The 57,671-nt window shown below is 43.9% G+C and carries 59 protein-coding genes (2 of these 59 cut by a window edge); 50 read left to right on the plus strand and 9 right to left on the minus strand.

The window, feature by feature from the left end:
* Positions 1 to 131, minus strand: partial view of a nucleotidyltransferase gene (locus NYE72_RS13600; RefSeq protein ID WP_076273825.1) — the 5' end (the start) only. Its footprint begins 1,108 nt before the window's first position; 131 of the gene's 1,239 nt are visible here — the first part of the coding sequence; it begins with the start codon at positions 129 to 131; its stop codon lies off the left edge, out of view.
* A 209-nt stretch (positions 132 to 340) separates the two neighbouring features.
* Between NYE72_RS13600 and NYE72_RS13605 the strand changes: the two genes are divergently transcribed.
* From NYE72_RS13605 to ftsY, 12 genes are all read left to right on the plus strand, one after another.
* On the plus strand, positions 341 to 853 hold the full coding sequence (locus NYE72_RS13605; RefSeq protein ID WP_036686482.1) for a DUF177 domain-containing protein: 513 nt from the start codon (positions 341 to 343) through the stop codon (positions 851 to 853).
* Between the two features lie 69 nt (positions 854 to 922).
* Complete coding sequence (gene rpmF / locus NYE72_RS13610) at positions 923 to 1,096, plus strand: 50S ribosomal protein L32 (RefSeq protein ID WP_019911234.1); 174 nt, start codon at positions 923 to 925, stop codon at positions 1,094 to 1,096.
* Between the two features lie 357 nt (positions 1,097 to 1,453).
* Complete coding sequence (gene fapR / locus NYE72_RS13615; protein ID WP_339211922.1) at positions 1,454 to 2,050, plus strand: transcription factor FapR; 597 nt, start codon at positions 1,454 to 1,456, stop codon at positions 2,048 to 2,050.
* Positions 2,034 to 3,023, plus strand: coding sequence for a phosphate acyltransferase PlsX (plsX, locus tag NYE72_RS13620; RefSeq protein ID WP_038570599.1), 990 nt, complete (start codon positions 2,034 to 2,036; stop codon positions 3,021 to 3,023). Before fapR ends, plsX begins: the two co-directional genes overlap by 17 nt.
* Before the next feature lie 8 nt (positions 3,024 to 3,031).
* A complete protein-coding gene (locus tag NYE72_RS13625) occupies positions 3,032 to 4,021 on the plus strand; it encodes a beta-ketoacyl-ACP synthase III (RefSeq protein ID WP_139329841.1) in 990 nt (329 codons plus the stop codon).
* A 21-nt stretch (positions 4,022 to 4,042) separates the two neighbouring features.
* A complete protein-coding gene (fabD, locus tag NYE72_RS13630) occupies positions 4,043 to 4,966 on the plus strand; it encodes an ACP S-malonyltransferase (protein ID WP_036686490.1) in 924 nt (307 codons plus the stop codon).
* Positions 4,967 to 5,020: 54 nt separating this feature from the next.
* Positions 5,021 to 5,770 carry a 3-oxoacyl-[acyl-carrier-protein] reductase gene (gene fabG, locus NYE72_RS13635; RefSeq protein ID WP_036686492.1) on the plus strand — a complete coding sequence of 250 codons (750 nt, stop codon included), beginning with the start codon at positions 5,021 to 5,023 and terminating at the stop codon, positions 5,768 to 5,770.
* Positions 5,771 to 5,895: 125 nt separating this feature from the next.
* Positions 5,896 to 6,129 (plus strand): acyl carrier protein, encoded by a 234-nt coding sequence (locus NYE72_RS13640; protein ID WP_036686493.1) that lies wholly within the window; start codon positions 5,896 to 5,898, stop codon positions 6,127 to 6,129.
* 218 nt (positions 6,130 to 6,347) lie between these two features.
* Positions 6,348 to 7,583: a beta-ketoacyl-ACP synthase II gene (gene fabF, locus NYE72_RS13645; RefSeq protein WP_076101782.1), complete on the plus strand. Its 1,236-nt coding sequence runs from the start codon at positions 6,348 to 6,350 to the stop codon at positions 7,581 to 7,583.
* Between the two features lie 15 nt (positions 7,584 to 7,598).
* Positions 7,599 to 8,303 (plus strand): ribonuclease III, encoded by a 705-nt coding sequence (rnc, locus tag NYE72_RS13650; RefSeq protein ID WP_038570606.1) that lies wholly within the window; start codon positions 7,599 to 7,601, stop codon positions 8,301 to 8,303.
* Positions 8,304 to 8,578: 275 nt separating this feature from the next.
* The gene (gene smc, locus NYE72_RS13655) at positions 8,579 to 12,148 is read left to right on the plus strand and encodes a chromosome segregation protein SMC (RefSeq protein WP_036686496.1); all 3,570 of its coding nucleotides are present in this window, start codon (positions 8,579 to 8,581) and stop codon (positions 12,146 to 12,148) included.
* Between the two features lie 36 nt (positions 12,149 to 12,184).
* A complete protein-coding gene (gene ftsY / locus NYE72_RS13660) occupies positions 12,185 to 13,192 on the plus strand; it encodes a signal recognition particle-docking protein FtsY (RefSeq protein WP_036686498.1) in 1,008 nt (335 codons plus the stop codon).
* A gap of 125 nt (positions 13,193 to 13,317) precedes the next feature.
* Here ftsY and NYE72_RS13665 read toward each other — a convergent pair whose 3' ends face one another.
* Positions 13,318 to 14,142, minus strand: coding sequence for a DUF1835 domain-containing protein (locus NYE72_RS13665; protein ID WP_339212082.1), 825 nt, complete (start codon positions 14,140 to 14,142; stop codon positions 13,318 to 13,320).
* Positions 14,143 to 14,550: 408 nt separating this feature from the next.
* Here NYE72_RS13665 and NYE72_RS13670 point away from each other — a divergent pair, with 408 nt between their 5' ends.
* From NYE72_RS13670 to NYE72_RS13690, 5 genes are all read left to right on the plus strand, one after another.
* On the plus strand, positions 14,551 to 16,014 hold the full coding sequence (locus tag NYE72_RS13670) for a circularly permuted type 2 ATP-grasp protein (protein WP_036686502.1): 1,464 nt from the start codon (positions 14,551 to 14,553) through the stop codon (positions 16,012 to 16,014).
* Positions 16,015 to 16,089: 75 nt separating this feature from the next.
* Positions 16,090 to 17,043, plus strand: a complete 954-nt coding sequence (locus NYE72_RS13675; RefSeq protein WP_036686637.1) for an alpha-E domain-containing protein — start codon at positions 16,090 to 16,092, stop codon at positions 17,041 to 17,043.
* Positions 17,040 to 17,441 carry a transglutaminase N-terminal domain-containing protein gene (locus NYE72_RS13680; RefSeq protein ID WP_339211926.1) on the plus strand — a complete coding sequence of 134 codons (402 nt, stop codon included), beginning with the start codon at positions 17,040 to 17,042 and terminating at the stop codon, positions 17,439 to 17,441. Before NYE72_RS13675 ends, NYE72_RS13680 begins: the two co-directional genes overlap by 4 nt.
* Before the next feature lie 24 nt (positions 17,442 to 17,465).
* Positions 17,466 to 17,906: a transglutaminase family protein gene (locus NYE72_RS13685; RefSeq protein WP_339211928.1), complete on the plus strand. Its 441-nt coding sequence runs from the start codon at positions 17,466 to 17,468 to the stop codon at positions 17,904 to 17,906.
* A 219-nt stretch (positions 17,907 to 18,125) separates the two neighbouring features.
* Complete coding sequence (locus tag NYE72_RS13690) at positions 18,126 to 18,935, plus strand: SDR family NAD(P)-dependent oxidoreductase (protein ID WP_036686506.1); 810 nt, start codon at positions 18,126 to 18,128, stop codon at positions 18,933 to 18,935.
* Here the strand turns inward: NYE72_RS13690 and NYE72_RS13695 are convergent.
* Positions 18,927 to 19,403, minus strand: a complete 477-nt coding sequence (locus NYE72_RS13695) for an SRPBCC family protein (protein WP_038570612.1) — start codon at positions 19,401 to 19,403, stop codon at positions 18,927 to 18,929. The genes NYE72_RS13690 and NYE72_RS13695 overlap by 9 nt on opposite strands.
* 1,550 nt (positions 19,404 to 20,953) lie before the next feature.
* Between NYE72_RS13695 and NYE72_RS13700 the strand changes: the two genes are divergently transcribed.
* Positions 20,954 to 21,352, plus strand: a complete 399-nt coding sequence (locus NYE72_RS13700) for a DnaJ family domain-containing protein (protein ID WP_339211930.1) — start codon at positions 20,954 to 20,956, stop codon at positions 21,350 to 21,352.
* Between the two features lie 137 nt (positions 21,353 to 21,489).
* Here NYE72_RS13700 and NYE72_RS13705 read toward each other — a convergent pair whose 3' ends face one another.
* Positions 21,490 to 21,912, minus strand: coding sequence for a GNAT family N-acetyltransferase (locus NYE72_RS13705; protein ID WP_036686651.1), 423 nt, complete (start codon positions 21,910 to 21,912; stop codon positions 21,490 to 21,492).
* 139 nt (positions 21,913 to 22,051) lie between these two features.
* Between NYE72_RS13705 and hrpB the strand changes: the two genes are divergently transcribed.
* Together hrpB and NYE72_RS13715 are read left to right on the plus strand one after the other, a co-directional pair.
* Entirely contained in the window at positions 22,052 to 24,544 is a 2,493-nt protein-coding gene (gene hrpB / locus NYE72_RS13710; protein ID WP_339211931.1) for an ATP-dependent helicase HrpB, read from the plus strand.
* A 97-nt stretch (positions 24,545 to 24,641) separates the two neighbouring features.
* Positions 24,642 to 25,226, plus strand: a complete 585-nt coding sequence (locus NYE72_RS13715) for a general stress protein (protein ID WP_051491471.1) — start codon at positions 24,642 to 24,644, stop codon at positions 25,224 to 25,226.
* A 958-nt stretch (positions 25,227 to 26,184) separates the two neighbouring features.
* On the opposite strand, the gene NYE72_RS13720 is transcribed toward NYE72_RS13715, so the two are convergent.
* Positions 26,185 to 27,075: a LysR family transcriptional regulator gene (locus NYE72_RS13720; RefSeq protein ID WP_036686733.1), complete on the minus strand. Its 891-nt coding sequence runs from the start codon at positions 27,073 to 27,075 to the stop codon at positions 26,185 to 26,187.
* A 113-nt stretch (positions 27,076 to 27,188) separates the two neighbouring features.
* Here NYE72_RS13720 and aroC point away from each other — a divergent pair, with 113 nt between their 5' ends.
* From aroC to NYE72_RS13745, 5 genes are all read left to right on the plus strand, one after another.
* Positions 27,189 to 28,244 (plus strand): chorismate synthase, encoded by a 1,056-nt coding sequence (gene aroC / locus NYE72_RS13725; RefSeq protein ID WP_036686655.1) that lies wholly within the window; start codon positions 27,189 to 27,191, stop codon positions 28,242 to 28,244.
* Between the two features lie 160 nt (positions 28,245 to 28,404).
* Complete coding sequence (locus tag NYE72_RS13730; protein ID WP_339211934.1) at positions 28,405 to 29,262, plus strand: NAD(P)-dependent oxidoreductase; 858 nt, start codon at positions 28,405 to 28,407, stop codon at positions 29,260 to 29,262.
* Between the two features lie 35 nt (positions 29,263 to 29,297).
* The gene (locus tag NYE72_RS13735) at positions 29,298 to 29,492 is read left to right on the plus strand and encodes a hypothetical protein (RefSeq protein ID WP_036686658.1); all 195 of its coding nucleotides are present in this window, start codon (positions 29,298 to 29,300) and stop codon (positions 29,490 to 29,492) included.
* Positions 29,493 to 29,611: 119 nt separating this feature from the next.
* On the plus strand, positions 29,612 to 29,941 hold the full coding sequence (locus NYE72_RS13740; protein ID WP_339211935.1) for a hypothetical protein: 330 nt from the start codon (positions 29,612 to 29,614) through the stop codon (positions 29,939 to 29,941).
* A 157-nt stretch (positions 29,942 to 30,098) separates the two neighbouring features.
* Positions 30,099 to 31,037 carry a GNAT family N-acetyltransferase gene (locus NYE72_RS13745; protein WP_076101793.1) on the plus strand — a complete coding sequence of 313 codons (939 nt, stop codon included), beginning with the start codon at positions 30,099 to 30,101 and terminating at the stop codon, positions 31,035 to 31,037.
* 36 nt (positions 31,038 to 31,073) lie between these two features.
* On the opposite strand, the gene NYE72_RS13750 is transcribed toward NYE72_RS13745, so the two are convergent.
* Positions 31,074 to 31,964 (minus strand): GNAT family N-acetyltransferase, encoded by an 891-nt coding sequence (locus NYE72_RS13750; protein ID WP_339211936.1) that lies wholly within the window; start codon positions 31,962 to 31,964, stop codon positions 31,074 to 31,076.
* Positions 31,965 to 32,122: 158 nt separating this feature from the next.
* Here NYE72_RS13750 and NYE72_RS13755 point away from each other — a divergent pair, with 158 nt between their 5' ends.
* The 11 genes from NYE72_RS13755 to NYE72_RS13805 all read left to right on the plus strand — a co-directional run bounded on the left by NYE72_RS13755 (position 32,123) and on the right by NYE72_RS13805 (position 42,070).
* Entirely contained in the window at positions 32,123 to 32,692 is a 570-nt protein-coding gene (locus NYE72_RS13755) for a GNAT family protein (protein ID WP_076273400.1), read from the plus strand.
* Between the two features lie 1,321 nt (positions 32,693 to 34,013).
* The gene (locus tag NYE72_RS13760) at positions 34,014 to 34,373 is read left to right on the plus strand and encodes a helix-turn-helix transcriptional regulator (RefSeq protein ID WP_036686667.1); all 360 of its coding nucleotides are present in this window, start codon (positions 34,014 to 34,016) and stop codon (positions 34,371 to 34,373) included.
* A gap of 93 nt (positions 34,374 to 34,466) precedes the next feature.
* The gene (locus NYE72_RS13765; RefSeq protein ID WP_036686669.1) at positions 34,467 to 34,850 is read left to right on the plus strand and encodes a DivIVA domain-containing protein; all 384 of its coding nucleotides are present in this window, start codon (positions 34,467 to 34,469) and stop codon (positions 34,848 to 34,850) included.
* 213 nt (positions 34,851 to 35,063) lie between these two features.
* Positions 35,064 to 35,936, plus strand: a complete 873-nt coding sequence (locus NYE72_RS13770) for a PRD domain-containing protein (protein ID WP_036686671.1) — start codon at positions 35,064 to 35,066, stop codon at positions 35,934 to 35,936.
* Positions 35,937 to 35,958: 22 nt separating this feature from the next.
* Positions 35,959 to 36,465: a PTS glucose transporter subunit IIA gene (locus tag NYE72_RS13775; RefSeq protein WP_036686673.1), complete on the plus strand. Its 507-nt coding sequence runs from the start codon at positions 35,959 to 35,961 to the stop codon at positions 36,463 to 36,465.
* A 47-nt stretch (positions 36,466 to 36,512) separates the two neighbouring features.
* Positions 36,513 to 37,967 (plus strand): N-acetylglucosamine-specific PTS transporter subunit IIBC, encoded by a 1,455-nt coding sequence (nagE, locus tag NYE72_RS13780; RefSeq protein WP_036686675.1) that lies wholly within the window; start codon positions 36,513 to 36,515, stop codon positions 37,965 to 37,967.
* A gap of 143 nt (positions 37,968 to 38,110) precedes the next feature.
* Positions 38,111 to 38,428 (plus strand): hypothetical protein, encoded by a 318-nt coding sequence (locus tag NYE72_RS13785; protein ID WP_036686678.1) that lies wholly within the window; start codon positions 38,111 to 38,113, stop codon positions 38,426 to 38,428.
* Positions 38,429 to 38,546: 118 nt separating this feature from the next.
* Positions 38,547 to 39,065: a sigma-70 family RNA polymerase sigma factor gene (locus tag NYE72_RS13790; RefSeq protein WP_038570626.1), complete on the plus strand. Its 519-nt coding sequence runs from the start codon at positions 38,547 to 38,549 to the stop codon at positions 39,063 to 39,065.
* Between the two features lie 46 nt (positions 39,066 to 39,111).
* Positions 39,112 to 40,197: a hypothetical protein gene (locus NYE72_RS13795; protein ID WP_038570629.1), complete on the plus strand. Its 1,086-nt coding sequence runs from the start codon at positions 39,112 to 39,114 to the stop codon at positions 40,195 to 40,197.
* A complete protein-coding gene (locus NYE72_RS13800; protein WP_038570632.1) occupies positions 40,197 to 41,189 on the plus strand; it encodes an ABC transporter ATP-binding protein in 993 nt (330 codons plus the stop codon). Before NYE72_RS13795 ends, NYE72_RS13800 begins: the two co-directional genes overlap by 1 nt.
* The gene (locus NYE72_RS13805) at positions 41,186 to 42,070 is read left to right on the plus strand and encodes an ABC transporter permease subunit (protein ID WP_038570635.1); all 885 of its coding nucleotides are present in this window, start codon (positions 41,186 to 41,188) and stop codon (positions 42,068 to 42,070) included. The genes NYE72_RS13800 and NYE72_RS13805 overlap by 4 nt, the downstream gene beginning before the upstream one ends.
* Positions 42,071 to 42,147: 77 nt before the next feature.
* On the opposite strand, the gene NYE72_RS13810 is transcribed toward NYE72_RS13805, so the two are convergent.
* Positions 42,148 to 42,474 carry a winged helix-turn-helix transcriptional regulator gene (locus NYE72_RS13810; protein ID WP_036686688.1) on the minus strand — a complete coding sequence of 109 codons (327 nt, stop codon included), beginning with the start codon at positions 42,472 to 42,474 and terminating at the stop codon, positions 42,148 to 42,150.
* A 194-nt stretch (positions 42,475 to 42,668) separates the two neighbouring features.
* On the opposite strand from NYE72_RS13810, the gene NYE72_RS13815 reads away from it, so the two are divergent.
* The 6 genes from NYE72_RS13815 to NYE72_RS13840 all read left to right on the plus strand — a co-directional run bounded on the left by NYE72_RS13815 (position 42,669) and on the right by NYE72_RS13840 (position 48,164).
* Positions 42,669 to 43,451 (plus strand): GTP cyclohydrolase II, encoded by a 783-nt coding sequence (locus NYE72_RS13815; RefSeq protein WP_036686690.1) that lies wholly within the window; start codon positions 42,669 to 42,671, stop codon positions 43,449 to 43,451.
* Positions 43,452 to 43,529: 78 nt separating this feature from the next.
* Positions 43,530 to 44,585 carry an ABC transporter ATP-binding protein gene (locus NYE72_RS13820; RefSeq protein WP_038570639.1) on the plus strand — a complete coding sequence of 352 codons (1,056 nt, stop codon included), beginning with the start codon at positions 43,530 to 43,532 and terminating at the stop codon, positions 44,583 to 44,585.
* Between the two features lie 127 nt (positions 44,586 to 44,712).
* The gene (locus NYE72_RS13825) at positions 44,713 to 45,462 is read left to right on the plus strand and encodes an ABC-2 family transporter protein (protein ID WP_051491475.1); all 750 of its coding nucleotides are present in this window, start codon (positions 44,713 to 44,715) and stop codon (positions 45,460 to 45,462) included.
* 6 nt (positions 45,463 to 45,468) lie between these two features.
* Complete coding sequence (locus tag NYE72_RS13830) at positions 45,469 to 46,254, plus strand: ABC-2 family transporter protein (RefSeq protein WP_036686696.1); 786 nt, start codon at positions 45,469 to 45,471, stop codon at positions 46,252 to 46,254.
* A gap of 113 nt (positions 46,255 to 46,367) precedes the next feature.
* Positions 46,368 to 46,997, plus strand: coding sequence for a hypothetical protein (locus NYE72_RS13835; protein ID WP_339211938.1), 630 nt, complete (start codon positions 46,368 to 46,370; stop codon positions 46,995 to 46,997).
* Between the two features lie 36 nt (positions 46,998 to 47,033).
* Entirely contained in the window at positions 47,034 to 48,164 is a 1,131-nt protein-coding gene (locus tag NYE72_RS13840) for a GNAT family N-acetyltransferase (protein WP_339211939.1), read from the plus strand.
* A gap of 101 nt (positions 48,165 to 48,265) precedes the next feature.
* Here NYE72_RS13840 and NYE72_RS13845 read toward each other — a convergent pair whose 3' ends face one another.
* Together NYE72_RS13845 and NYE72_RS13850 are read right to left on the minus strand one after the other, a co-directional pair.
* Entirely contained in the window at positions 48,266 to 50,569 is a 2,304-nt protein-coding gene (locus tag NYE72_RS13845) for an MMPL family transporter (protein ID WP_094902836.1), read from the minus strand.
* Positions 50,570 to 50,616: 47 nt separating this feature from the next.
* Positions 50,617 to 51,237, minus strand: a complete 621-nt coding sequence (locus tag NYE72_RS13850; protein ID WP_076141465.1) for a TetR family transcriptional regulator — start codon at positions 51,235 to 51,237, stop codon at positions 50,617 to 50,619.
* A 297-nt stretch (positions 51,238 to 51,534) separates the two neighbouring features.
* On the opposite strand from NYE72_RS13850, the gene mraY reads away from it, so the two are divergent.
* The 8 genes from mraY to NYE72_RS13890 form a co-directional block, all read left to right on the plus strand.
* Positions 51,535 to 52,488, plus strand: coding sequence for a phospho-N-acetylmuramoyl-pentapeptide-transferase (mraY, locus tag NYE72_RS13855; protein WP_076141464.1), 954 nt, complete (start codon positions 51,535 to 51,537; stop codon positions 52,486 to 52,488).
* Positions 52,489 to 52,594: 106 nt separating this feature from the next.
* Positions 52,595 to 52,906 (plus strand): winged helix-turn-helix transcriptional regulator, encoded by a 312-nt coding sequence (locus tag NYE72_RS13860; protein WP_051491476.1) that lies wholly within the window; start codon positions 52,595 to 52,597, stop codon positions 52,904 to 52,906.
* An 81-nt stretch (positions 52,907 to 52,987) separates the two neighbouring features.
* Positions 52,988 to 54,157 (plus strand): MFS transporter, encoded by a 1,170-nt coding sequence (locus NYE72_RS13865; protein WP_076141463.1) that lies wholly within the window; start codon positions 52,988 to 52,990, stop codon positions 54,155 to 54,157.
* A gap of 152 nt (positions 54,158 to 54,309) precedes the next feature.
* Complete coding sequence (locus NYE72_RS13870; RefSeq protein WP_076141462.1) at positions 54,310 to 54,930, plus strand: thermonuclease family protein; 621 nt, start codon at positions 54,310 to 54,312, stop codon at positions 54,928 to 54,930.
* A 67-nt stretch (positions 54,931 to 54,997) separates the two neighbouring features.
* A complete protein-coding gene (locus tag NYE72_RS13875) occupies positions 54,998 to 55,441 on the plus strand; it encodes an NUDIX hydrolase (RefSeq protein ID WP_038574424.1) in 444 nt (147 codons plus the stop codon).
* A 103-nt stretch (positions 55,442 to 55,544) separates the two neighbouring features.
* A complete protein-coding gene (locus NYE72_RS13880; protein WP_076141461.1) occupies positions 55,545 to 56,648 on the plus strand; it encodes a PRK06851 family protein in 1,104 nt (367 codons plus the stop codon).
* 161 nt (positions 56,649 to 56,809) lie between these two features.
* Positions 56,810 to 57,526, plus strand: coding sequence for an AzlC family ABC transporter permease (locus NYE72_RS13885; RefSeq protein ID WP_339211941.1), 717 nt, complete (start codon positions 56,810 to 56,812; stop codon positions 57,524 to 57,526).
* A protein-coding gene (locus NYE72_RS13890; protein WP_339211942.1) for an AzlD domain-containing protein crosses the window boundary here: on the plus strand, positions 57,523 to 57,671 show its 5' portion. The gene runs 163 nt beyond the window's last position; only the first 149 of its 312 coding nucleotides appear in the window; it begins with the start codon at positions 57,523 to 57,525; its stop codon lies off the right edge, out of view. Before NYE72_RS13885 ends, NYE72_RS13890 begins: the two co-directional genes overlap by 4 nt.

The raw sequence follows: 57,671 nt of genomic DNA on the forward strand, positions 1-57,671 counted from the left end.
CGCTGGGTAAAGGGACCACTCATGACGACGATGGTGCGCTCTGCGCCGGAGAGTCTTTTGGCTTCCGTGAAGTGATGCACGTGTCCGTTATGTAAGGGATTGTATTCTGCGATGATTCCAACCGTTGTCACTGTGGCTTCCCTCCGATAAGTAAGGTATATTTATTGAGTTTAGTAGGGTAGATTTCTAGAGATACTGTTAGCACAAGCTGATCTTTTGATTTACACTAATAGTTATATCATAATTCACCGCATTTTCTGAAACAATATAAAGGGAAAATGGTTGACAAAGGTATAGAATACTAGGTATAATAAATTTTGTTTGTTTGGGAGTGATAAGTATGCAGATTCACTTTCGCAAATTAGCGAATGCCGACGAACCGTTACATATTCACGATGTTGTGGATGTCAGCGAGGTAGTCAAAGGGCGCAAGGATATTCTAACTGTTGCTCCGCTCTCAGTAGACCTTAAAGCGCTGCCCGCGGGAACCGATTGTGTGAACGTGGTGGGGAAACTGAGTGGAGATGTGGACATGTTATGTTCACGTTGTCTCACGGAGGTCAAAAGTGATTTGAACATTCCTTTTGCTGAGACTTTCAAGTGGCTTAAGCAGCCAGTTCTTCCAGATGATGACGAAGATGAGGATCTCATTTACGTCAAGGATGAGGTTGTGGATCTTATCCCGTATGTGGAAGAAAATTTCGTACTGCACTTACCGGATTCGGTATTGTGCAAGGCAGACTGTCTTGGTCTTTGTCAGAAATGCGGACAGAACTTGAACGAAGGCACCTGCAGTTGCGACAACACAGTGATCGATCCTCGACTCGCTGGGTTGAAAGACTTTTTCAAATGAAACATTACAACAAAACACATCCTGCTCTGAGGAGCAGGCTGACAGAAATATCACGAGGAGGTGGAACACATGGCAGTACCACAACGTAGAACGTCTAAAACACGCCGTGACAAACGTCGCACCCACTTTAAGTTGGTTGTGCCGGGCATGGTGAAATGTGAACAATGCGGAGAGTTGAAACTAGCTCACCACGTATGCAAAGTTTGCGGAACTTACAAAGCAAGAGAAATCATCAAACAATAGTTTCAGAATAAGTAGTACTTCACTTCGGTGAGGTACTATTTTTTTGCCTAAATATAATAAAGATAGGGTTTGCACCTGTACTTTATGTTCCGCTCAGAAGTCAATGCTTTATTTTTGGTGCGGCATGCTTTATACTACATATTAGTACCTGGTTCTAAATAATATTTATGATTGTTTGACCTAATATAACAGCGGCCATTCAAGAGGCCGGATGCTTTCTTTAAAATATAAGGAAGTATAAGTTATGCACCTATACTTTATGTCTTATATTTCTCGCTTAAACGCTTACCGTCCTTATTAGGACGCCGAAGGCGTTTACGCTTGGCATGTGCCAGGAGGTGAGCCGCTATCGAGCGGATGTCCAAGAAAGAACGTCAGCAACAGCTGCTACATATAATTGCAGGCAATCCTTTTGTGACTGATCGGGAGTTGACTCGTCAGCTGAAGGTGAGCATTCAGACGATTCGGTTAGACCGGATGGAGCTGGGAATACCAGAACTGCGTGAAAGAATGAAACAAATGGCAGAGCATTCCTATGATCAGGTGCGCTCTTTGCCTGCGGATGAAGTGATCGGAGAAATTGTGGATTTACAGCTCGATAAGAGCGGGATTTCGATCTTTGAAATTCGTGAGGATCATGTCTTTTCCAGAAATGGGATCGCCCGTGGCCACTACGTGTTTGCTCAAGCCAACTCGCTTGCGGTTGCTGTGATTAACGATGAAATTGCCTTGACTGCTTCAGCCGACATACGCTTTGTTCGTATGGTTCTGCTTGGTGAGAAGTGCATTGCTAAAGCTCAAGTCCGGTCACTTGCAGGCAGAGGTGGCAAAGCAGAGGTGGACGTATTCACCTATGTCGGAGAAGAATTGGTATTTCAAGGCCACTTTATAGTGTATCGTTCCGCTAATGAAGAGTATAGTGAAGGGGGGAACCGTAGTGCTGATCGCCATTGATGCCATGGGCGGGGACAACGCTCCTGAATGTAATGTCGAGGGGGCGTTGTCCGCGGCCGCGGAATGGAAAGATACGCAGATTGTGCTCGTAGGTGACGAAGCCAGACTAGAGCCGCTGCTGAAGGACAAGCCGTCCAACCTGAGTGTGCGGCATGCAGGAGATGTTATTGGTTCTGATGAAGAGCCGGTTAAGGCGGTTCGCCGCAAAAAAGATTCATCCATGGTTGTAGCTGGACGTATGGTGCGTGAGGGCGAAGCAGATGCTATGATTTCGTCAGGTAACACAGGGGCGCTTATGACTACAGGGTTACTCGTAGTGGGCCGTATGCAGGGGATTGAACGTCCTGCGCTGGCACCTATGATTCCGACACTTGATGATGTTGGCGTGCTTGCGCTTGACCTTGGTGCTAACATGGATGCGAAACCTGAACATCTGGTGCAATATGCGCTGATGGGCAGCATTTATCGGAATAAAGTGCACGGTATTGCTAAGCCGCGGGTTGGACTTCTAAATGTAGGAACGGAGCCTGGGAAAGGCAACGAGCTGACCAAAGAAGCCTATCCACTGCTGGAGAACTTGCCAGGCATTCATTTTATCGGTAATGTTGAGGCACGCGACGTACTGACAGGAAACTGCGATGTGCTTGTCTGCGATGGATTTGCTGGTAATATCCTATTGAAGTCGCTTGAGGGTACAGCAGGTGCATTGTTCTCTTTGCTGAAGGAGCAATTCAGTCGTTCTCTGAAAACTAAGCTTGGAGCGGCTATGCTGATGCCGGAGCTTAGAGCCCTGAAGGGCAAGATGGATTACAAAGAGCATGGTGGTGCACCGCTGCTTGGTCTTAGCGGATTGGTAGTTAAGGGGCACGGATCTTCAGACGGAAATGCGGTTAAAAATGCGGTAAGACAAGCGCGGATTGCTCTGCAAGCCGATCTTGTGCCAAGTATATCCAAGGAAATTAGCGGGAAGTGAGTGACGAAATGAAACAGTTGCGGCCGGTTGGGATTATCGGTACGGGTAAATATGTACCTGAGAAAATTTTAACAAACAGTGATCTAGAAAAAATAGTGGAGACTAACGATGAATGGATCGTCAGTCGGACAGGGATCCGTGAAAGACATATCGCTGCACCACATGAGGCAACTTCTGATTTAGCCTATGAAGCTGCACTTAAAGCTTTGGATTCTGCAGGCATGAAAGCTGAAGATCTGGATCTTATTATTATTGCAACGGTAACCCCTGATAGCTCCTTTCCTTCCACAGCCTGCATTTTGCAGGATAAACTTGGAGCTAAAGGTGCTGCGGCATTTGACTTGTCAGCAGCCTGCTCTGGTTTTGTATACAGCCTAGCTACTGCGGTTGGCTTTATTCAGAACGGAATGTACAATAATGCACTCATAATTGGTGCGGACACTTTATCCCGCATCACTGATTATACGGATCGTAACACCTGTGTACTGTTTGGCGATGGTGCAGGAGCAGTAATCATCGGTGAGGTTCCAGAGGGACGCGGTTTCCAATCCTTCGATCTGGGTGCTGAAGGTTCTGGAGGAAACTTGCTTAAGCTGGAAGCTGGGGGCTCGCGCTTGCCTGCATCTCAGCAGACGGTTGAAGACAAGAAACATTTCATCTATATGAATGGCCGTGAAGTGTTTAAGTTTGCCGTTCGTGTTATGGGCTCAGCTACAGAACGTGTGCTTACCAAAGCAGGATTAGGTAAAGAAGATATTGATTTGTTCGTGCCGCATCAAGCGAATATTCGTATCATTCAATCCGCTATGCAGCGGCTTGACCTGCCACCGGAGAAATGTGTAATCAATGTTGATAAATATGCTAATACATCAGCAGCTTCTATTCCTCTAGCTCTAGTGGAAGCGGCGGAAGAAGGACGCATGAAGGAAGGCGACACGGTTCTGATGGTTGGATTCGGCGGTGGCTTGACTTGGGGCGCGTCCGTATTGATCTGGTAATAGAGGAAGGAGTTCTTACTTATGAGTAAAATCGCATTTGTCTTTCCCGGTCAGGGTGCACAGGCAGTTGGAATGGGTAGAGATGTATATGAAGCTCTTCCGCACAGCCGCGCGGTATTCGAAAAAGGTGATGAGGTGCTCGGATTTTCACTGAGCCAGCTGATTTTTGAAGGACCTGACAGTGATTTGAAACAGACCGTAAATACGCAACCAGCTCTGCTAACAGCAAGTGTAGCTTATCTGGAAGCATTACGTGATCAAGGGATGAAGCCGGATTATGTAGCTGGTCATAGCCTAGGAGAATACAGCGCACTGGTTGCGGCAGGCGTATTGTCCTATGAAGATGCTGTAAGACTTGTGCGTTTACGCGGTCGTTTTATGGAGGAAGCTGTTCCAGGTGGACAGGGAGCTATGGCTGCAGTGCTTGGTGCGGAGCGGGATGCTCTGGCAGAATTATGCCGGAGCGTATCCGAGGAGAGCGGCGTGGTAGAACTGGCGAATGTGAACTGCCCGGGACAGATTGTTGTTTCTGGTTCACAAGCCGGGGTTAACGGTGTTGTGCAGCGTGTTAAGGAAGCAGGCGGAAAGCGGGCTATTCCGCTGGAAGTAAGTGGACCTTTTCACTCTTCGATGATGAAGGCTGCGGCAGACCGCTTGGCAGACGAGCTGAAGAGTGTTACTTTTAATGCTCCGGCTGTACCTGTTATTGTCAATGTTACCGCAGCACCTGTAACGGATCCTGAAGAAATCCGTGAACTGCTTGTCCGCCAGGTGTACTCCCCTGTGCTCTGGCAAGACAGTATTGAATGGCTGATTGCTGATGGTGTGGATACTTTTGTGGAAATTGGTTCTGGCAGTGTTCTGGCAGGTCTGATCCGCAAAATAGACAAAACGGTCAAAGTAATCAACATTAACACGCTAGAAAGTGTGCAAGCTGTCTTGTAAGATACGTTCAAACATTGTTTATCAATAGCAATATGATCGAAGGGGGAATAAATGATGTTCTCAGCATTGCGGGGTCAAACGGCCCTTGTAACTGGTGGCTCTCGCGGCATCGGCCGCAGTATTGCACTTGCTCTCGCGGAACATGGCGTGAAGGTGGCCGTGAACTATGCGGGCAGTGAAGCAGCCGCACAAGAGACCGTAGCTCGGATTGTCGAGCTTGGCTCGGAGGGTATTGCCCTTCGTGGCGATGTCGGCAATAGTGAACAGGCCGAGAACCTTGTCAAAGAGGTTCTGAATACCTGGGGACGTATTGACATTGTTGTCAATAATGCCGGCATTACCAGAGACAACCTGATTATGCGCATGAAAGAAGAAGAGTTCGATCAAGTGATCGAAACGAACCTAAAAGGGGTGTTTAACTGCCTAAAGGCAGCTACACGCCCTATGATGAAGCAACGCTACGGGCGAATTATCAATATTTCTTCCGTAGTAGGTGTAACAGGAAATCCTGGACAAGCTAATTACTCCGCAGCTAAGGCAGGTGTCATCGGTTTAACGAAGGCATCGGCTCGTGAGCTTTCCTCACGGGGGATCACGGTGAACTGTATCGCTCCTGGCTTCATTGATACAGATATGACGCGTGAGCTCTCTGAGGAAGTGCGCAGTGAGCTTGAGAAGGGCATTCCACTTGCTCGTCTGGGGCGCCCTGAAGAGATTGCTATGGCTGTAGTCTTCCTGGCCTCTGAAGGCGCTGCGTATATGACCGGCCAGACACTACACGTGGATGGCGGGATGTATATGTAACTCTCCGTCAAGGAGAAATTACACTGTTTTAATGCTGAAATGTGAGGGATAAAGAAAGCGTTTTTGACGCTCTATGGTATTTTGAACTCATATCTCGTATAATACCAAAAGAGGAGGTGAACCGGATGTCCGATGTATTAGAGCGTGTAAAACGCATTGTCATCGACCGCTTAGGTGCCGATGAAGCTGAGGTAACATTAGAAGCGTCTTTCAAAGATGATTTAGGTGCTGATTCTCTTGATGTAGTAGAATTGGTTATGGAATTGGAAGATGAATTCGATATGGAAATCTCTGATGAAGATGCAGAGACGATTACGACCGTGGGTGAAGTTGTGAAGTACATACAATCTCATACCTAGAGTCATATGATTGAGAGTCCCGTTCCTGCTAGGGCGGGACTTCTCCTCATTTATAGAGCATTAAAGAGGAATCAAAGGTTGCCTTGAGCAACTATATAAGGGATATAACAGAACCGCAGGATGGTTATTGATGCGGTTATCGCTGTTCATATAGTAGCAACAGAAAGTATATAAGTTCTGAATATAATGTATACAACCTATAGATGGGGTGATTGTGTTTGAGTCATAGAGTGGTTGTTACCGGGATGGGCGTAGTTACATCATTGGGCAAAGATTTGGAGACGTTCTGGGATAATCTTATGAGCGGCAAATCCGGTGTATCACAGGTTGAGACCTTTGATGTCAGTGAGTATACTACGCAAATAGCATCCTCTGTTAAAGATTTTGATCCAGAGGCACTTTTTGGTCGTAAGGAAGCCCGCAAAATGGACCGTTTTGTACAATTTGCAGTGGCTGCCGGTGAGGACGCGTTGCGAGATAGCGGACTTAAGATCGGTGAAGATATTGATGCCGAAAGAATAGGTGTATCTGTAGGATCAGGTATTGGTGGTCTTGGAACTTGGGAAGACAATCATAACTTGTTGCTTGAAAAAGGACCGAAGCGGGTTAGTCCGTTCTTCATTCCGATGATGATCGCTAACATGGGTTCTGGACAGTTGTCCATTAACCTTGGTGCAAAGGGTCCTAATACGACGACAGTAACTGCTTGTGCTACAGGAAGTCACTCCATTGGGGAATCCTTCCGCTTGATTCAACGTGGAGACGCAGATGCAATGATCTGCGGTGGTTCCGAAGCGACCATTCGTCCAACAGGTATGGCTGGTTTTTGTGCAATGAGAGCAATGTCCACTCGCAATGATGAGCCTGAGAAGGCAAGTCGTCCGTTTGATGTGGATCGCGATGGTTTTGTTATGGGTGAAGGCGCCGGGATTCTTATTCTGGAATCACTCGAACATGCTGAGAAACGCGGAGCGAAGATCTATGCTGAGGTTATCGGTTATGGTCTAAGCGCAGATGCTCATCATATGACTGAGCCTGATCCAGATGGTGCAGCTCGCTGCATGAAGATGGCAATCCGGGATGCTGGTATCTCTCCTGAAGATATTGATTATATCAATGCTCATGGTACTTCAACGCCTGTAGGAGATAGATCAGAAACTGCTGCTGTTAAAAAAGCATTGGGTGATCATGCATATAAAGTGGCAATCAGTTCAACGAAATCCATGACAGGTCACCTTCTGGGTGCGGCTGGTGGAGTAGAAGCTATTATTTGTGGCCTTTCCTTGCAAAAAGGGATGATTGCGCCAACGATTAATTTGGACAACCAAGACCCGGAATGTGATCTGGATTATGTACCAAATGTGCCACGTAAAGCTGATCTTGATATTGTAATGTCGAATTCGTTCGGCTTCGGGGGACATAACGCAACAGTTATTCTAAAAAAATATAATTAGTAAGGGGACAGTGCGGTGAAAGGAGAACTGAAGCAGTTACAACAGCAACTTCAAATCCAATTTCACGATTCTGTGCTTCTGAAGCAGGCCTTTACCCATGCATCCTATGTGAATGAACACCGTTTCAATCAGCATCAGGACAATGAGCGTCTCGAATTTCTTGGGGATGCAGTTCTGGAGTTAACGGTTTCTGAATATTTGTACAATCTATTGCCAGACCGACCTGAGGGAGAGTTGACCAAGCTGCGGGCCGCTATTGTATGCGAGCCTTCACTGGTCAAATTTGCGGAGAGTTTAGGTTTTGGCCGTTATGTACTGTTGGGCAAAGGGGAAGAACTTACGGGCGGACGTACTCGCCCGGCCCTGCTGGCTGATGTATTCGAATCCTTCGTGGGAGCGCTTTATCTCGACCAAGGACTGGAAACGGTGCGAAGTTTTCTTGATAATCACGTATTTCCTCTGGTGGAGACGGATGGGAAATTGCAAATGCAGATGACCGATTATAAGACGGAACTGCAAGAGCTAATTCAGCAGCACAATATGGGTACATTGGAATATCGAATTATAGAAGAACGGGGACCCGCACATGAGCGTGAATTCGTCTCAGAGGTGTATATGGCTAACCGTTCACTTGGTAAAGGAAGCGGCCGGTCCAAGAAGGAAGCAGAGCAGCAGGCAGCGGCAGCTGCACTCTTGCATCTGAAAGAGGACGGTGCCTGAGTTTTGCATCAAGGGGACAAGCGGAGGAGAGCAGCAAAGGTCTGAATACCGGCGTTTAGGCGGAGCTCAGACCGTTGCTGCTCTTTTTCGACAATATAAGAACTTATATGTTCCACGTTATAAAGTAGCCTTCTATTTCTCGCTTAGACACTTGCTGTCCTTATAGGGAAGGTAAGCGGAAGGCGTTTATGCTTGAAGGATAGAATAAGCTGCATCTTAATGGTTTTTTAGGGTACAAACGCTATGGTATAATGGGTCAGAGGTGATTGGCAAGTATGTTTTTGAAACGGATAGAATTAGCTGGTTTTAAATCATTTGCCGACAAAACAGAAATGGAATTTGTGCGCGGTATAACGGCTGTAGTTGGCCCGAACGGAAGCGGCAAAAGCAATATTTCTGACGGCATACGCTGGGTACTCGGCGAACAGAGTGCTAAATCACTGCGTGGCGGCAAGATGGAGGATATCATTTTTGCTGGAAGTGATGCGCGTAAAGCCGTGAATTATGGCGAAGTATCACTTACGCTTGATAATGAAGATCACACACTTCCGCTGGATTTTAGCGAAGTTACAGTGACTCGGAGAGTTCATCGCAGTGGAGATAGTGAATATTTAATTAATAAGCAATCCTGCCGTTTGAAGGATATCACAGAGCTGTTTATGGATACCGGTATCGGACGTGAAGCCTATTCGATTATCGGGCAGGGTAGGATTGAAGAAATTCTAAGTACTCGTTCCGAAGATCGGCGAGGCATCTTTGAAGAAGCATCAGGTATTGTAAAATATAAATCGCGCAAGAAAGACGCAAGTCGAAAGCTGGATGATACAGAGCAGAACCTGCTTCGTATTCATGATTTGATCAGTGAGCTTGAGGATCAGATTGGGCCACTTAAGGATCAGTCCGAGAAAGCTATCCGCTTTAAGGAACTTCGCGAACAATTAAAACATCAGGAAATTTCAGTATACGTACACCAGATTGAAGGCATTCATACCGCTTGGCAGGAAGGTAACGCAAAGCTTGAAACGTTGAAGGACGAGCAGCTGGAGCTGTCTACCGTTGTTTCGGCGCATGATGCCAAGCTGGAGAGCGGACGCTCTGAACTGCGCACACTCGAAGCACAGATCGAGAAGCAGCAAGAGCAATTGCTGCGTTATAGCGAAGCATTTGAGAAGAGCGAAGGTTACGGTGAAGTGCTGAGGGAACGCAAGCGAAATCTGGAAAGCAATCGTGAGCAGTTAATGCTCACGTTAGGTTCGGTTGGCGAGCGTTCTGCAGATCGTCAGCGTGAAGTCGTGGATCTGGAGCTTAAGCTTGAACAATCGCGGCTTAAGCTTGTGGATCTTCGGAAACAGATCGAAGATGAAGAGACAAGGCTTGAAGGTGTGGCAGACGGGATTAGCCAGAGCCAGGAAGAAAAGCTCAAAAGTGCTCTTTTGGAGTTAATGAACCTTATGGCGAATGCACGTAACGAAATTCGTTACGCGGATCAACAGAAGGAGAATCTGGAACGTCGTATGAGCCGCAGTGAAGAAGAAAGCGGCAAATGGACAGCCCGGCATGAAGAGTTGTCTGCCAACCAGAAAGGGCTGAAGGACAAGATTGCCCAGCTAGGGAAGGAACTTAGCAATCTTCGCGGGGCTTACATCACTGAAAGTGAACAGCTCAGTAAACGTCAGAAGCTGATTGAAGAAACACAGTCCGGTCTTCGGAAGTGGGAACAGAAGCGGGAAGCGCAAGTCTCTCGTCATGAGACCATGAAAGAGATGCAGGATGATTTCGATGGCTTCATGCTTGGGGTTAAAGAAGTGCTCAAGGGCGCCCGCAAAGGACAGCTCAACGGAGTGCATGGTGCGGTTGCAGAGCTGATCTCCGTTCCGGAGAAGCTGGAAATGGCGATTGAGACTGCTCTAGGTGCATCACTTCAGCATGTGGTCATGGATAATGAGACTGTGTCCCGCCAAGCGATATCATTTCTAAAGCAGCGTCAGCTGGGACGAGCTACCTTTCTTCCGCTAGATGTTATCCGGCCGCGCCAGATTTCTGGCAGTGACCGTGGTATGGTGGGTGATGCTGACGGATTTGTTGGAATTGGTTCCGAACTCGTTGGTTACGATGATAAATATACTAGCATTATCGGCAGTTTGCTCGGCAATGTGGTTATTGCGGAGAGCTTGGAGCAAGCGAACCGCATTGCCGCTAGATGCCAATATCGTTATCGGGTAGTTACACTGGAAGGCGATGTAGTTAATGCCGGCGGTTCGATGACCGGGGGTAGCCAGCATAAGAAGAACAATAGCTTGCTTAGCCGCAAACGTCAGCTGGATCAATTAAGCAGTGAAATTGAAGAAAGCGAACGTCAAATAGTGAAGCTGAAGCAAGGCATTGCCAGACTTCGTGAGGAGCAGGAGAACGCTAGCGTGAAGCTGGAGGACCTGCGCCGTGATGGTGACGAGAAAAGACTGGAAGAGCAAAGAGTCTCCGGTGATTTGAAGCAGCTCGAGCATGAGCTTCGGCATGTGCAGGAGCAAGTGGAGAGCACAGGTGCGGAACGCAGCGGCTTTGAGAGTGAAGTACGTGCGCTTGAAGAGACGCGGAAACAAGCCACTGCTGAGCTTGAACGCCTTGAAAAGGAAGAAAAGGAAGCCCATGAGGGTATCCGTAACGCTGAATCTGCGCGTAAAGCGAATGAATCAGCTAAGGAAGAGCTGCAAGGCAAGTTGACCAGTATGAAAGTCTCGGAAGGCAAGCTTGATCAGGAGATATTCTCCTTGGAGGAGCAGTTACGTCGCCTTAGACAAGATGTGGGTTCACAGGACAAGGAGCTGCGCCAGAATCGAAATCTGTTACATACGATAGAACAAGATCTGGCTAACAATGCTTTGGAAGCTGTGAAGCAGAAGGAAGATTTGAACAGTTACCGGTTGAAGAAGGAAGAGACGACAGGAACTTTGGATTTTGCCCGGGCTGAGCGTACAGCGTTAACCCGTAAGCTGGAACTTGAGGAAGGCAAGACTAAAGACCAACGTCAGGCCCTTAAAGTAGTGGAGGACAAGCTGCGTGCCACTGAAGTTTCTGTTGGTCGACTCGATGTGGAGCTGGATAATATTCTCCGCAAGCTGAGTGATGACTACGAGCTAAGTTATGAATTAGCGAAACAGAGATATCCGGTGCCTGAAGATGTACCTGCCGCACAAGCCGATGTACAACGTTTGAAACGCAGTATTTCTGCGCTAGGTGAGGTTAACTTAGGGGCGATCGAAGAATATCAGCGGGTCCATGAACGGTATACGTTCCTCAGTGGACAAAAAGATGATCTAGTCGAAGCTAAGACTACTCTGTATCAGGTAATCCGTGAGATGGAAGATGAAATGTCCAAGCGTTTCAAACAGACCTTTGATGCGATCCGTAAACAGTTCGGGACCGTGTTCTCAAAGCTGTTCGGAGGCGGGCGAGCTGATCTTATGCTGCTGGATCCGGAACATATGCTGGAAACAGGTATAGATATCGTAGCCCAACCACCGGGTAAAAAATTGCAAAATCTGCAGCTCTTATCCGGCGGCGAACGCGCTCTAACTGCGATGGCGTTATTGTTTGCTATCCTGCAAGTGAAGCCAGTTCCGTTCTGCGTATTGGATGAGGTTGAGGCTGCACTCGACGAAGCAAACGTTGTTCGTTTTGCACAGTACTTACGCGAGTTCTCTGAACAAACTCAGTTCATCGTCGTTACCCACCGAAAAGGAACGATGGAGGAGGCGGACGTGTTATACGGAGTAACGATGGAAGAGGGCGGCGTCTCCAAGCTCGTCTCAGTACGTTTAGAGGATGAAGAAGCTGAGATTGCTTAAATTCATCAAAGAAGAGAAACTTTTAGGAGGAACCAAATGAGCTTTTTTAGAAAATTAAAAGAAAGCATTTCCGGCAAAACGGAAAGTGTAACGAAACAATTCCGCGACGGATTAGAGAAAACCCGTAAAGGTTTTGTAGAGAAGGTCTCCGACCTTATCATCCGCCGCAAAAAGATAGATGAAGAGTTCTACGAAGAGCTGGAAGAGATTTTAATTGGTGCAGACGTGGGTGTAAACACTGTTATGACCCTTGTCGAGGATTTGCGTGCCGAAGTGAAGCAAAATCGGATTGAAGATGCTGCCGAGCTGAAGCCGATTTTGTCCCGTAAGCTTATGGAGCTGCTGCGCGGAGATGATGATAACAGCCTGAAGGAAAATCCGAATGGAATTACAGTTATTTTGTTCGTTGGGGTTAATGGCGTGGGCAAGACGACTACCATCGGCAAGCTGGCTCATCGTTACAAACAAGAAGGTAAAAAAGTTCTTTTGGCTGCAGGGGATACGTTCCGTGCCGGAGCGATTGAGCAGCTTGAGGTTTGGGGCCAACGCGCAGGCGTAGATGTCATTAAACAACAAGCAGGCTCTGACCCGGCGGCTGTAATGTACGATGCGGTTCAAGCGGCTAAGCAGCGCAACGTGGATATCTTAATCTGCGATACTGCTGGCAGACTTCAGAATAAAAGCAATCTGATGGAAGAGCTCAACAAAATCTTCCGCGTCATTCAAAGAGAAATTCCAAGTGCTCCACATGAGGTACTGATGGTGTTAGATGCTACGACGGGTCAAAATGCACTTACACAAGCCAAGTTATTTGGTGAAAAGAGTGGCGTCACCGGCTTGGTTTTGACGAAGCTGGACGGTACGGCTAAAGGCGGAATCGTTGTAGCGATTCGTCAGGAAATGAATTTACCGGTGAAGTTTGTAGGTCTTGGAGAAAAAATGGAAGACTTGCAGCCATTTGATTCGCAGCAGTTCGTACATGCTCTTTTTGCCGGATTAATTGCCGAGGAAGAAGAGTCAGAAGAATCGGAAGAGCAAGTGTAATCAACGGCACAATATAATCATAAAGAAGTCATATTTACAAGGAATGTCCTCGAAGCTATATTTAGTTTAGGAGGGCATTCCTTTTCTTTTTTATAAAGGGTTTGTCCGTCATTTTGTAGCAACTGCTAAGCGACTCTTAGAAAGTATAAATGCATCGCGTAAGGGATCCCTTTAAATAACAGCTTTCCCTCACTAATTAGCCTCCAGAAGCGATATTCTATGAATGAGGTACTGAGATACAAATTCCATTGCCCTATAATTGTGCCTACAATCAGACCTGCATTTACGTAGCCTTCTCTTTCCTCACACTGTTGAAGTTGCAGAATTAAAGAAAGAATTTCTTCGTCATAGTAACTCTCGGGAACATTCATAAGCTGGCCATCAACCCAAACTCTAAGCATATCCTCGGTGTTGCTTATTTTTTGCCACTCTAGTTCATACTGTTTTCTTTGAGCGGAGGTAATAGGGGGTGTGTTTTCGGTAATTTTTATAATTTTTTGCACAGCTTCGTTTGGGAGCTGACTAAGTGCTCTGGGATATAAGCCGATTTCAAATGGAGCGGCAACCTCCCTATAAGCCTTGACGGGATCAATAACATGAATAGGTTGCGTCCTCTCATTAAGAATAGAAAGCGCAAATCGTAAACCTGTCTGATCATGGGAGTTGTCTCCGCACCAAATAGTGATTTTTTTGTCCTCGGGAATTTCTTTTAAGGTCTGTATCACGGCTTCCAGTTTGTGCTGGGGATTGAGATGATAACCATGATCCGGAAATCGTTCCTGAAACCATAACTCACGGGTATGATATCCTTCATTATTATGTAATTCACGCAACGGTCCAGCAGAGAATGTCTCATTAAATGAAAGTACTCGTATTAAATGGCGATAACCCAAATGACTAAGGGCTACCTTCATTGACCCCGCTTCCGATAGACCAAATAACAGATAAATGTGATTCCGCCTAAGCTCTTCCTGCTCAAATCACATAGTATATTTGTGCTCCATAGGTCACTCTCCCATCGCAACAAATTATACCATACTCAATGAATCCACATCCTCAGGCAACTATATAAAAAATACATTATATGAAAAATTCATAATAGTAATGCTTGTCACACTTCCTGCATACAATTCAATGATGAATGTACATTTCATCTCCGGCAACCTATATAAGAGAGAAAGGAAGCGATTCCAAAAAATACAAATACCTCTGGAATCACATTTCTCTGTTATATATGTTGACATGAACAAGTAGATTTACGTATTATGAGAATATAAACCAATATTTTCATGGATGTTTTCTGAAATGAAAGTATAAGTTGTTAACAAAGATTACATCTATCGAAAGGAGTCGGGCTCATGTCCAAATTAGATCCTCTGCCAGGTCTGTCTCCGTATCCATTACAGCATTTTTTCGATGAAATGTATGCTGATAAGAGGAATGTCCGGCCGCACTACAGACATGTGAACCGCATGTTTTCCGGAATGAGCTCCGAAGAGCTGCAAGGGAAGCAAAATTTAATGCAGCGTAGGATGATGGAAGAAGGAATTACCTTTACGCTTTACAATCCAGCTCAAGATCATCCTATGGAGCGAACGATCCCCTTCGATATGATTCCACGTATAATCCCTAAGAATGAGTGGGAGAGGCTAGAAGCTGGAATAATTCAGCGTATCACAGCTTTGAATTTGTTCATTCATGACATCTACCATGAGCAATACATTGTTAAAGATGGCATCGTCCCTAGGCGTATGATTATTTCCAACTGTTACTTCCGGCCAGAAATGTCAGGTCTGCGAGTGCCCGGTGGAGCTTACATCACCACCTCAGGAATCGATCTGATCCGCCATCACGATGGGCATTATTATGTACTTGAAGACAACCTGCGAACACCCTCCGGCTTTTCCTATCTTTTTAAAGGCAGAACACTTATGAATCAATTGTTTCCTGAATTGTCCTTTGCCAGCTCCATCCGAGATGTAGATCATAGCTTAAATCGCTTCTTATCCGTGCTTCGTAGTCTATCTCCATCAAGGAGGTCAGATCCGGTTATAGCACTCCTAACGCCTGGAGAATACAATTCTGCATATTATGAACATGCTTTTTTGGCACAGCAGATGGGTATACATTTGGTCGAAGGACGAGATTTGGTAACAAAGGATCACAAAATATATCTGAAAGAAATGAACGGACTACGTAGAGTGGATGTGCTGTATCGTCGGTTGGACGATGATTACATTGACCCGCTAGCCTTTCAACCTGATTCTTTACTGGGTGTAGCAGGACTTATGAATGCTTATAGGGCAGGCAACATAGCGATTGCTAATGCTCCGGGAACCGGTGTTGCAGATGATAAAGCGATGTATGTCTATGTACCGGATATGATTCGTTATTATCTGAATGAAGAGCCGATCCTTGGCAATGTGCCGACGTATTTGTTGTCCAGACCCGATGAACGCCTGTATGTTCTTGAGAACCTATCCGAAATGGTTGTTAAGGAAACCTCATTATCCGGAGGATATGGGATGTTGATCGGAAGCGAGGCAACCAAAGAAGAATTAGCCGAGTTCCGAATGAAAATTATTGCCGATCCGGACCGTTATGTGGCACAGCCAATTATGTCCTTGTCCAGAGCACCCGTATTGTCGGGAGGCACTATGGCACCCCGGCATATCGACCTTCGGGCTTTTGTATTAATGGGCGCAGACCGGAAGCCACATGTCATACCTGGCGGATTAACACGAGTGGCTATGAAAGAAGGTTCATTGGTTGTGAATTCCTCGCAAGGTGGTGGCGTAAAGGATACTTGGGTTATGGCGTGATCTATTATCTTGTAAGCCTTGATTGTGAATCAAAAATATGCAGCATCAATTTGGAGGATAAAGGAGTGGCTAAAGATGCTGAATCGAAATGCGGAGGCTTTATTCTGGATCGGCCGATATATTGAAAGGGCAGAGAATCATGCGCGGCTAATCAATGTACATTATCATATCCAGCAGGAAGAGGATTTTCAGGAAGAAGGACATAAATGGTCGAGGCTTATCGATGCATTAGGGGTTCGAAGTGAATATTTACAGCAGTTCGAAACCTTTTCTGAACAGGACGTGTTATCCTTTATTACACTTGATTTAGGCAATTCGAATTCATTATTCTCTTGCGTACATCATGCCAGAAATAATCTTCGCACACTGCGCCAGCATCTTCCAAGTGAGCTATGGGATGTCGTCAACAGCTTTAATCTATGGCTTGGTGAGCGGTCAGTTGCTGATATTATGAGTGGTCCACATCATTTCTACCAGCAGGTGAAGGAACGTGCAGCTATGTTTCTAGGAGCAGAACAATCCGTAATGCTTAGAGGGAATGAATGGCACTTTATAGAGAGCGGCCGTTTTTTGGAACGGGCCGAGAATACGACGCGTATTTTGCAGGCAGTTATAGCCTCTTGCCGTTTCAAAGAGCTTAATGCAATCTATATTCAGTTACAGGCTGTGCTGAAATCCGTAAGTGGGTATCAGGCGTTTCGCCGTTATTATGCAGATGCCATGTCACCGGAGAGCATTTTAGATTTTTTGATCGCGAATCCCAAATTCCCACGTTCGATCCGCTTTTCTTTTCACCAGCTGGAAGAACATTTAGCTAGGCTTGAACTGGATTCCTCAGAAAAAGGCTCAGGTCATGAGAAGGTCATCCGTCAAGCAGGAAAGCTGAAGGCAGAGCTGGATTATATGGAGAAAGAAGAAATGTCCGGTGAGCTGGTGGAAGATGTACTGCAATCACTCGTAATATCTTGCCAGAGACTGGGCAAAACGATGGAGGGCGCCTTTTTTCGGCGAGAAGGAGTATCTGTATGAAGATTCAAATCAATCACACCACCACATACAGTTATCCAGAGCCGGTTACGGACAGTGTCAATGAAATCAGACTCACCCCTCGCACCAACTATCGGCAATCCTGTTATCACCACGAGGTTGAAGTATATCCGGCAGCTAATCTATTAACGTATGAGGATTTCTTTGGTAATCGGGTGCATGCCTATTCAGTTAATAAGCCACATACGGAAATGGTAATCCATACGAAAGCTACTGTAGTAACACTGGATAAATCTCAAGGTACCGATCTTCCGCGAACCAGCCTTGAAGAGCAAGTTAAACTGCTAAATGATGAGAAGTTTCAGAACCGATACATTGAGTTTATTTTGCCGACCCGTTATACCGAGGTGACTCCTGAATTGGTAGAGTTCGCCTCATAGTACCCTTTTAGTGAAGCTGAAGATATGTATCAATGGATTCTGAGGTTATCTTCGACGATTTATGAACAGTTCACCTATGATCCTGAGGCAACAAGCGTAAATACAACGGTAAAAAAAGCCCTGAAGCTCAAGCGGGGTGTCTGTCAGGATTATGCTCATCTTATGATCGCTGTCTGCCGCAGTGTGGGTCTGCCTTCAAGATATGTTAGTGGATATCATTTTGTCGGTGATCTACAGAGCAGCAATGCCAATTTCGAGCAGGCTTCACATGCTTGGGTGGAGACCCATATTCCGGGTACGGGCTGGCTTGGTTTTGATCCGACGAATAATGTTGAAGTGAACTGGCGTTATATCAAGCTGGGTCATGGACGGGATTATAAAGATATAGTACCTGTAAAAGGGGTATATCGCGGCGGAGCAGGCACACTGACTGTAAAAGTGGACGTACGCAAGCTGGACAATTGAATTGAAATAATCGAAACATCGAACATCGAACATCGAATCAATCAAAAAAATCAAAATATTCGAAACAAACTCTCCGCTCATCTTATTGAATGGGGAGATTTTTTTGTGCGGCGTGCTTAAATTATGAAGATTTATGAACGAGATGATTCCATTACAGGTTTATTTGGGTAATCTTGATCCATAGTACTTATCTTACAGACATTAGAGGAGAGATTACATATGAGCCCAAACATATCTAAGAAACAAAGATTTATTGGAAAAACAGCGATTATAACCGGAGCGGGCTCGGGAATTGGCCGTGCTACCGCTATTAAGCTGGCGCGGGAAGGTGCAAATGTAGCATTGTTTGATTTAAATCTTGAAAGAACCTCTTCCTTGGCAGAAAAGCTTAATAAGCTTCGAAAAGATTGCGCGCTGGCCATAGAGGTAGATACTTCGGATGAGAAAAAGATGGAGGAAGCCGTACGTTGTACGGTGGAACAATTCGGAGGCGTGGATGTAGTATTCGCTAACGCGGGAATTAATGGCGCTGTGGGTCCGATAGAAGAACTAAGCTTGAGCGACTGGGAGCGTACGATGTCGGTGAACTTGACGGGGACTTTTTTGACTCTAAAATATACTATTCCTCATCTGAAAGATAAAGGGAAGGGCAGTATTATTATTACTAGTTCCATTAATGGGAACACTAGATTTGCCAGCTTTGGGTGGTCTACTTATAGCACTACCAAAGCTGGACAGGTGGCTTTTGCCAAAATGGCAGCTCTCGAGCTTGCTAAGTTTAAGATTCGTGTGAATGTGATCTGCCCTGGGGCTATTGCTACGAATATAGATGAAACCACTGAAATGAGCGAGGATGTTGAAGCAATCGTCATTCCGATTGAATTCCCTGATGGAGCGCAACCCTTGGCAGATGGACCGGGCAAGCCGGATAATGTCGCTGATCTCGTTGCTTTTCTGGCTTCGGATGAATCTATCCATATTACAGGTGCGCAAATCGTGATTGACGGCGCGGAGTCCTTGTTATCCTAATTTCGAGATCGCTTCCCGGTATTGCTCGTACCATTTATTCCATTCGTCTTTCCGTGACTCCAGCGTCGTGCCTTCCAAAAGATGCTGGATCACTTCTAGACAAACATGCCAGCCAGCGAGATCACGTGGTGTATGCGGGGTAAGCGTTTGTAGTGTTTCGTTCAAGATGAGTAAACAGCCTTCTGAATTAGGGTATAACTCAAAACGAACAAGATCCTCAGCCCATGTAAACTCAAAAATAGATTGATGCTGTAGCGCGGTAATTTCCATATCCAAAAACGTTCCGTTTTGCATATCAAACTTTATAAGTCCGCCTTCACGCAGGTCCTCGATTTTTAATTCAGAGAACCATAAGGCAAGCTTCTCATTTTCGGTCAAATAGGACCAAATCTCAGTTGCGGAATGCTTTAACTGGCGTTCGAAACGAGCGACATAATGTTGATCTTCTTTTTGGATGTTAGCTAACATTTATATTTCTCCTTTGGACTACTGCGGTAGTCCTTTTTTTATTGAGTTGAGGCTCATTAGAAAGAGTATAGCAATCGCCTGTGTTAATTGCACGATCCGGCTGAAGACTAACTTATAGGGTATCGAGGGCGATAGTATAGTGGAAGAAATACGGTCACGAAACTGATTTACGTACGGCGCGGAGCAAGTGTTGGCGGGGATAAGGGAGTGATGAGGGTGAAAAGTGAGTGAAGACTGGGGTAAGTGTGTGTTGAAGGGCGGAAGTAAACAGTAGCATTTTCGGTGGCGAGGATGCATCGGCGTTGCGGACCGTATTGCAGCTATTTGGTGTTTTTCGTGTGTTTATTAGCAGTATCGGACTGTATAGCTCTTATCGCCGCGACTTTGAACAAAAGTAGGGTGTGTTAGAGCGAATAGCTGCATCTGAGTCCGAAAGTAGAGCAAAAAGGCATGAATTTGCGAAATAAGGGCTACTGGGTCCGAACGCTGCGACGAGGATGTAACGAAGGCGTAAAGGATGTAGTATACGAGCAAGAGCTGCTGAGTCCGATCGATTTGTAGAGGAGAGTTTGCGCTGACGTTGCGGACTGTATTGCAGCTATTTGGTGTTTTTCGTGTGTTTATTAGCAGTATCGGACTGTATAGCTCTTATCGTCGCAACTTTGAACAAAAGTAAGGTGTGTTTGAGCGAATAGTTGCATCTGAGTCCGAAAGTAGAGCAAAAAGGCATGAATTTGCGAAATAAGGTCATCTGAGTCCGAACGTTTCACGGGGCGAGTGTGTGCAAATGAATGGGACTGTATTGCAGCTATTTGGTGTATTTCGTGTGTTTATTAGCAGTATCGGACTGCATAGCTCTTATCGTTGCGATTTTGAACAAAAGTAGGGTGTGTTAGAGCGAATAGCTGCATCTGAGTCCGAAAGTAGAGCAAAAAGGCATGAATTTGCGAAATAAGGGCTTCTGGGTCCGAACGATCAATGGAGACGAAGATGTAATGAATGTATAATAAAGGATGTAGTATACGAACAAGAGCTCCAGGGTCCGAACGTTTTACGGTGGCGAGTGTGCGCTAATGTATCGGACTGTATTGCAGCTATTTGGTGTATTTCGTGTGTTTATTAGCAGTATCGGACTGCATAGCTCTTATCGCTGTGATTTTGATTAAAAGTAGGGCACATATGAGCGAATAGCTGCAACTAGGTCCGATAGTACAGCGAAATGGACTGAATTTGTGAAATAAGGTCATCTGAGTCCGAACGTTTCCCTGAGGCGAGTGTGCTCTAACGTTACGGTTATGGACTTAGAATATACTTAGCATACGATAGTTACAGAGTCCGAGCTGCTCAACTGTGCGACGAGGGGCAAGGAGCATTTGAGTGAATAGCTCGCCACACCTATAGTTAACGTATAGGCAAAATCTGAGAAAGCATCCCGGTAGCTTGATGCAAATCCTAAGTCTTTTATGCTAAAATTAACGCAATTCCGTAAAATATACTTTTGATTAGGCAGGGTTGATAATAGTGTGGCATTGGTAAAGGAGGCTGCGTATATGGGGATGATGTCTTGGTTAGCTGAGCAGCGGATTCAGGAGTCTATGCGTAACGGGGAATTTCGAGATTTACCTGGGCATGGCAAGCCGCTGGAGCTTGAGGATTTATCAGGTGTGCCAGAAGAATTACGGATGTCTTATAAAATCATGAAGAACTCCGGACTTGTTCCTGAGGAAATCTCTCTGCGAGCTGAATGTGTTACGTTGGAAGGATTGCTAGCGGCGTGTCATAATAGCGGAGGTGCAGAAACCAGTGAGGGCAAGGCTCTGCGGTCAAAACTGTCTATGAAAAGACTGCGTCTACAGGAGCTATTACGTGAACGCGGCTTGGATAGTAACCCTGCTTTTATGCAATACAGTGCTCAAATACACGGACAGATGATAAAGGAAGAGGATTAATGCTGGTTAGGTTACTGCCTAAATACCTACGGTCATTTGGACATCAGAATAAATAGTGTAAAATAAAAGGCATCTCTTGGTCGTTTTAGACAGAAGAGCTGCCTTTTTGCTTGTTGTGTGTAACTAATCATGTATGCTCATCTAATTTGTTTGAAATAAACCCATTCCGGGTCGCCATCATCTAAATTCTCAATGACTCCGCTTTTAACAAACCCTTGAGAAAGACATAGTTGCTGCATGATCGTATTGGATTCATTGGTAGAGGTGAAAAGCTTGGGGGTTGGGCATTGTTCCTCGATGTAGCTAAGGAGTGTTTTGGCTATGCCTAGGCGTCTGAACTCAGGATCCACAATGACCAGCTGAATAAAACAACATTCGAAAAAGGTGGTATCGTAGCAAGCAAATCCTACAAGCGTTCCATTATGCGATGCTACGTAACACTGCTCATGATTGATATATTTTTCAATCTTCGATTTGCGGCTTTCATTGCCAATGATCTTGCTGTCTACTTTGGTTAGCATGGGTAGATCTGAAATTGTAGCTTTTGTTACGAATATCATAGTAAGTCTCCTTATTAATATTATAGAGGGTATGAATGGTAAGTCTTGATCTTTAAGGTTTTTTCACACATGATGAAGATGATCTAAGATAACTTCTAGGAAAATTATAACATATGATTATAGACGATGGAGAGATAGAATGAAACAGCTTCCGATTATACAGGTGCTTCCTGACCTGAAAAACATACTTAACACTGCGCAGGCAGCAGTACTTATCGCTGAACCGGGTGCAGGCAAAACAACTGGAACGCCTCCGGCGTTTTTGGACGAACCCTGGATGGCGGGTAAAAGCATTTTAATGTTAGAGCCTAGAAGGCTTGCTGCTAGATCTGCCGCCACTTACATGGCATCCTGCCTTGGAGAAAGTGTTGGACAGACGGTAGGTTATCGGATGCGGAATGACACTAAAGTAGGCAAAAATACGCGGATTGTTGTAGTCACTGAAGGAGTATTAACGAGAATGCTGCAAAGCGATCCTTCTTTGGGTGATGTGGGTTTAGTTATTTTTGATGAGTTCCATGAGCGCAGTCTTCATGCGGATTTGGGACTTGCCCTTGCACTGGAAGCACAGGCTGTGTTGCGGGAGGATCTAAGGATTCTTATCATGTCAGCTACCTTGGACAGTGAGCGGGTGTCTGCTTTACTAGGGGATGCGCCTGTAGTAAATTGTCCGGGCAGAACCTATCCTGTAGAAACAATCTATGTGCCAACTACTGGGAATCTTCCACTGGAAAAAACTGCTGCAGCTGCTGTGAGACATGCGCTTGCTGAACAACCCGGAGATATTCTCGTCTTTTTACCGGGGGAAAGAGAAATACGCAGAACTCAAAGTGAGTTGGAAAATGGGAGCTTGCCAGTTCCGGCAATTATTCGCCCTTTATATGGTCAGCTGCCACAAAATATCCAAGATGCAGCCGTGGCTGCATCTGTTCAAGGTGAACGAAAAGTAGTGCTTGCGACTTCTATAGCTGAGACAAGTCTAACGATTGAAGGCGTGCGAACGGTGATTGATACAGGGCAACGCCGTACACAGGTATTCTCACCACGCACAGGAATGCCGAGTCTTACGACGGTCCCGGTATCAAAAGCCTCCGCGGATCAACGGCGGGGACGTGCCGGACGGACAGCCCCAGGCGTGTGCTACAGGCTGTGGAGTCAGGAGGAGCATAATCGACTTCCGGATGACAATGTGCCGGAGATTATGCAGACGGACCTTGCGCAGCTTGCTTTGGAGCTGGCGCTGTGGGGCGTGCGCGATCCTGCCGCGCTATCTTGGCTTGACGCGCCGCCCGCTGCGCCTTATGCGCAGGGCACCGCGCTGCTGCGCCAGCTCGGCGCGCTGGACGCCGGCGGCGCCATTACGCCGCACGGCCACAGCATGGCCGCGCTTGGCGCGCACCCGCGAGCCGCGCATATGCTGCTGCGCGCGGCAGAGCTTGGCGCAGCACCGCTCGCCTGCCGGCTGGCGGCGCTGCTGCAAGAGCGGGACCTTTTCAAGGGTCCCGCGGCCCTAGATTGCGACCTCACGCTCCGCGTTGAGGCGCTGCTCCGGTTCGAGCGCTCCGCTGATAGCGGCGGAGCGGACCCGGCGGCTCTGCGCGCTGTGCAGCGCGAGAGCCGCCTTTTCCTGGCGCAGCTGCAAGCCGCGCCGGGCGAGAACGTGAACGACATCAGCCGCTGCGGGCTGCTTCTGTCGTTCGCCTATCCCGACCGGATCGGGCAGAAACGCGGCGATGGCGCGTTTCTGCTCTCCTCCGGTCGGGGGGCGGCCATGCGGGAAGGACAACCGCTGGCCCGGTCACCTTATATCGTAGCTGCTTCGATCGATGATCGCGCTACACAGGGCGCAATTATGCTGGCAGCTGAGATAGAAGAAAGACAACTGCTTACCTATCATGCAGACCGCATCACCGAGGAAGCGGATGTGTATTGGGATAAAGAAAGTGGGAGTGTGAAAAAACGTCGTCGCACAATGCTCGGCGCGTTGGTCTTAAAAGAAACTTCACATGAAAGACCCTCCGCGGAAGAAACAGCAAATGTACTGTTAAGTGTCATCGCTACTGATGGCATTGAAATACTACCGTGGGAGAAGGGAACCTTACAGCTTCGCGAACGTTTGATGTTTATGCATACCTTACGTTCAGATTGGCCGGATGTCTCAGATGTTGCTTTAATTGCTACTTTGGATGAATGGCTTTTGCCATATCTTCAGGGTATGAGGAACCTCCGCGACCTTCAGCGTGTACCGTTAGCGCGAGCGCTTGAGGGGATATTGGACTGGAATCAGAGGCAGATGCTGGAAAAGGAAGCACCTACACATATATCTGTTCCTAGTGGCTCGCGTGTGCCCGTAGATTATACTAATCCTGCTGCCCCGGTATTGGCAGTAAGATTGCAAGAGATGTTTGGACAGCTGGACACACCTCGAATTGGAGGGGGAAAGGTGCCGGTATTGCTTCATCTTTTGTCACCAGCTAGACGACCTGTGCAGGTAACCTCTGATCTAGCAAGTTTTTGGCGGGGGACCTATTTTGAGGTCAAAAAAGATCTGAAAGGACGGTACCCGAAGCACTATTGGCCAGATGACCCATTACAGGCTATTCCGACTAATCGTACACGTCCCGTAAAATAATTTATGGTACATATGCTCTTGAAATTTTTCCTTAGATGTTTGGTCTCCCGTTTAAAGGGTAATTACTAGCGAAGACAATTACTAAGGAGGGCTTCAAGTGACTAAAAAAATCGTAGGTATTTTCGACACAGAACAAGAAGCAACCAGAGCAATTGAAGGACTTCACAATCAAGGATTTAGTAATGATGAAATATCAGTAATCACACGTGATCGTGATGAGCTTAGAAACATCTCAGAGGATACAGGCACAAAAGCTCCAGAAGGAGTAGCAACAGGCGCTGCTACAGGTGGTGTAGTTGGCGGCGTTGCCGGACTATTAGCAGGGATCGGAGCATTGGCGATTCCGGGGATTGGACCGATCCTGGCGGCAGGGCCTATAGTTGCTACCCTTACAGGTGCAGCAGTTGGTGCAGGCGCAGGTGGATTAGTAGGTGGCTTGATCGGACTCGGTATTCCTGAGGATGAGGCTAAAGAGTACGAAGGGTATGTGGAAAGCGGCAAAATCCTTGTACTAGTCGATGATAATGGACGCGGCTATCAAGCGCATGATGTGTTCCGCGGCAACCGTTCGCTGAATACTCAGCGTTACGAAGGCGTCTATAACGAAGACACTAGATTAGGAAATTCGATGGCTAACAGAGCGGATCGGACGGCTGAAGTCTACAACCGCGATAAAATATAATCATTATAATAACCTGCTTTAAAAGCGGTAAAAGGTTACAAGGAGCGATTCTCCGATTAATGGAGAATCGCTCCTTTGCGTTTTTAGTCCATCGCGTCTCATGGAATCACCCATAACTCATCCACTTTTGAGGCATAGGGACCCAGAGGACGCTATTGGCTAATTTTTAGCCTTTGCAGCAGGATTTCGGACTCCATGGACGCTATTCTATAGAATGAGGCTCTTATTTGCTGTTTTTTTTGCCAATAGCTGCAATGGGGTCCGATAGGGCTCCAAATATTGAATAATATTGCGTTTAAGGTCCCCTGTGTCCTTTGCTAATACGTACCTGCATCGTTTCGGAGTGTCCCTATGCTGCTACGCCACGTGCTGTCTTTGTACTGCTACGTACACGCCCGATCACTGTGTCCTTTCCCACTACGTACCTGCATCGTTTCGGAGTGTCCTTATGCTGCTACGCACGTGCTGTCCTTGTATTGCTACGTAAGCGCACCCGGTCACGTGTCCTTATGCTACAGAGTATTCGCATCGGATTGCAACTCCGAACGTGCCCCATTTCGCAGTGTCCCTATACTGCTACGCACGTGCTGTCATTGTACTGCTATGTATGCGTACCCGATCACTGTGTCCTTATGCTGGAGGTGCATCGTTCCGCTGTGTCCTAATGCTGTTACGTACATGCAGGGTTCCCTAGAGTCCTTATGCTGCTACGCACGTGTTGTCTTTGTACTGCTATGTATGCGCACCCGATCACTGTGTCCTTTTGCTATACATACGTGCATCGTTCCACTGTGTCCTTATATTGCTACGTAAGCGCACCCGGACTCTGTGTCCTTATCCTACTGAGCATACGCCCCCGGTTTGCAGCTACGAAATCGCCCCGTTCCGCAGCGTCCTTATGGTTGCTAAGCATATGCCCCGTTCCGCAGTGTCCATATGTGCTGCTACGTGCACGATCTTAATCAAGGATACGAAGCATGCGGACGAAAGAATCAGCTGCTACGGATAACCTCATATCGCGATGGATTGCGAATCCTATATTCCGGGGTGGAGGCGGATCATCTAATTGCAGCTCGAAAAGTTCTCCTTTTTGAATCTCCTCAATTACAAAAGAACGGCTAATAAACGCTACCCCGTAACCAAGTCTTGCGAATTCAGAGAGTAAATCGATGCTGCCCAGCTCTATATCTGGTTTAACGGACAAACCCTTACCAGCAAACCAATAATCAACAAACAGTCTGGTACTGCTTTCTGGGGATAATAAAATAAAAGGTAACTCTGCAAGTTCTTTCGCCGTAAGCGAACGGTTTGCCAGTTGCTGAAAGGCTCGTCCCACTACAAAACAATCTTCAAGGGTGGCAAGCGTCTGAATATTTAATTGTGGATCGTCAATAGGCATATGGACGAGCGCACAGTCTATTTCGCCTTCTTTCAAACGTTTGGTGATCTCATGCGTTTTTCCGTGTGATAGCCGAATTCGTATACCGGGATATTGTTTGTGGAATGCGTTCAATTGTGGAAGCAATAGATTTTTAATAAGGGAATCACTCGCTCCAATCCGAACTTCTCCTTCGTTTAACTGCTTTAGATTGTGAAGATGCTTTTGTGCAGAATCCAGCATGACTAAAGAGGGCTCAACATATTCCAATAACGCCAGTCCTTCCTCAGTTAGCTCTACACCTTTAGATAAACGATGAAATAATTTGAGTCCTAAAGAATCCTCCATTTGTTTAATGGCATAACTTACGGATGGCTGTGTAATATGCAATTCATTTGCAGCCTTTGTTAGATTTTTGTAACGAGCCGTATATAAAAAAATGCGATACCATTCAAGATTAAAGAATTTGATATAGATCACCTCTATGACAGTCTATTGAAAATGTGATTTCATTAATTGCAACAATCTTATTATAATTTGGATAGATAAATAATAAAAGAGTCGGCAATGGAGGTTTGAATATTATGGCAGGTAACACATTTGGGGAAGTATTTAAGATTACTACCTTTGGAGAGTCACATGGTGCAGCGGTTGGGGTCATAGTGGATGGAGTTACACCTAATGTTGAAATTGATGAAGCATATATCCAGAAACAGATGGATAGAAGGAAACCAGGCCAGTCCTCAGTAACTTCACCGCGTAAGGAATATGATGTTGTGCAAATACAATCAGGAGTATTCGAAGGGAAAACAACCGGAACTCCACTCTTTGTGGTCCTGTACAACAAAGATATGAAACCGGAGGCCTATAACGATATTCAGCATTCATTTAGACCCGGCCATGCGGATTATACTTTTTTGCAGAAATACGGAATTCGCGATCATAGAGGCAGTGGGCGGGCATCAGGTAGGGAAACAGCGGCAAGAGTAGCTGGCGGAGCGATCGCTCGGAAACTGCTTGAAAGAAGAGGAGTTGAGGTACTGGCCTACACGCAAGAGGTCGGAGGGATTAAGTGCCAAACCTTTGATGAAGATGTCATTGAACAAAATGCAGTCCGCGCCTGTGATGCTAAGGCAGGAGCTGAAATGATTAAAAAAATTGAACACTTAGCTTCGATTGGAGACAGCTGTGGAGGTATTGTGGAGTGTCGGATTAGAGGGGTTATTCCGGGTCTTGGAGAACCCGTATTTGATAAATTGGATGCAGAGTTAGCTAAAGCGATGTTATCTATCGGTGCTGTAAAGGGAATAGAGTTTGGAGCTGGATTCGAAGCGGCCTCTATGCTTGGAAGTGAACATAATGACGCGATGAATAAGGATGGATTTCTTAGTAACCATTCCGGTGGGATTATAGGCGGAATTAGCACAGGAGAAGAAATTATTTTTCGAATAAGTGTAAAACCTACATCATCGATTTCTGTTACTCAACAGACCATAAACACGAATGGTGAAGAAGTAGAGATTAAAACGGAGGGCAGACATGATCCATGTATCTGTCCGAGAATCGTGCCGGTTGTTGAAGCAATGGCTTGCTTGGTATTGGAAGATCTTTATAAAAGACAAGCTGCTATTTTTGGATAAAAACACTTTATGATAATGATTCAACTCAAAGATTGCACCTCTTAGCATGCTGTGAGGTGCAGTCTTTTTTGCATATGTGGTATCATATGGATAATCATTCAAATTATGCTTTAACTCTAAATATGCCATAAGATACGGTACAGCAAAAAGGAGGGAATAGATGAAAATCTTTGTTGCAGGTGCTGCAGGTGTGATTGGACGGTTATTGCTTCCTAAGTTACTTCAAGCGGGGCATGAGGTTATCGGTCTGACCCATAAAGAAGAAAACAAAACAATCCTTGAGAGCATTGGGGCACAAGCGGTAATCGCGGATGTGTATGAGCGTGAGTCTATATTTGCGGCTATTCGCGCAGCTCAACCTGAAGTGGTGATTCATCAGCTGACTTCACTAAGTCAGCGGAATTTTGCAGATAATTCAAGGATAAGAATAGAAGGAACACGAAATATTGTCGATGCTTCATTGGCATCCGGGGTTGAACAGATCATTGCCCAAAGTATCTCTTGGGCATATGAAGCTGGTGAGGGACCTGCCACGGAGAATACTCCATTAGATACTAATGCTTCTGAATCACGGATGAGAACCATTGAGGGTATCCGCTCCCTTGAAAAAGCAGTCGCTGAGATTCCTAATCATGTGATTTTGCGGTACGGAATGTTGTACGGCCAAGGGACTTGGTATGATTCTGCAGGATTAATGACAGAAGAAATTCGGCATGGAAGACTGACAGCAACAGAAGCAGTTACGTCATTCCTTCATGTGGAGGATGCAGCTAACGCGGCGGCGCTTGCTCTGAACTGGCCTTCTGGTCCAGTCAATATTGTGGACAATGAACCTGCGCGAGGAATAGATTGGATGCTTGTTTTTTCAGAACTCTTGGGAGCTCCTGGACCTGCTTCGCAAATGGGCAGAGAAGGCTGGGAACGGGGGGCGTCCAATACAAAAGCTCGAATGGATTACGGATGGAGCCCATCTTACCCGTCATGGAGGTCAGGTTTTGCTCAGAGCTTGAAGGGTTAGAGAGATGAATCCTTACATGTAGAAGGAGAGATGACATGAGTAAATTAAAGAATTTTTCTTTAGTAGTCGTGAATTTAATTGCTGATCTATGGTTTGGAATTGTTCGAAAACCAGAGTTTTATGATAAGCACGCCGTTACTAGAACAAAGAAAGGGTATGTCCTGTTTGTAACTATGGCAGGCATTCTCGCAGTGGGTTCTGCTTTTTGGTTATGCTCGAGAATATATTAGAAAAAAGACTGCCAATTGGCGGTCTTTTTTTTAGATATTGGACGTCAGAAAGCTACAATGTTATGTTAGTATTTAATAGATGGTTAAAAATTGAATTTTTTAAAAACAGGAAGGTTCCAATGAATTCTCCTACACCGAACCAACGTGGGCTCACTTATTCTCAACAATCTATAATTGCCTCACGAGTCACCATTCCAAAGCAGGCTCCTTATTATGTTCAGCGCATAAGATTAATGTCCAAACTCATGGATGAAAACCGTGCTAAAGTAACGCTTATTGCCGCCTCAGCTGGATTTGGAAAAACGACACTTGCGGCTGAATGGGCTCGCACTCATTCCGATGAGGTTGCATGGTTGTCACTGGAACTTGCAGATAACCATCTTGTACGGTTCTGGTTAAGTTTGCATACCGCAATTGAGAGAATCTTTCAGCCCTATGCTAATCGTTGAGGTTAAAAACCGGGTACAAGCCGTTTCTAAAATAAAAGAAAAGCATTTGCTTTAAATCGGCAAAAGATTAATATAACAGTTTATTACCAAACATTTACTTTAAGAAGTGATACTATGGAATACAGAAGGTGATAGGACTAGCGAGGAGGAAATGTAAATGCAATTAATGGCATGGTCTGAATACGAGATTTCATATGACTTAAATAATGATTATTCTATTCGTATGGCAGACTCGGAAGAATGGGGACTGTACTGTTCCATTTATTATAATATGCAATATAATGGTTTTTTTAAAGAAGAAGGGTTCAATTCTGCCCAAAGAAACGCTTTTTGGATCTATAGAGGGGAGTCAAAAATAGGTGGAGTAAGGATGTCGCCTAATCGGATATATCATTTATTTGTTATTCCACCTTTTAACGATACATTTGTGGTGCTGAAGCTATTAAAAGAGCTTTTGATTTATTGGTCAGATAGCACAAAACCTATAAAAACCTTCGAGGTTCTGCCAGACCAGGTTCAATTATATGCGCGGGCAGGGTTTTGGCCTGATGAGTTCAGATGCCGTTGGATGCACCGTCCTACAGATCATTTTGAGGTCGAATGGAACGAAGAGTTAAGGATTGAAAGTCCTCAGATCGAAGATAATGGTATGGGCGCTAAACGATTTATTCTTGAAGAGCAGATCGCCGAATGTAACTATGCGAGCTTTGATGGAAGTCTTGAGGCAACAAGAAGAAAGAAATTCTCTTATGAAGATTTTATCCCAAGTGAAGAACCTAATTATACAAATGAAGTATTACTTACAGCGTCCACGCTTGTGTATGATAAGAAATCGGGACAGCTAATTGCGAATTGTCTCTTGGGTTTACAAGATGATTACGCAGCAGTTTACAGTATTGGTGTAATACCTGCTTACAGAGGAAAAGGGATTGCTACACGGATGTTGAAAAGAGGACTTAATCTCCTGAAAGATAAGTATCCGATCCTAAGGTTATATGTCATGGAAGGTAATGACGCGGAGTCTGTTTATTTAAATCTAGGATTTGTCCCTGGAGTACAAGAGATACAGAGTATGTATATTCCTATGCACGATTAAGAAAGGCTGCCATGTGGCAGCCTTTCTTTTCGTTAACTAGGCATGAGAGGTAATAGGAAACATGAAATGTTGAGGGAGTTCTTTTAATAGCGGACGTATAAATAAGGTATCTTCACTTTGGAAAATTAATTCTGCCTTAACTTGATCGATTGGATAATCTGGTGTGAAATAAAAATGTATAACCTCAGTTTCTGGAGAAATAATGCTTTTCAATACTGTGTTGATATCAAAACTTGTTGTACTGATAATATCAAAAATATGAAGCTGATGATCCTCATGTTTAAAGATCACAATAACGTCAGCCTCTACAATATAATAAAAGGAATCATGAAAAGGAAGAATAAAATAAAACAGCAGCTGATGTTCATTATTTATCACACTTAGCGCGGAGGATACCGGTGTTCTTTTGACTGCAAAATTTTTGATCATGCTAAAATCAACGGGGTTACCTATAGATAAAGGCCGCACAGAGTAGGTTGTAGTTGGCTGATTGCTAAGATGAGCAACGTTAAGTGAAAAGCTGCTTTCTTGCATGCGTTCAAACCCGAATTTAGGATAAAAATCCAAAGCGCGCTCATTAGCAAATAAGTAGAGGAAGTCGTATTCATGTTCGTACTTAGCGATAATGTGGTCTATTAATTTTCTGGATAAACCTTGCATACGATAATCAGGATGCGTCATCACCGTCCCAATTTGGATGGCGTTGTATTCTTTTTTGTTGATGAGAATAGTCATTTTATTAATAGATGCATTCGCAATGACGTGATCTTCATCGATAAAGGAATAACAAATATATTTGTCATTCCAGCCCCCTTGTTCATACCAAGGTTTAAAATCAATACCAAAGATTGATTGGGCTAAAGAATTGAAGCTAAGCTTATATTTATGGATGTGTTTATAATCGCTAATCAATTGATATTCATTCATAGTATATACCTCTATTTCAGATGATTTCGGGAATCGCATTTTATGAATATATAATACTATGCTTTTTAACCGTAAAGTTGATTTTAAAAATACTATACCAATATAATCCTGTAGATGTGTTATCATAATCTCTAAATTATTAAACTCGGAGGTACAAGATGAGAGAGGTAGATTACACTCATTATTTTTGGCAGGATGAGAAAATAAGACTAAGATCCGTTCAGGAAGAGGATTGGGAAGGTCATTACATCAATCGTTTCGATACCCCTGCGCGGCGACTTTTAGAGTGTACTGTTGAACTACCACCTACCATAGCTGAATCCCGAAAATTTGTAGATACATTTGCAGAATTCTCATCACAGAGGCTGATGTTTACGATCGAGAATCTAAATGGCGAATATGTGGGTGGAGTAAATCTTAATAGCATAGACGAGAAAAATGGTACGTTCAGTATAGGCGTGCAAGTGGATAGAGATCATCGAGGTAAGGGGTATGGGACAAGAGCTATCAACATCCTGTTGAAGTATGCTTTTTTGGAGCTAAGACTCAACAAGTTTAACGAATGTGCGCTCGAAGGTAACGAACCCTCAGCAGCTATGCTCAGAAAAGTGGGCTGTGTCCAAGAAGGCGTGCGCCGGAAAGTAATTTATACAAATGGACAGTATTTAGACTTACTGTTGTTTGGATTGACGAAGGATGAATTTATGGAGAAAAACGCTATGAAATAGTGATTAGGAGAGGCTACTTGGAATGCGATTCTTCAATAACTGGAGGATCGCTTTTTTGCGTTTCGTTTTGTGGATCGATGTTCTATTGAAGCTTGCGGACTCAGAAGACGTTATTTGCAAATATTTAGCTATTTGAGAGTAGTATCGGACTCCAGTGCAGCTATTCCTCTAGTTTAGCTGTATATATGTTACTTTTTATGCCAATAGTGCCCATGGGGTCCGATAGGACAGCAAAAGTGGGTAAAAGTAGCAAATAGAGTCAATGGAGTCCGATAGTAGCTCGAACGAGCAAAACTGACCAAATCAAACATTAAATGGGAGGGGAGCGTGCTGAAGCATGTGGATTCAGATAGAGTTTGGTTCGCGGAGAAGCTTGCCGAACTAAATAGAGTTTGGTTCTCGCTGAAGCTTTCGGACCCAGAAGACGCTATTTGCAAATATTAAGCTTTTTCAGAGTAGTATCGGACACCAGTGCAGCTATTCCCCAAGAATAGCTGTATATATGTTACTTTTTATGCCAATAGCGTCCATGGGGTCCGATAGCACACCAAAAGTGGGGAAAAGCAGCAAATAGAGTCAATGGGGTCCGATAGTAGCTCGAACGAGCAACTGATCAAACCAAACGGATCAAACTAAACAAAGAATGGGAGGGGAGAGTGCAGAAGCATGTGGATTCAGATGGAGTTTGTTTCGTGCAGAAGTATGTGGGCTCAGATGGAGTTTATTTTGTGCTGAAGTTTGTGGTTCCAGATAGAGTTTGGTTTGCGCAGAAACATTCGGACTCAGAAGACGCTATTTGCAAATATTAAGCTTTTTCAGAGTAGTTTCGGACTCCAGTGCAGCTATTCCCCAAGAATAGCTGTATAAATGTTACTTTTTATGCCAATAGAGCCCATGGGGTCCGATAGCACACCAAAAGTGGGGAAAAGCGGCGAATAGAGTCAACTGGGTCCGATAGTGGCTCGAACGAGCAAACTTGAACAAACTAAACTGATCAAACCAAACAAAGAATGGGAGGGGGGGCGTGCTGAAGTATGCGGACCTACTTCTTCGAGGAATCATTCAACGCAATCAACGATGTACAGCCATTTATTCCGTACTTTCATCATATGAAAAATGCACAATAGAAGACCAGAAAAAACTACACTCTCCCTGCTCACATCCACATAAATCATTCTACATACCACCAAATCTCTATAAACAACGGAATAAGTGAACCCTCTATTAAATTTCAGGTTGTGAAAGTTGGAAAATAGTGCTTATACTAGAGTAATAGAAGGAAAGATTAGCCAACAACATTTACAACATGAGGAGGGTTTATATGGCGTTTATGATTGCTCAACGAGCGTTTATCAAGGTGTATCTTATAACAATGGTAGAACAACACCGCGGTTACGGATATCAAATGCTGGAGGATTTACGTCGGGATTTCAAAGCCCATGGTTATTCCCCTCCACAGAGTGAAATCTATCGCGCCCTGCATGAGCTGGTGCAGCAAGGGATTTTATATCGTACCAAGCAGCTGAAAGGCAATGACCCTAAAGTGGATTTTCAAGAAATCGTACTTTACCATTTCACTTCAGATGGAGAAGAGAAAGCAAAGTTATATAAAAAGCAGGTAAAGACAGATCTTGACCGCTGCTTAGGCATTTTGAATAAAGCTGTTGTGGACAACTATTAGAACTGCAACTATAGTAATATTTTCAGGATGCTCTCACCCTGTTATAATGGTTACTGCCGGATGATTGCAGTATATACTTGGAGGTAGCAAAAGATGGATGAACATATGAAACGTCGGTTAGACAAACAGCGGAAGCTGTTCAGTCAACTCGGCATCACATTAGACGCTCTAACCATACATGAAAAAGAATTCAGCATGAAGCTGCGTGGCTACGATGCGGAGGAAGTAGATACATTTCTGGACAGCGTAATCAAGGATTACGAACGTTTCTATGCGACGATCGCTGATCTGATGGATAAATGGCAAGAGCAGCAGCTGGAAATGCGGGAATTAAAGGCAGAAACCAAAACAGAGGTAATCCAGGTACCTGTTTCCCGAGGCATTGATCCAAAAGAATTGGAAGAGGTTATTCTGAGGCTTGAGACTAACGTCCGCCAGCTTAAAGATAAGCTTCCTCGCGTGGAAGAGTTTTTATAAGGAGTTGTTTGGTGTAAAGGGAGCTCCGCTTGACATTTCTAAATTTACCATTGACGAGTTAGCAGTTCATGAATTATGATATGTTCATAAATGATCATTTATATTTTAGTGGCGTGTTACCGTTAAGGGCATGAGCCAAGAATTGTCTTTATTTCCATTAGACAATTCTTGGCTTTTTTTGTTCCAATTTGACGATAATTAGGGAGAGGAGTGATGAGCTTGTCGCGAGAGATCGAGCAATTTCAAGTACAGCGTGTAATAGGGAATAACGTTGTAATGGTTCAGGGAAGCAAAAACGGGAAGGAATATGTCATCATTGGCAAAGGTATTGGATTTGCAGTGAAGGGTTCTGGTGTGATCGAAGGAAATGATGCTCGGATTGAGAAATTGTTTCGTCTAGAAGATCGCGAAGCCTGGAGCCAATATCAAGTTTTGCTGGAAGACATAGATCCCAAGGTTATGAAAATAACTGATGAGATAATTGCAGATATCCAAAGTCAATTTCCTGACAAGTTAAACGACAAGATTTATCTGGCACTCCCGAGCCACATACAGTTCACCATCTACCGTCTGCGCAACGGGATGGATATTATTAATCCGTTTTTGCAAGAAACCAAAATGTCATTTCCGAAGGAATTTGAGATCGCTTACAAGGCATCGGAGAAAATCAATGCTGAATTTCAAGTACAAATCCCCGAAGATGAGATTGGATTTCTTACTTATCATGTGTATTCGGCAGTTAATAATGTATCGGTTGGTCAGTTAGTCAAGGCCTCTAATATTGTCAATGAGCTTCTAGACATGATTCAGCAAGAACGAAAGATAACTTTTGAGCATGGCAGTATGAATCATATCCGATTAATGATCCACTTGCGTTTTTCGCTGGAACGTATTTTAAAAGGATCACTAATAGATAATCCCTTTGTGAAACATATTAAGAAAGAATACAAAGAGGAATACAAGCTGGCTCAAAAACTCGGTAAAGTAATGCAAAGGTCGCTTGAAGTCGAAATCCCGGAAGAAGAACTATGTTTTCTAGCCATGCATTTGCACCGGTTATTTCAGACCTTAGTGAAATCAAATTAACATCTTAAGAGGAGTGGAGCATATGTTTTCCAAATGGAAATCAAAAAAAGAAGAGAAACATACTGAACATACCATCGAAATCATGGCACCAATCAGCGGGGAGTCAGTTCCACTAGCACAGGTTCCGGATGAAACCTTTGCTGGCGGTCATATGGGTAACGGAATTGCAATAAAACCATCTGAGGGAATTTTGAAAGCGCCTTTTGACGGTAAGGTTGCTCATATCGTGAAATCGAGTCATGCAGTCATTCTGGAACATTCCTCCGGTATGCAATTGCTATTACATATCGGAATCGATACTGTCAGCCTCAAGGGCAACGGTTTTGTCAGTCATATAACCTCTGGAGATCAAGTAAAAGCAGGTCAAACCCTAATCGAATTTGATCTGGACGTAATTCGCGCGGCAGGTTGTGACACAATTTCGCCTGTAATCGTGACCAGTACAGAGGAGAATCCACCTCAAGTAAGCGGACATTATGGTCAGGTTACAGCAGGACAGGATCTGATTCTTACCGTGGCTTCAAAGTAATTGGTTTATAGAGCACTACTACTATTGAACCGAAAGGATGATTTTAAATGTTGGCTTTTCTACAAAAACTAGGTAAGTCGTTAATGCTTCCTGTTGCAACCATGCCGGCGGCAGCTATTCTTCAAGGGTTTGGTTTGCTTAACTACGAAAAAGATATTCCGCTAGGAGCGACCATTGGTGGATTCTTGAATCAATACTTTGCGCCATTTCTAAACGCCGGAGCGAATGCGATCTTCGGTAACCTTGCCTTAATCTTCGCGGTAGGGGTTGCCATTGGATTTGCCGGTGACGCCGTAGCAGCTTTGTCAGCAGTAATTTCTTACATGGTACTGACTAAGATTCTGCTTATCGTACCGCTTCAGTTCTCTTTCATCAATGATGATGTTGTATTGAACATGGGTGTGCTTGGTGGTATTTTTGCCGGTGCTTGGGCAGCATTCTTATACAAGAGATATCACAATATAAAAATGCCTGATTGGCTCGGATTTTTTGCAGGTAAACGTTTTGTCCCAATCATTACGGCAGCTTCTATGATGGTTCTTGCTGTATTTGTAGGTATGATCTGGAGTCCGATACAAGATGTTATTAGTGACTTCGGGAACTGGGTTGTGTCACTGGGGGCTGTTGGAGCATTCATCTTCGGTACAGCTAACCGCTTGCTGATTCCGTTCGGTCTTCACCACGTGCTTAATACGATTGCTTGGTTCCAAATTGGTGATTTTACGAATGCAGCTGGTGAACTGGTGCATGGTGACTTGTACCGCTTCTTCGCTGGAGATAAAACTGCTGGGATGTTTATGACTGGATTCTTCCCAATTATGATGTTTGCGCTTCCAGGGGCAGCACTTGCATTTATTCATACAGCTAAACCGGAAAAACGTAAAATGGTTGCTTCCATCTTCATCGGTTCTGCCATTGCTTCTTTCTTAACAGGGATCACTGAACCACTTGAGTTCTCCTTTATGTTCGTAGCACCACTCTTGTACGGAGTTCATGCTTTATTAACAGGATTCTCCATGGCCTTGATGTACATTTTAGATGTTAAGCTTGGTTTTGGTTTCTCTGCAGGTTTGATCGATTATCTTGTAAACCTGAAACTGTCCACTAATGCATGGATACTTATTCCTGTGGGTCTTGGATTCTTCGTCTTGTATTATGTACTATTCCGCTTTATTATCTCATTGTTCAAGCTAAAAACACCTGGACGTGAAGATGATGATGAAGAAAGTCTGTTAGCACCACCTGGAGGTAATGGAACGCCTTCATCGTCTTCTAAAGCTGCTCAAATTCTTGAGAACATCGGCGGTCCATCGAACATCCGCAATATCGATGCATGTATCACACGCCTTCGTCTGATTGTTAATGACGAAAAAGCCGTTAAAGATTCCGCATTGAAACAGCTCGGAGCTTCCGGTGTTATGAGACTGGGTCAAGGGGCTGTGCAGATCGTATTTGGTCCAAAATCAGAGCAAATTAAAGATGATATTCAAAAGCTGTTATAACTAAATTGATCATGTTAAATTCATTAAACAGGGCTGGTTCTTATACCAGTCCTGTTTTTTTGCTGTGTCCAGAGATAAAGGGTTGCTTTATAGATAATGCCTAGTATAATACTTGGTATAAGTAGGCAAAGGAGTCGGTACACATGTCAGTCGATGATTATTTGGATCTTTTAAATTACGCCAAGGCGATTAAAGATGGACAGTGGCAGGCTGACATCATTGAGCGCTTAAAGAATCTTAGTGCAGCAGCGGAAAGTCCTCAGATTCAAGAAGAAAGTGTAATAGAATTATGGTCAAGATTTGATGCCATTAACATAATGATCATGAAGCTGTTTGAGAAGCTACGTGAGAATGAACATTCAGAGCAACAGTTTCAGTGGAAAGAGCAGCTCTGGGAGCTTAGGCTGGAACGAAGTATTTTATCAAAAAAGATTCTTAATCGTTACATTCGAATTAGGTAAACACTAAAAGACAGTTTCCTTATTAATTTAGGGGCTGTCTTTTTTACGTAATCTTGATACAAAAAAGCATTGATAGTCGTCTTACTTATAGCTGCAGCTGATAAGGAGGATTTACAAGATGGAAATTCCGGAATCTGAAATTTTTAAAGCAATATTCTATGAACATTATCCTATTGTCAGACGTAAGCTGACCGCTTTGGTTCGTGATGAGTCGGCAGCAGATGATTTGGCACAAGAAGTTTTTCTGAGATTGTATCGTAACCCCCCAGATGATCCAGCAGCGCTGGGTGCCTGGCTTCATAGAGTCCTTACTCGTATTGGATATGATTATCTGGACAAAAAAGCAAGGGAACGGCGGCTGCAAAATAAACAAGAACAGTTATACGAAGTTGGGGAATCACCTCCTTCAGGAGAGGAAGTCTTAATCAGTAAGCTGGATCAGGAGGATGTTCATGAATGGTTGAACGAGCTGCCTGACAGGGATAGACAAGCGCTTCTGCTTAGATACTCTGGTTATAGTTATGCGGAAATAGCAGGCGAGCTTGGTCTAAGACCTCCCGTAGTAGGGACATTACTGCACCGTGCGACCCAGAGGTTAAGACAAAATGCAGCAAAATCACTATCTCAGTCAGATTAACAAACCGAGATAAACGAAGCTCCAAATTATTTAGGAGGGTTTACTAATGACTAAACAACCGCTAAATCAAGATCATAATAAGCAATATACAGATGAAGCCTGGGCCAAATTGCAAAACAAGTTAGCGTCTGAGCCTGCAAGTCCTAAATGGGCTGTGTGGAGTCAGCAGTTGGCAGTGGATGTTATGAAAGATGATGATATACCACACCCAGAAATGGGCCAGCCTCAATCTACAGATGACAATCCGATAACTAATCGCCGATCCAAGCGACCTCGCATGAATCGTCGGCGTAAGTGGGGAGTAGCAGTGGCAGGTGCCGCGATCGTTGCGGTTATACTTGGAACTCCAGTAGGAAATACGGCTATGGCATCGCTGCTGAATCAGTTTCGGATGGAAGAAGTTACAGTTGTGAATGAAAATGATATTCGGGATATTTTTTATCAGGTAAATGAAAGTCAATCCATGAATGAAGCTATGAACAAATTTGGTGTGTTTACAAGTACTTTTGGTTCAAATAAAGGGATTATTCCGCTAAATCAGGTGGAAGAGACTCTAGGTTTTACACTTCCAAGCGGAACTTTGCTCAAGAATGTGAAGAGCGCATATATAACCAATTCACAAGAAATAACCTTGAAGCTTAATATTGAAGCGGTTAATAAAGCAATGAAAAGATTGGGTGCAAAACAGCTTCTTCCAGAGGCCATAGATGGGAAAGAAATTAAATTAGATCTTTCGGAGATCGTGAATTATGATCTTTCGATGGATAATGATAAATGGGCTAATCTTACACAGACGAAGACTCCTTTAATTACTGTAGATCCAACTATAAAGGTTGATGAAGCTTTGGAAGCTATAATCGATTTTCCATTGCTGCCAGATTATCTGAAATCCAGCTTAAAGCAGAGCCGCATTTTATCAGGTGAAATTCCTCTGCCACTGGTAAAAGGCCTGAATACCGATCAAATAAAGATTAAAGATACTACGGTTCTACTGAATCAGAATGAATATAGTCAAGGGATTGTATACTCGGCCATTTGGGTACAGAACGGGCAATTGTTCGATTTCAACGGGGGAAGCGTGTATACAGATAAAGCTGTATTCTTAGAGAAGCTAGAGGAGTTGATTGAATAATGACGGTTGCTGCAATAGAAGCGAAGTCTTTGACCAAAGAATATGATAACGGACGTGGTTGCCGTGATGTAACGATTACTGTTGGGAAAGGGGAAGCCTTTGGCTTCCTCGGCCCTAATGGTGCGGGGAAAAGTACCTTTGTCAAAATGTTGGTAGGTCTCATTCGTCCATCGAGTGGTAGTGCTACTCTATTAGGCCATAAGATCGGTTCACTTGAAGCCAAGTCTCAAATCGGATATTTACCGGAATTATATCGCTATCAAGAATGGCTTACCGGGGAAGAAGTAGTAAGACTGCATGCCAAGCTGTGCCGTGTAGAGCGATCTGTAGCCGATAAAAGAGTTCCAGAGCTTCTAGCGGAAGTTGGAATTGGAAACCGTGGACGGGATCGTGTGAAACATTATTCCAAAGGGATGCAGCAGAGATTAGGGCTTGCTTGTGCTCTTGTAAACAATCCGGCCATCGTTTTTCTGGATGAGCCCTCATCGGCGCTAGACCCGATTGGACGTCAGGAAGTTCGGAATATTTTGCAGAGGCTAAAAGAGAAGGGAGTTACGATATTTCTTAACTCTCATCTACTGGAGGATGTTGAACTCATCTGCGACCGTATGGCACTGCTGAATAACGGAGTTATACTGCGGCATGGGAAAGTATCTGAGATCTTAAATAAGCGAACAAGCTGGCATTTTAAAGTGGGCGGTTTTACGCCTATTTTGTTGTCTTGGCTACAGGATAGTACTGATCTTAAGATCAAAGTTTCAGCGGATATTGGATCTCAATCTGAAAAAGGAGCTTCAATCCCAGCTACATTGGAAAGTAGCACAGTTTGGCTGGAAGCGGAACTGGAGAATGAGGAGCAAGTAGGCTGGCTGAACACGTTAATTATTGAACAAGGAATGACCTTATATGAAGTCTCACGAAAGCAAGAACGTCTGGAAGACTGGTTTATGAGTGCTGTATCCGGCCTAAGTCACAGAGGTGAACACGAATGAGAATAATCATGGGAATGACCTGGAAGGAATTGCTGCGAAAACGAGTGATGATATTAACACTGCTTATGACCATTGTCTTTCTTATAGGATTTTGGTTTGTGGCAAATACGATTGGACAAAGTGGAATACCGAATAGAACAGATATTAGCAGTGGCGAGCATCTCTTAGCTAATTTTACAAATGGTGCTTTTATATTATCACTTGGATTCTTTTTTGGCGCTTTTGTAATCGCCTTTTTGGCGATCTTCAGTTCCTTCTCAGCTATTGCAGGTGAAGCGGAACAAGGGGTTATGCAGGCTTTACTGCCAAGACCGCTGCCGCGGTGGAAATGGTACATAGGTCGCTGGCTTGGATATGTGACGCTTGGGATTGGTTATGCCCTGATTTTATTTATTTCTATTTTATGGATTACTGAGATCCATGCAACCGTTCCTAGAGATGCCGTAGTCCTATTGAAATCATTTTTGTTATTCTCCTCTATAGTGCCTTTGCTAATTACGATTTCTATGCTGGGTTCTGGATTCTTCTCAGCAGTGGGGAATGGCGTCTTTATGACAATGTTATATGGAGCGGGCTGGTTAGGTGGGATGATTGATAAGATCGGAGGATCGCTTAGATTAGAACCCGATGTTCTTGACACATTAAATAATCTGTCAGGAATGATGGCACTGCTTATGCCAGTGGATGGTTTACAGCGGAAAATGACCGCCGTCCTGTTCAGCGCTAATGAAATGAGTGGAATGATGGGATTGTTCGGCAGCATGAATGGATTGCTGGATTTTAATACGGTTCCGTCAAATATGTTTATTTTTTATGCGCTAGGATATACCCTGTTAGCTTTTGTTATAGGTCTCCTTCGCTTCGAGCGAAAAGACTTATAAAGGGGATGTTAATCCAAAAAGAGCCCTCTTGTCTTATGATCGGGACAATTAGGGCTCTTTGTGTTGTGTAGCGGGAATCATTTCTTAATACCAAGCTCAATCCATTCGGTAGACCAGTTTCCAATTTCACCAAGTATAGGAGCAAGCGCTGTGCCTTTTGGAGTCAGAGAGTACTCAATACGTACTGGCATTTCAGGATATACAGTTCGCTCTATAATGCCTTCGGTTTCCATTTCCTTCAATCGGTCAGATAACACCTTGCCACTGAGATTGGACAGACAGCTCTCAATTTCACCAAAACGGCGTGGCCCTGGCATAAGCACGAAAACGATCAGCGCGACCCAACGTTTACTTAGCAAGTCTACCGCTTTTTCAAAGCGAGGACACATGTTGAAATCATTCATAATATCACCTCGACATTCATTATATCATAAACTTACATAAAGTAATTATAAATATTTAAATATATATTATAACTTGACGAAGTTATATTACAATGATAAACTTACTTACAAATAGTTACTTATAATTTAACTAATATTTTATCCTTATGCTTAGCTCTATCTAAGCATTGATGAACAATGAGGAAGGTGTAATTATGATTAAACCAGAAATCACTTCTATTTTACAGAATAAAATCACGCGAATTCCTTTAGCAAATTCCACAAATATATTGGTTGGACCCATCACGTTACCCGTGAATTTAGACGGCGAGACCGTTGTTTTTAAATGGTACAACTGGCTGAATACAACTGATGCAGAGCTTCTTCAAGAGGATAGCAGTAAAGCAACGGCAGCTTTAATTTCACGTTTGCCATCCATGAACTTAGCAGAAGGACAACAATCCAGTGTGTTGGTATATGGCGATTTCGAAGGGTCTGAGGATGCATTGATCCGGATGCATAGCATCTGCCATACTGGCGATATTTTTGGCAGTAAACGTTGCGATTGCGGATTCCAGCTGCATCAATCCATGAAAATGATTGTTGAGCATGGCTCTGGGGCATTATTTTATCTCGCGAATCATGAAGGAAGAGGCATTGGCCTGTTCAGCAAATCTTTAGCGTATCTTTTACAGGAAGAAGGATACGATACAGTTGAGGCTAATTTAGAGTTGGGATTTGCTGATGATTCAAGAAACTACGAAGAAGCAATCAGTGTTCTGCAAACTTTACGTCACAAACCAGTGACGCTGATCACGAATAATCCGAAGAAATTGGATGCGCTCAAGGCTGCAGGGATGAATGCCGTGAAAAGAGTAGCGTTATGGGGAGATGTATCTTCTTTTAACGAGAAATATTTGCGGACTAAAGTCGCTCGCTCAGGGCATTTAGAAGCTGTGAAGGACACCCATTCGCTAAATGAAAGACTGGCTAAGTAAAGATTGAAGTAGTGCTTTTGCGCTTCTTCTATTATAATGGGGTACTGGGAACCAACTCTAAGCTTAGTGAGGTACAATATGACTGCTATTCAAGTACAAGACTTACGCAAAACATTTAAAGTACAAAAAAACCGCGAGGGTCTCAAAGGGGCCTTCGCTGATTTGTTTAAAAGGGAATATACGGAAGTGACTGCAGTGAAGGACATTTCCTTTTCCATTCCTGAAGGGGAGATCTGTGGTTATATCGGCGAGAACGGTGCTGGGAAATCGACCACGATCAAAATGCTCACAGGTATTCTCGTGCCGACTTCCGGAAATCTGACAGTAGGTGGTTATGTTCCGTATTTGGAGCGCGAGAAATTCGTGAAAAATATCGGCGTGGTATTCGGGCAACGCAGTCAGCTATGGTGGGACATTGGGGTGATTGAGTCGTTCCAGCTCCTGCGCAAGGTTTACCGGGTGTCTGAACAAGATTTCAAGAAACGGCTGGATGAATTGGTCGAACGGCTGCAGCTGCAAGAACTGCTGAATCGTCCGGTTCGTAAGCTTAGTCTAGGTCAGCGGATGCGTTGTGAATTAGTAGCAGCATTGCTTCATAATCCGTCGATTGTATTTCTGGATGAACCGACCATTGGCTTAGATATTGTGGTGAAGTCAGAGATCCGTGAATTCCTAAAAGATATGAACCGCGAGCATGGGACAACCATACTGCTGACTACACATGACCTGCAAGATATTGAGGCGCTTTGCTCCCGAGTGATAATGCTTGATGATGGCCGTATCATTTATGACGGAGGACTGGAAGACCTGAAGCAGCGTTGGGGAACCGGACGTGAGGTTCAATTTCAATTTGGAAATGCAACGAAACGTCAGCAACTTGAGTTATGGACTGAGGGGTTGCCTGTTACTTGGTCTGCGGAGAACGATCTAGGGGCATCTGTCTGGATACCGCTAGATATAAATGTATCGGATGTATTAAGCAGAGTAGTGGGAAAAGCAGACATTACTGATATCAAAATCATAGAGACCAATACGGACGATATTGTTCGCAGTATTTATCAATCCGGGTCTGCAGACAAGCCTGATGAAATGGCTGCCGCTCTGAAGGATGAAAGAGAGGCTTTACATGTCTGATAAGCTTAATCCTGCAACGGCTATGTCCTCCTCCTCAGGAGGCGCGTCTTCTGGTGGTCCTCAGGAGAATAGCCGTAAATTACTATTCGGGGCTTACTTAGATTTTATACGCATCCGTTTCCTTACCATGCTTGCTTATCGAATTAACTACTACTCAGGTATTCTTATCTATTCACTGAATATTGGGGTTAACTATTTCACTTGGATGGCCATCTATGGTAATGGGGATTCATTGGGTGGATTTACTGCAACGCAAATGACATCATATGTTGCTGTGTCGTGGATGGCTAGAGCCTTTTATTTTAATAACCTAGACCGCGAGATCTCTACGGATATCCGTGATGGAAGTATCGCTATCCAGTTTATAAGGCCCTATAACTATGTCTTAGTCAAAATGATGCAAGGTCTTGGAGAGGGAATGTTCCGCTTCCTCTTATTTATGATTCCCGGCATGGCCATAGCGATGCTGCTGTTCCCAGTACAATTGCCAACAGCGCCATCTGCTTGGGCGGGGTTCCTGGTGATGCTCTTTTTCAGCTTTTTAATTAATTCACAGATCAATATCATTACAGGGCTCTCGGCTTTTTTCGTGGAAAATAATGAAGGCATGATGCGAATGAAGCGGGTAATTGTAGACTTATTCTCCGGCTTAATCGTACCGATCAGTCTGTTTCCTAACTGGTTATCTTCCGTACTTGAGGTGCTGCCGTTTCAGGCGATTACCTACTTGCCAGGTTCAGTGTTTACGGGACGGGTGCAAGGGGTTGGAATATGGAATGTATTAGGGATACAAATTATTTGGTTCCTGGTATTGCTGATTCCAATTGTCTGGTTATATCATGCGGCGCGGCAGCGTCTCTTCGTGCAGGGAGGTTGAGGAAACATGTATTACCTGGGATTATTAATTGAATATATCAAAAACTATATGAAGAGCCGGCTCACCTATCGCGCTGACTTTTGGGTAGAGGTCATTTCAGACTTGCTTTTTCAAGCTACCAACTTTATCTTTATTCTCGTAATTTTTATGCATACAGATAGCCTGGGCGGTTGGAATCAGAATGAAGTAGTGTTCGTTTATGGATTCTTTATGGTGCCTTTTGGGGTGTTTAGTTGTTTTGTGAATCTATGGGGATTTAGTGAACGTTACATCGTTAAAGGTGAGATGGACCGTATTTTGACACGCCCAGCTCATAATTTGTTCCAGATCTTTTTGGAAAATGTTGATCCACCAGCACTTATGGGCTCATTCATAGGTATTATTATTATGGCCATCAGTGGCAGCAATCTGGGTCTTCCCTTTGAATGGTGGACGATACCGGCTCTGATCATTCTGACGTTAAGTGCGGTCGCCATCTATACGGGGATTTATACAACGTTGACTTCATTGTCTTTCTATTCGGATGCTCCTACTGGGATTCTTCCGTTAATGTACAACATTCAGACTTATGGCCGTTACCCGGTAACGATTTACAATCGTGCTATACAGGTATTGCTTACTTGGATCATTCCATTTGCATTCGTCGGAGTGTATCCAGCCGCGCTTTTTCTGCAGCGGGAGGAGATGACCAGCCTTGCTCTGATGACACCTGTAGTAGGCGCTATATTCCTGGGGATTGGTTTGTTAGCCTGGAGTTATGGCGTACGAAGATATAAGGGTGCGGGGTCTTAAGTTAGGCTAGTGTTTTGTTAAGTTGGAAAGGCTACCTTCGGGTAGTCTTTTTTTTACCCGGAATTCATGAATATGCTAAAATCATTAATATCTACATTGGGGAGGAATCATAGATGAATGTGTTAGATATTTTACCAGCACCCGAAAACTTAAAAAAACTTATGAAAATACTTGCTTCTCTAAATATTGTCTTATGTCCAGAGGACTGGCTTCGCTATCATAGTTTTGATTCTATATTTGATAAGAATGTTTCTCTAGCATCGATCGATAATGGCTCAGGTGATAATTTGTTTATTATTTTTACACCTCAAGGAACGATAATTAAAGGTTTTGATCATGAGTCCGAAGTAAGTCCATATGCGCGTGACGAACATGAAGTTTGGCCAGGAATCTATGAAGAGGTCCCAACCTCGCTATTGTCTTTACTGGAAGATGAGGCGATAGCTAAGGATGATGTTACTTTTTGTTTTTGGCGTGAAAATAACGACATGGCGTGGCAGAAGGGAGAGGTAGAGATTCCAGCGGGGGCAGAAGATGGTTCGGACTTTTTGCTAGGGACTATTTTCCGCACAGCTGAGGATTTTGTGGAATTTGCCGAAGGTTATTTTGAACTCACACTCCCTTTAGAGGTCGTTGCACAAGTTTATGAGGGTGCAGTCATTACCAAAGAGATGATCAAAGCGTTAAATCCTGATGGTGATGTAGAGACAATTCTTCAGGAGTTAGCAGAGCTAGACTCTTAGGGACTTATCGATTTTGAAAACAAAGGGGGATGCGAAATGGAACTTTACGTGGAAAAGCTGAATGCTGATGCTGCTAGGGATATTTTAAGCTGGCAATATGATCCACCCTATGATTTTTACAACAATGAAACAACTCCTGAAGCTATAAGTGAAATGCTAGAGGAAGCATTTTTTTCTGTACTTGATGCAAATAAACAATTGATCGGATTCTTCTGTGTAGGAAGTCCGGCACAGGTTCCAAATGATAAATATACATATTCTCAGGATTTTATAGATGTGGGTTTAGGAATGAAGCCAGAGTTAACCGGACAGGGGAATGGGACTCTATTTTTCACAACAGTCCTTAACTATATTAATGAGAGATTCGAGGAAAAACCAAAGCGGCTGACAGTGGCGAAGTTCAACGATAGAGCGATACGCTTGTATGAAAAACTAGGATTTAGCCGGGAAGCTGAAATCGTTAAAGGAACTACAGAATTTATTATTATGATTTGTAATGAAAATGATAATCTTACTCCCATGTATGAGCGGGCAAAACCCGGCGAAATAATTACTTTTGGCTCTTATCCGCAAATGGCGGACGGAGCAGAAAAAATGCCGATAAAGTGGCGGGTGCTGCAAAATTCAGGTAGAGAGCTGTTCATTTTAAGCGAGTACATTTTGGACTGCAGGCGGTATCACGGTGAATATGTTGATGTTACATGGCATGACTCCGATTTGCGAAAGTGGTTGAACGATGATTTTTATAATGCCGCTTTTAATGACTCCGAGCACAGGCTCATCAAGACTACACAATGCACAGATAACGGAGAGGGAAGTATAAACACGGAAGATAAGATTTTTCTGCTCAGTGTTTCGGAGGCGAATGAATTGACCTTTAAACTTGGTGAAGATACTTTACGTGCGAAGCGTAGGGCGATAGGAACGGGATTCTCCAAAGTGAAAAAGAACGATGGATGTAAATTGTATGTGTATGATAAAAAAGTCAAAGCTGATTATATCCTTGAGAAGGATGAAGAGTTTGGCTGCTCATGGTGGTGGCTGAGAACTCAACCTGTGATTTCTTCACGTGCGTATTTTGTAGGTACCCGTAGCAGTATTCGCAGTTACGGACATGTAAACTTAGCTTGTTACGGTGTGCGCCCCGCTATAATCCTTAATTATTAAGCTCTTTCTCCAACATCGTTTCATGGGAAGCGAATCTTACCACAGAAACAAAACAGCCTGAACCCCTAGGAATACAGGGCTCAGGCTGTTTATTATTGTTTCTATTTCATGGAATTAGATTTGTCTTTAGCATTGAGTGTAGCAATCAGTTTCTCGCCTTCGACATCCAGGTTTGGCAGAATACGGTCGAGCCAGTTTGGAAGTGCCCAAGCTTTGTTGCCGAAAATAGACATTACAGCAGGAACTAATCCCATTCGAATAATGAAAGCATCGATTAAGATCCCTACGGCCAGTGTAAAGCCGATTTGTTTAATCATGACATCATCCGTAAAAATAAACCCTGCAAAAACGGAGATCATAATTATAGCAGCGCCTACTACGACACGACTCACCTGGTTGTATCCATGAACAACGGACTCTGATCCCTCATGACCATGAACGTACGATTCACGCATGGAACTGACAAGGAAAACCTGATAGTCCATCGCGAGCCCATATAGGATACCCGTAACGATGATTGGCATAAAGCTTAGCAATGGGCCACCGGTGTCGAAACCGAAGAGAGTATGGAGCCAGCCCCATTGGAACACGGCTGTGGTGATCCCGAATGTAGCGAGAATGCTAAGCAGAAAACCGATCGTAGCTTTGATAGGAACGATAATCGAACGAAATACCAACAGAAGAATAATGAGCGATAGGAGAATGATGATTCCTACATAAATGGGAAATACATCTGCCAGCTTGGCCGACATATCGATGTTAACGGCGGTAAAGCCGGTAACCCCGAGTTTAACATCATTACTTTGAGCGATACTAGATTCCGTAGCCCGTAAATCATTCACCAGATTTTTGGTTGTTATATCGCTAGGACCCGTTTCTGGAATCAGACTGAAGATAGCTAAATCCTTAGTCATGCCCAGAGGAGTGACCTGCGCGACATTCTTTTGAGCTTGGAGCTCTTGCACAAGATTTCCTAGGAGCTCCGGAGTGACTGGAGTGGAAGAGTTCTTTGGTTCTGCAACCAGAATAAGCGGTCCGTTAAATCCCTCTCCAAAACCCTCGGATATAGCATCATAACTTTGTCTTGCTACCGTGTCCAAGTTCGCCGAGGCAGCTCCGGGAATGCCCATTTCCATTTTCGCTATAGGGGTTGCTGCTACGCCAAGTATCACGACGATGGCAACAATAGTGACCCAACGATACTTGATGACGAATTTAACCCATCTATCAGCTATACCGCGGTTACCCGTTTTATGATGATCCTTGTTTTTCTTGCGAGCTTTAGGCGAACAGATGCGTTCACCCACCAATCCGAGCAATGCCGGCAATAGGGTTAAGGCAACAAATACGTTGATGAGGACGGTAGCTGCTGCTACTAACGCCATCGTAGATAAGAAAGTAAGCCCGATTACAAGCATACCGCAGAGAGCGATAATAACCGTCAAACCGGCGAAAAATACGGCGCTGCCGGATGTGCCAATTGCTCTAGCCGCAGCTTCTTGTGCGCTTAATCCTTGATCAATAATCATTCGGCGTTGGCGATTTACAATGAAAAGAGCATAATCGATTCCGACGGCTAATCCAATCATAAGCGCCAAGACGGAAGTGACACTAGGCATTTCAATGAATTTGGAAATAGAAAATGCTCCACCCACACCGATGCCGACTCCAAGCAGTGCAGTTATAAGGGGCAGCCCTGCTGCAACGACAGAGCCAAGCGTCACCAGCAAAACAATTGCAGCAATGACAAGTCCGACAATCTCAGCTGATCCTACACCGATAGATACTGATTTGAGTGTCTCACCCGGCAGTACAGTAATGTTGGTATCTTTCTCGACATTCATGACGGTATCAATTACAGAATCAAAAATATCTTGAGAGATAGCTGATTGCTCAATGGTAAACTGGAATTGGAACAATGCAATTCTACCGTCTGCGGAAAGAATAACACCAGGCACCGGAACACCATCTGCCATCAGAGGACCATAGGAAGGGGGTGCTGTGGCTGTTGCAGACTGATCCATACTGGCAGCCTGAGTTGCTTCAGTAGTTGAACTACTTGCTTCCGCTGCATAATCCGCAGGATTAATCACTTCGTTTAAACCGTAAACCTCATTAATACCCTTAGTGATCGCTGCCAAACGTTCTGGCGTATCCAATCGCTCGCTTTGAGGTGCTTTGAACACGACACTTCCTTGTCCACCAGATGCAGCCGGAAGTTCTGTTGCTAATTGATCCAAAATCTTTTGCGATTCCGTGCCTTCAATCTTCATTTCCGAACTGATATGAACACCATTCATACTGATCATAGAGATGACAAATCCCAAAATTAAAATCCAACCTAAAATGAAGTACCCAGGTTTGCGATAAGCGGTTTTTCCCACTCTGTATAATAATGTTGACATGTATCTATTTTACACTCCCTCTATGATGAAAACTGATTATTAGCCTATTAGAATCCGTTGCGTAAATATCCGTAAATAGTTTCCAAAAATTGATCGAACGTAAGAGTTTCAGGACTTGGATCGTCGCTCGTCGTTTGTCCCGGAAGCAGCACATTAAGTTTTCCGTCAATTAAGGGAAGTACAGTTCCGTAAACCGAATTTATAAGCAGATAAGTATAGACCTCGTCATACTTACCATTTGACAAGTGCAACAATGTTTTTTGTGCTCCAGTTTGCGTAAGGTGTATTGCTCTTAGATAATGGGGCTCGAGCGCTGGGAATTTTCGGGAAAGTAATGAAAGCTCACGTAACCTCCCTATAAGCTCAGCTGTAAGTTGCATCTTTATTAGCTGATATAGGGTGTCAAGCAAGGAGGCATTTTCAGGGATTTTGGTGAGCAATTCCTCATACTCATTCGTGTTCCGTACGGTAACTGCTCCCATCGCAACTGCCTCTTCCTTGCATGTGAAATAGTTTGCGAAAGTTCTTCTGGAGTAGCCGGCTTTTTGCGCGATATCTTCAACAACAAAACCGTCCAACCCATGTTCAAGTGCAAGTTCGAATGCCGCTTCAGCTAGCGCTTTTTCAGTGGCTTCTTTTTTGAAATCTCTCAAAGTTTGTTTAATCATAACTTTATGTATACACCTCCCATATGGCTGTTATTGTGGTGAAGATTAGGATTAATGACTATATACTAATGTAAACTTGCCCAAAGTGCAAACTTTCTCATTGGGCAAGTTTATGTTTTGGGATCTGCTTATAGAAAACTCTTAGCTGTTACACAGCAGAAAACAGGAAATAAAAATAGAATAATTTCTCTTTATCAACAGATGAAAAGAGTACATAATTACAGACGACCTCATTAACTCTAGAAATATTTTGTGAGTATTATAAATGATCTTTTTCAAAGAGGGGGAGTTCGTTATATGTATGGAATTTTGGCTGTTTCCGGCCTGTCTTTTCTTCTGGTGGCGGTGTTTACGCCTCTATTAATCTGGACGCTGCATAGACTGAGGTTAACGCAGCCGATTCGTGCTGAGCTTCCAGCAGATCATCAGGCCAAACGGGGTACACCACTAATGGCAGGGTTGATCCTGCTTATCGGGATAGCGATTTCGCTGCAGTTTCAACCCGGGCCTCTAATGTTACTCTTATGCGTTACGTTTTTGTTGTTTAGTTCGGTCGGATTTCTGGATGATTTCAAAAAGGCTTTTTGGCAAAATCCATCCGGCATCAGCGGCCGCTCAAAACTAGTGCTTCAATTTCTTTTTACTGGAATTATATTATATGTGTTGTTCCATTCGTTCGGCCTGACGAGTGATATCGAGTTATTTAAAGGGCAAAATCTGCAGTTGCCTGTGTACCTTTATGTGGCCATCATTTTGCTGTTTGTGGTCGGCTCCGCGAATGCCATCAATTTTACAGATGGTCTCGATGGGCTACTGATCAATGTTGCCATACCGTCGTATTTTTTCTTTTTTATGATTTCGGACAAACCTGAAGTGCAGACATTTTCACTTGTTATGATCGGTTGTCTGCTAGGACTTTTTCTTTACAATATTTATCCAGCAAGAGCGTTTATGGGCGATACTGGATCACTGGCGATCGGGGGCTCCCTTTCCGTTCTGGCTGTCATTGAAAAGGTTGAGCTTTTGCTTCCAATTTTGTTTTTCGTTTATTTTGCGGAGCAGTTGTCGGTCATTTTACAAGTTTGGTACTACAAACGGACGAAGCTGCGGCTATTCCGGATGGCTCCGATCCATTACCATTTCAGCTTAAAATACGGATGGAGTGAGAACAAAATCGTGATGATTTTCGGTTTCATTTCGTGGGTATCCGTACTGCTATGCTGGTTGATTTGGAAATATTTAATTCATTAAACGAACAATTCGATACGAAACATGAATCTACATAATGTTATTGCAACAACGAGACATCGGCATCTTTTGTATTTACAAATCTATAAAAATAGATATAATGGAACACATGGAACCTTTAATGATATTCAAAGCGTTGTCTAACGAGACTCGTAGTCAAATTATGATGTGGCTAAAAACTCCCGAGGAATTTTTTGATGAAAAGCCTTATTTACAACAAGGCCTAAATTTTCAAATCGGGATTTGCGTGGGCGATATTCAAGCTAAAGCGGGGCTTGCACAGTCGGTTATTTCGAGTTATCTATTGACCATGCAAAAAGCTGGTTTGCTGGAATCTGAGCGAATTGGGAAGTGGACGTATTATCGTCGAAACGAAAAGATAATTCAAGAATTTTCCGATTATATTAAAGAGAAACTATAGGAGAGAGGAGGAAGGGCTTTTTTTTGATAATACATATCTACAAATCTATATATGTGAATATAAATGGAGGATTATTTTAAAATGAAAAAGGTTAACCCTTTACTTATTATTATTTTGGCTTTAGGCGTATTTGGCATTATTACAACGGAAATGGGGATTATAGGTGTTCTGCCACAGGTAACTCAAAAATTTAATATATCAACTTCTCAGTCTGGATGGCTTGTAAGTATATTTGCTTTAGTTGTTGCTATTTCAGGTCCATTTCTGACCTTATTGGCTTCTGGAATTAATCGTAAAGTAATTCTATTAACTGCCGTACTTATTTTTGCAATTTCAAATATTGTTTATGCGTATACGACCATGTTTGAAGTAATGCTGATTTTTCGTATTATCCCTGCTATTTTTCATCCCGTATTTTTTTCAGTTGCACTTGTTACCGCTGCCCAACTTGTCCCTCCGGAAAAGAGCACCAAAGCAGTTACAAAGGTTTTCGCCGGAATAACGGTCGGGTTTGCTTTTGGTGTGCCTTTGACTTCTTATCTCGCGGACAAAATTTCTTTAGAAGTCGCTTTTCTCTTTGGAGCTGTCGTAAGTATAATTGCCTTTTTAGGAATACTAGCTTGGCTTCCTTCCATGCCAGTTAAAGAAAAAATGTCTTATGGTAAACAACTTGGTATTTTACGCAAACCCCTATTGTGGTTAAATATTGTGGCAGTTATTTTTATCTTTGCAGCTATGTTTTCTGTGTACAGTTACTTTGCTGAATATCTTGGGCAGGTAACACATATGAACGGGTCATGGATTAGTATCATGTTGATGGCCTTTGGGATAATCATGATTTTTGGGAATTTTTTATTTGGAAGCCTTTTGCATAAAGGCATTACAAAGACCGTTATCATGTTTCCATTGTTATATGCGGTAACTTACTTATTCGTATATTATCTAGGTTCTTATTTCCTTCCGATGGTTGTTATCATAATCATTTGGGGGGCAGTGCATTCCGGCGGACTGATTGTCAGTCAAGTATGGTTAACGACCGAAGCGAAAGAAGCTCCCGAATTCGGTAACAGCTTGTTTATCTCATTTTCTAACCTTGGAATTACTATAGGGACTGCTATCGGTGGTTGGTTTATTTCTCATGCAGGAATACATCAACTCATCTGGATCGGAATTATGTTTTCCCTGCTTGCTTTCTTATCGATCATAATCAAAATAAAGATTTCCAAATTAAACGTGGTGGAAGTAGAGTAAAGGCGAAACAGCGATAACCAAGTATCTTTTTTCTGGTACATGGCTATCGCTGTTTTCTATGATTAGTATTACAGTCTTGTGTTTTTAAGTGTTTTAATTTATTTTTATTAGACCCCATGAAATTACATACGTGTATAAGAAAGAGGTTATCAATGAATAAGATTTATCTATTAAAAAGCTTTCTAGCTATCACACTCTTACTTGGAACAACAACTGCCTGCAACTTAGCCGAGCAGATTACTTTAGAACCAGTTCCAACGATTACGGCCGATTCCAGTTCTGGATTAGATTCTACGCCAGACAATACAACAGAGGACAACAAACGTTTAATAGATGCAAAGGTAACACGAGTAGTCGATGGTGACACCATGAAGCTGACTATAGGCGGCAAAAAGGAAACCATTCGTTTATTGCTGGTCGATACTCCAGAGTCAGTGAATCCGAATATCCCCGAACCACAGCCATTTTCGCTAGAAGCTTCTGATTTCGCCAAAAAGATGCTTACGGATAAAGATGTACAAATTGAACTAGATGTATCGGAGCGGGACAAATATGGCCGCCTACTTTGTTACCTCTATATAGATGGGAAAATGTTCAATGAGATTCTGCTAGAGCAGGGTTATGCACGTGTAGCCTATGTATTTGCACCTAACACAAAATATGTTGATCAATTTAGAGCGATTCAGGATAAGGCGCGAGAGCGGGGAATAGGTATTTGGAGCATTGAAAATTACGCGAAAGACAAAGGTTTTCATGTGCAGAAAAAGAAATGAACTTCTATTAACGTAGGGTATTTGAGCCTATTAGAAGACAGGGGATAGTTTATTGAGCGATTATATTATGGAGTTAAGAAAGCTGGTAGGTACCAGACCGCTTATAATGGCAGGAGCCTGTGTTTTATTGTGCAGCAATCATCAATTATTATTGCAACGTAGAACGGACAACGGGTGCTGGGGTTTGCCAGGTGGTTCAATGGAGCTTGGGGAGACTTTAGAAGAGGTCGCTAAGAGGGAGCTTTTTGAGGAAACAGGCTTAACAGCCAAAGTTCTTGATTTGTTCGACATGTTCTCTGGAAAAGATCTTTATTATAAATACCCGCACGGTGATGAAGTATATAATGTTGTGGCTGCGTATCTATGCACGGACTTTGATGGGGCGCTAAAAGTAGATGGAATTGAGGTGCAAGAATTGCGTTTTTTTAGTTATGAAGAATTGCCAAGCGAGCTGTCTCCTCCAGATGTTCCCGTCATTAAGAGGTTTATGGATCGTTTTGTTTGTAACTGAACCGGCTAACGAAACCACATCTCACTCAAAGCGTCACCTTTCCCTGGGTACATTAATAAGATGAACAATGAAACATGACATCAGCCCGGAAAGGTGTGCGATTATGGACGGAACAATCCTGAATTTCTTTGCTGGCGGCAACACAGCTCACGGCTTCTCTAACCTCTATGAGTCGTCATTGCAAGATTTAACGCGTTTGTTTGTTTTAAAAGGAGGCCCCGGTACGGGGAAAACTAGAATCATTCGAGAAATCGGAGATCTTCTGGCTCAACAAGGTTATGAGATCTGGTTAATTCACGCAGCGTCAGATAATGATTCACTCGACGGAGTGGTTATTCCTGAATTAAAAGTAGGAATTATAGATGGTACGGCTCCACGGGTCATTAAGCCAGAATTGCCTGAAGAGGCCATCGTACATGTGAATTTGGAGCAGGCCGTCGATACGCTCCAGTTAAGCCAGCGTTGTGTTGAGATCGACAGCTTAGTTGATCAGTACACGGAAGAGCATGAACTCGCTTATTCAGGCTTTGCTGAAGCACTCCGCATTCATGACGAGTGGGAAGCGATTTATATTGCGACAATGAATTTCCAAGCCGCTGATGAGCTGACTCAGGAGTATATTCAACTTCTGTATGGTGATCAGAACTTCGAAAAAGTAAGCCGGGTGGATCACCGTTTTTTAGGTGCAGCTACGCCTAAGGGTGCAGTGGATTTTGTACCTAATTTAACCGCAGGACTAAAAAGATATCTTGTAAAAGGTCGCGCGGGATCCGGTAAATCTACACTTTTAAAAAAATTGGCAGCTGAAGGAATAAAACGTGGTGTCAATGTTGAGATTTACCACTGTGGTTTCGATCCGAACAGTCTTGATATGATTATCGTACGCGAGCTTGGGTTTGCTATTTTTGACAGCACAGCTCCGCATGAGTATTTCCCTGACCGTGCCACCGACGAGATTGTTGATATGTATTCACGGTGCATACAGTCAGGTACGGATGAAACTTTTGCCGAAGCCATCGCAGGTATTAAAGAGCGATATTCCAGCACCATGAAACGATCCATTCAACATCTGACAGATGCCAAAGTATTTTTGGATGAGTTAAAGACAATCTATGCCGCCGCTACAGATTTTGACCATGTAGATCAGATTAAATCCCAAATTCAACAAGAAATCAGCGGGATTGTGGAAAGTCCTCAGGAGGTTTAACCTTCATTAAAGATCGCTCTCTTAGCGGGCGGTCTTTTTTCTATGTCAAGAAATTGGTATGGTACATACGCACCCATGCGGTTATTTCCACAAGAATTGTATCCAAGTATGCTCTCTCTAGGGACAACGATAAGGGACAACGATAAGGGAGAGAGAAACTTATGAGTGATCAGAAAGTGATGTTTAGAAAGGGTCTTAAGGATTCTGTAGCTATTGTTGCAGGATTTATTCCTGCTTGTTTTACGTTTGGATTGGTCGGTAAGGGATTAGGCCTAGGGAGTCTGGAAGTGTTCTTATTGTCAGCGCTCGTATTTGCGGGAGCCAGCCAATTTATTGGCGTGAAAATGCTTGCTGCTGGGGCCGCCGCTCCAATGATCCTGCTGCTTACGTTGATCATTAATTTAAGATATTTGTTTATCAGCCTATCTTTTGGGGGTCAGCTTGACCGTACAATCAATCCTCTGGCCAAAGTCTGGATTGGGTTTAGTTTAACAGAAGAAGTGTACGCTGTTAGTATGATCCCCCGCAATCATTCAAAAGAAAATATAACTCTTCCATATTTGCTGGGTCTACAAATTCCTCCGTATATAGCAAATTTACTGGCAACAGCTGCGGGAATATCGCTGGCATCCTACATTCCGGCTATATACTTACCTGCTTTGAACACCTCATTATATGCCTTACTGATAGCACTAATAGTGCCACAACTAAAGGGAAGCATTCGGAATTTGGCCATATGTTTAGCAGCGGCGGGTTCTTCATGGCTCCTACATCCCGTACTTGGAAACTCCTCGATACTTGCAGCTATGTTAATTGGTATGGCAGTAGGCTCCTTATTTCGAGAGCAAGCTGAAGTAGAAAAGGAGGTATCCGTATGACTATTCTGATCATTATCGGGATGGCAATCCTTACATTTTCATTTCGTTTTGTACCTTTGCTGCTGACAAAGCATACGAATGGCTCTTCCAAAGTCCAAGTTTTGTTGGAATATTTGCCTATCGCGGTTCTTAGTGCTTTAACGGT

Source organism: Paenibacillus sp. FSL L8-0333, from assembly GCF_037965665.1.
Classification (GTDB): Bacteria; Bacillota; Bacilli; order Paenibacillales; family Paenibacillaceae; genus Paenibacillus_AQ; species Paenibacillus_AQ odorifer.

Coding starts and splice junctions, on each gene's coding strand:
- NYE72_RS13705 (WP_036686651.1), bottom strand. CDS start 21,912: ATGATATTCGTAACAAAAGCTACAATTTCAGATCTACCCATGCTAACC.
- NYE72_RS13690 (WP_036686506.1), top strand. CDS start 18,126: ATGAGCCCAAACATATCTAAGAAACAAAGATTTATTGGAAAAACAGCG.
- smc (WP_036686496.1), top strand. CDS start 8,579: ATGTTTTTGAAACGGATAGAATTAGCTGGTTTTAAATCATTTGCCGAC.
- NYE72_RS13840 (WP_339211939.1), top strand. CDS start 47,034: ATGGAACTTTACGTGGAAAAGCTGAATGCTGATGCTGCTAGGGATATT.
- fapR (WP_339211922.1), top strand. CDS start 1,454: ATGTCCAAGAAAGAACGTCAGCAACAGCTGCTACATATAATTGCAGGC.
- NYE72_RS13810 (WP_036686688.1), bottom strand. CDS start 42,474: ATGAATGATTTCAACATGTGTCCTCGCTTTGAAAAAGCGGTAGACTTG.
- NYE72_RS13795 (WP_038570629.1), top strand. CDS start 39,112: ATGACTAAACAACCGCTAAATCAAGATCATAATAAGCAATATACAGAT.
- NYE72_RS13835 (WP_339211938.1), top strand. CDS start 46,368: ATGAATGTGTTAGATATTTTACCAGCACCCGAAAACTTAAAAAAACTT.
- NYE72_RS13785 (WP_036686678.1), top strand. CDS start 38,111: ATGTCAGTCGATGATTATTTGGATCTTTTAAATTACGCCAAGGCGATT.
- NYE72_RS13685 (WP_339211928.1), top strand. CDS start 17,466: ATGTATCAATGGATTCTGAGGTTATCTTCGACGATTTATGAACAGTTC.
- NYE72_RS13770 (WP_036686671.1), top strand. CDS start 35,064: ATGAGCTTGTCGCGAGAGATCGAGCAATTTCAAGTACAGCGTGTAATA.
- NYE72_RS13745 (WP_076101793.1), top strand. CDS start 30,099: ATGCAATTAATGGCATGGTCTGAATACGAGATTTCATATGACTTAAAT.
- NYE72_RS13850 (WP_076141465.1), bottom strand. CDS start 51,237: ATGATTAAACAAACTTTGAGAGATTTCAAAAAAGAAGCCACTGAAAAA.
- rpmF (WP_019911234.1), top strand. CDS start 923: ATGGCAGTACCACAACGTAGAACGTCTAAAACACGCCGTGACAAACGT.
- NYE72_RS13740 (WP_339211935.1), top strand. CDS start 29,612: ATGAATTCTCCTACACCGAACCAACGTGGGCTCACTTATTCTCAACAA.
- NYE72_RS13765 (WP_036686669.1), top strand. CDS start 34,467: ATGGATGAACATATGAAACGTCGGTTAGACAAACAGCGGAAGCTGTTC.
- NYE72_RS13675 (WP_036686637.1), top strand. CDS start 16,090: ATGCTGAATCGAAATGCGGAGGCTTTATTCTGGATCGGCCGATATATT.
- NYE72_RS13830 (WP_036686696.1), top strand. CDS start 45,469: ATGTATTACCTGGGATTATTAATTGAATATATCAAAAACTATATGAAG.
- fabG (WP_036686492.1), top strand. CDS start 5,021: ATGTTCTCAGCATTGCGGGGTCAAACGGCCCTTGTAACTGGTGGCTCT.
- NYE72_RS13860 (WP_051491476.1), top strand. CDS start 52,595: ATGGAACCTTTAATGATATTCAAAGCGTTGTCTAACGAGACTCGTAGT.
- ftsY (WP_036686498.1), top strand. CDS start 12,185: ATGAGCTTTTTTAGAAAATTAAAAGAAAGCATTTCCGGCAAAACGGAA.
- NYE72_RS13625 (WP_139329841.1), top strand. CDS start 3,032: ATGAAACAGTTGCGGCCGGTTGGGATTATCGGTACGGGTAAATATGTA.
- NYE72_RS13605 (WP_036686482.1), top strand. CDS start 341: ATGCAGATTCACTTTCGCAAATTAGCGAATGCCGACGAACCGTTACAT.
- NYE72_RS13865 (WP_076141463.1), top strand. CDS start 52,988: ATGAAAAAGGTTAACCCTTTACTTATTATTATTTTGGCTTTAGGCGTA.
- NYE72_RS13870 (WP_076141462.1), top strand. CDS start 54,310: ATGAATAAGATTTATCTATTAAAAAGCTTTCTAGCTATCACACTCTTA.
- aroC (WP_036686655.1), top strand. CDS start 27,189: ATGGCAGGTAACACATTTGGGGAAGTATTTAAGATTACTACCTTTGGA.
- fabD (WP_036686490.1), top strand. CDS start 4,043: ATGAGTAAAATCGCATTTGTCTTTCCCGGTCAGGGTGCACAGGCAGTT.
- NYE72_RS13700 (WP_339211930.1), top strand. CDS start 20,954: ATGGGGATGATGTCTTGGTTAGCTGAGCAGCGGATTCAGGAGTCTATG.
- NYE72_RS13880 (WP_076141461.1), top strand. CDS start 55,545: ATGGACGGAACAATCCTGAATTTCTTTGCTGGCGGCAACACAGCTCAC.
- NYE72_RS13680 (WP_339211926.1), top strand. CDS start 17,040: ATGAAGATTCAAATCAATCACACCACCACATACAGTTATCCAGAGCCG.
- NYE72_RS13775 (WP_036686673.1), top strand. CDS start 35,959: ATGTTTTCCAAATGGAAATCAAAAAAAGAAGAGAAACATACTGAACAT.
- NYE72_RS13815 (WP_036686690.1), top strand. CDS start 42,669: ATGATTAAACCAGAAATCACTTCTATTTTACAGAATAAAATCACGCGA.
- NYE72_RS13845 (WP_094902836.1), bottom strand. CDS start 50,569: ATGTCAACATTATTATACAGAGTGGGAAAAACCGCTTATCGCAAACCT.
- NYE72_RS13670 (WP_036686502.1), top strand. CDS start 14,551: ATGTCCAAATTAGATCCTCTGCCAGGTCTGTCTCCGTATCCATTACAG.
- mraY (WP_076141464.1), top strand. CDS start 51,535: ATGTATGGAATTTTGGCTGTTTCCGGCCTGTCTTTTCTTCTGGTGGCG.
- NYE72_RS13730 (WP_339211934.1), top strand. CDS start 28,405: ATGAAAATCTTTGTTGCAGGTGCTGCAGGTGTGATTGGACGGTTATTG.
- NYE72_RS13800 (WP_038570632.1), top strand. CDS start 40,197: ATGACGGTTGCTGCAATAGAAGCGAAGTCTTTGACCAAAGAATATGAT.
- NYE72_RS13760 (WP_036686667.1), top strand. CDS start 34,014: ATGGCGTTTATGATTGCTCAACGAGCGTTTATCAAGGTGTATCTTATA.
- NYE72_RS13805 (WP_038570635.1), top strand. CDS start 41,186: ATGAGAATAATCATGGGAATGACCTGGAAGGAATTGCTGCGAAAACGA.
- NYE72_RS13885 (WP_339211941.1), top strand. CDS start 56,810: ATGAGTGATCAGAAAGTGATGTTTAGAAAGGGTCTTAAGGATTCTGTA.
- hrpB (WP_339211931.1), top strand. CDS start 22,052: ATGAAACAGCTTCCGATTATACAGGTGCTTCCTGACCTGAAAAACATA.
- NYE72_RS13825 (WP_051491475.1), top strand. CDS start 44,713: ATGCTTGCTTATCGAATTAACTACTACTCAGGTATTCTTATCTATTCA.
- NYE72_RS13875 (WP_038574424.1), top strand. CDS start 54,998: ATGGAGTTAAGAAAGCTGGTAGGTACCAGACCGCTTATAATGGCAGGA.
- NYE72_RS13755 (WP_076273400.1), top strand. CDS start 32,123: ATGAGAGAGGTAGATTACACTCATTATTTTTGGCAGGATGAGAAAATA.
- NYE72_RS13735 (WP_036686658.1), top strand. CDS start 29,298: ATGAGTAAATTAAAGAATTTTTCTTTAGTAGTCGTGAATTTAATTGCT.
- NYE72_RS13750 (WP_339211936.1), bottom strand. CDS start 31,964: ATGAATGAATATCAATTGATTAGCGATTATAAACACATCCATAAATAT.
- NYE72_RS13820 (WP_038570639.1), top strand. CDS start 43,530: ATGACTGCTATTCAAGTACAAGACTTACGCAAAACATTTAAAGTACAA.
- NYE72_RS13790 (WP_038570626.1), top strand. CDS start 38,547: ATGGAAATTCCGGAATCTGAAATTTTTAAAGCAATATTCTATGAACAT.
- NYE72_RS13640 (WP_036686493.1), top strand. CDS start 5,896: ATGTCCGATGTATTAGAGCGTGTAAAACGCATTGTCATCGACCGCTTA.
- NYE72_RS13695 (WP_038570612.1), bottom strand. CDS start 19,403: ATGTTAGCTAACATCCAAAAAGAAGATCAACATTATGTCGCTCGTTTC.
- nagE (WP_036686675.1), top strand. CDS start 36,513: ATGTTGGCTTTTCTACAAAAACTAGGTAAGTCGTTAATGCTTCCTGTT.